Origin of the sequence: Rhizobium sp. NZLR1 (assembly GCF_017357385.1) — a bacterium.
Lineage (GTDB): Bacteria > Pseudomonadota > Alphaproteobacteria > Rhizobiales > Rhizobiaceae > Rhizobium.
In genome coordinates this window covers 1246832-1302269 of the sequence record NZ_CP071632.1, presented here as the reverse complement: position 1 = coordinate 1302269, position 55438 = coordinate 1246832, and the positions used below count along the sequence as shown (strand labels likewise).

The following is a 55438-nucleotide window of genomic DNA, read 5'->3' as shown; positions in this document are numbered from 1 at the left end:
AATCAAGGCGCGGAAATCCTCCCACAGCGGATCGCTCATCACGTCATCGACGATCACGGCTTGGCCGCGCCAGGCGGCGGTGCCGCAGGAGCCGACCTTAGGACCGATCGTGACACCATCGATGAGCCGGCTGTAGCCGCCGGGCAGGTTGGGCGCCGCGCCGTGGTAAAGCCTGGTGCCCTCGCTGTCGAGCAGCAGCACCGAGCCATCGATATCCGTCAGTTGCTCCTCGATCATCAGGACCAGCGCCTCGAGGATCATCGGCAACGGCTCGTTGCGGGCGATCATTTCGAGCAGTTTCGCCTGGCCGCGATGGAGATCCTCCTGAAGCTTGCGTTCGGTGATATCACGGGAGACGCCGATCAGGCCGACGATCTCGCCGCGGTCGTTGCGCAGCGGTATCTTCGAGGTCAGCCGGCATATCGGCCTTTTGCCGCCGGGCAGGACGTAGCTTTCCTCCATGTCGATAGAGGCTTGTCCCGTCGCCATGATCTGCTGCTCGATATCGAAATGGCGGCGAGCCGTCTCGAAATCGAACAGGTCGAAATCACGCTTGCCGGTGAGCAGATCAGCGCTCTCGAGGCCGAGGCTGCTGGCGGTGACGGCATTGGCGAAGACGAAGCGGCCGTCACGATCCTTGACGTAGAGGAAATCCGGAAGTTCGTGGACGATTGCCTTGAGGCGCAGGTTCTCGATGCCTTCGGAGAGGTGATGGGCAGTCGAGGCCATCATCGCCTCCGTCGCGGCGACGACGCGCCGCGTTTCGGCCGACAGGGCATCGGTCGATTCCCATCGTCTGGCACTCGGTTCGTGCATGCCGCCATTCTCCCCGGTGGGCCGAAGGCCCACACCCCGCATCGTCACCCGAAAAATTCCCTTCAAAGTAGTCCCCATTCCCTTCGGCTTGCTTAAATGAAAGGGTGAACAAGACGACAAAATCCGCGGTGATATCCTGCCGTTGCCGATCGCCATAACCGCAAATCCGGCCGCCTGCCCCAGAAAGAGACAGGCCCCCTGGCATGTTTCCTGCTATGGACATGCCAATGAATGAACACGCCATGATCAGGGAGCCCGGGATGCCTTCACGCCGCGACATGCTGCTCCTTCTCGCCGCCTCGGCGATTGCGGGCGGGGCATCGCGTGCGCTGGCCTCGCCGCGGACGGCGGCCGCCGAGCCCAATTTGCGCGGGACGATCGACGCAGCGGAATATCGCGCCATTCCCGAAAGCGGCGACCGCAAAAACCGCAACCTTGAGCAGATGATCAAACAGGCGGCGCGCGAAAACGTGCCGGTCTTCCTGCCGCCCGGCACCTACCGGATCTCCAATCTGACCCTGCCCGACAATACACGCATATCGGGCGTGCCCGGCGCCTCGCGGATCGTCTACACCGGCGAAGGCCAGCTGTTTTCGGCCGAGAACGTGCGCCGCATCGAGCTTTCCAATCTCGTCATCGACGGCGGCAATCGCTCGCTCGCCGACCACGCCGGCGGTCTGCTGCAATTTACCGGCGTCGACGAACTGCTGATCGACAATTGCGAGATCGGCGGCAGCCGCAAACACGGGCTGCAGTTGGAGCGCTGCGGCGGGCGGATCGAGCGCAGCCGTATTTCCGGTGCCGGGCAATCCGGGCTTTATGCGGTCGATTCCGCCAATCTTTCGGTCACCGGCAACACGATCTCCGATTGCGGCAATGGCGGCATCCTGGTGCATCGCTGGAAGAAGGCGGAGGACGGCACAGTCGTTTCCGGCAACCGCATCTCCAACATCCGCGCCAATGACGGCGGCACCGGCGAAAACGGCAACGGCATCAATATCTTCCGTGCCGACGGGGTGATGGTGGTGAACAACCATATCTCCGACTGCGCCTTCACGGCGATCCGCGCAAATTCGGCATCGGACATCCAGATCAGCAGCAACCAGTGCCGGCGATCCGGCGAGACGGCGATCTATGTGGAATTCGCCTTCGAGGGCGCCGTCGTTTCCGCCAACATGATCGACGGAGCAGCGAACGGCATCTCGATCGCCAATTTCGACGAGGGCGGCAGGCTGGCGAGCGTGACCGGCAATGTCGTGCGCAACTTGACGCTGAAAGGGCCCTACCAGCACGAGGTCGGTTTCGGCATCGGCATCGCGGCGGAGGCCGATACGCTGATCTCAGGCAATGTGATCGAAGGCGCGCCGCGCTGGGGAATGCAGATCGGCTGGGGTCCCTATCTGCGCAACGTCGTCGTCAGCGGCAATGTGGTGCGCAAGGCGCCTGTGGGATGCGCCGTCTCGGTCGCCGATGGCGCCGGCACCGCCGTCATCACCGACAACATCTTCCAGGAAACCACAGAAGGCGCGGTTTTAGGCTTCCAGTGGGAGAAGAAAGTGTCGGCCGAGATGGCCGGCGGCGGCTCGCCTTATGCGCAGCTCACCGTCGAGCGCAACCGCGTTTCGTGACTTCGTTTTCGCGAGTGCCTGGAACTCCGCCATCAAAAGCTTTCATCATCCCATCAGCGGCAGGGACTTTTCCGGGGCCGATCGCGCAACTACGGTCTCTCGGAAACATTGAGGGGATACGGTCATGCTGACAATCTACGGAGTTTATCGATCGCGCGCCTCGCGCGTCTACTGGATGGCGGAGGAGCTTGGGCTGGAGTTCCGGTCGGTGCCGGTGCTGCAAGCCAGGCGGCTCGCAGACCCGCTGGCATCAGAGGCGCCCCTCAACACGCACTCCCCGGATTTTAGTGCGGTCAACCCGATGTCACAGATCCCCAGCATCAGGGATGGCGAGTTCGTCATGCACGAGTCGCTGGCGATCAATCTCTACCTCGCCCGTAAACATGGCGGTCCGCTTTCCGGGAAAACCGTCGAAGAAGACGGTTTGTTGACGATGTGGTCGATCTGGGCCGCCTCGCAGGTCGAGCCGGAGACGGTAAAGATCGTTCTGACCTATGATAACGGCCTGGAAAACAGCGATGAGGGCAAGCAGGTGATCGCCGCCGCCTGCCGCGCGCTGCGCCGGCCGCTTGCGGCTCTCGAAAACCACCTTGCCGGCAGGGAATGGATCGTCGGCGACCGCTTCACTGTTGCCGATCTCAATATCGCCGAGGTGCTGCGCTACGCCCAGAGCGAGGAGGCCGTTTTCAACGCACATCCCAATATCAAGGCGTGGATCGAGCGCTGCCAGTCTCGCCAGGCCTATAAGGCGATGCAGGCGGGCCGCAGCCTGGAGCCGGCCGAGGCCTGAGTTACCGGAACAGCGCCTGCGTGCCGGTCATTTCCTCGCGGATCCAGGCTTTGAAATCCCTGACCTTCTTCGGCTCGCGCGTGCCTTCGGCAGTGACGAAGTAATGGCCGAAGCCGGTTCGGGCGCGAATGCCGAAGGGGGCAGCGAGCCGGCCTTCGGCGAGCGCAAAGGCGCCCAGGGTCTGCCAGGCAAGCATGACGCCCTGCCCGGCGATCGCCGCATCGAGGCAGAGCGAGGCATCGTTGAAGACGTGGCGGGTCGCGGGTGTCGCGCCTGACAGCCCCGCCTCGCGCATCCAGACCTCCCAGGTGAACATGGCGCGGCCGTCGACGACGGCAGGCAGCGCCAGGATATCGGCTGGCTCTTGCAATCTCGCCGCCATCTCAGGCGAACAGACCGGAAAGATCTCCTGCTCCAGCAGCAGTTCGGCCTTCACATCAGGCCAATTGCCGGTGCCGACGCGGATGCCGATATCGACATCGCAAAGCGCCGGGTTGACGAGATTGGTCGTTGCATCCAGCCGCAGCTTGATATCGGGATGACGCTCGGCGAAGCGATCGAGCCTGTAGACGAGCCAGCGGGCGGCGAAAACCGGCGCCACCGAGATGGTCAGGATCGTATCGTCCTTGCGGCTTGCGATCGACACCGCCGCCGAAAGACGGGCAAAACCCTCGTTGAGCGCGAGCAGCACGGGCCGGCCGGCTGCGGTGGCGATCATTCCCCTGGCGGTGCGCTCGAAGATCACCTGACCGAGCTGGGCTTCGGCCTTGATTACTTGCTGGCTGACGGCGCCGACCGAGACGCCGAGCTCGTCGGCGGCCGCCTGCAGCGAGCCCAGACGACCGACGACTTCGAGCGCCCTGAGGCCGTTGATATGGACCGTGTTGAGGTTCTTCATGCAGTTTTTCTATAGCAGCGTCGCATTAATCTCAATTGAAAATCCGCTTAGGAGAGCCGACATTACAGCCTGCGACCATCATCCCGCACCGCCGGAGAAAGCGAGGCATGCCATGTCGTTGCTGAAGTTTTTCTTGAAGCCCGCCCTTGCCATGGGCGGTGCAGACACTACGCTAGTCTGGAAGGACGATCCGCTTCGGCATCCCGAGGTCGAGCGCATGTCGATGCGCGAAATTGCCGATCTTCCGCTCGGAGCAGAGACCGGGTTTTCCGCCGAGGCCAAACCGCCGCTGGCGAAATGCGCGTGACGGTGCGCGCCGCTTAGGCGATCGATGCCTGCCAGCAAATCACCTGACCGTCTTCCGGATCGATGCGTTCGCCGGTGCGGATAAATCCGTTGCGTTCAAGGGCACGCTGCGAGGCGATGTTTTCCACGCCCGTATCGGCCGAAACGAGCCTAACGCGCGGGTCTTTCCGCGCCCATTCGAGCAATTCTCCGATAGCGCGCGTGACGTATCCACGCCGCTCGCGACCCGGAACAATCCCATAGCCTATGTGGAGTTCGCCGTTCTCAGGCGCACGGATGATGGAGCACAGTCCGACGATCTCGCCATCCTCGACAATCATCCAGGCGGAGGGGGTAAATTCGGCGCCGATCTCCGCGGCGATCCTCGCCAGCATCTCCAGAACATCCGGAGGGGCGATCGCGCTATCGGGAACAAGGCGCGTATCTGCGGGCGCGGCGCCGTTCAGCAACGCGTCGAAATCATAAGCAGTCAATTCGATGATCATATTCTTCTCGACATTGGACATGCGCCAGCTTTGGCGCGTCAAGGCCGAGCAGCAAGACTAGCCCTCGATTGAATTCGAGCCGCGTCTCGTCCTTCCGCCTCGGCCAGTGCGTTCTGAATATTTTGCGACGGCAAACAAAGGCGTTCTCCTATTGGGGCCTGATACCGGAATGAGCGAATGCGGATTGATACTGAAGCTCGCCGGCCTCTTTGTCCAGGCTTCGCAGGGGACCAATCAATTTCGTGATGTCATCCAGACGCCCTCCATCGTCACCCCATCACTTCCGCCTGAGATGCAGATCATCACCGACAGGCTGCCGTCGCCTCCTATGTCTTCCGTCGTGGGCGCAAGAGGCGAAACCCGGCGCTCGACACTCTGGTCAGACAGATCGAGAGCGAAATCAGCCGTTACGGAGGACTGGCCCTGGCAAGCTGAAGGGGCTATTTCGACAGAGCGGGCAGCCTTTCCACCGTAGAAAAACCTTACTTGGGAGCTGCATTCGGGCGACGCCACGCCAACCCGGCGTCGCGAAGCCCTATCTGTTTCAGCAAAGAGATTTTCAGTGCCAGCAATTCGAAAAATCCTGTTCGGACTCCTAGCAATTTTAACGGTCGTCATTGTCGTCAGCGCCGGCTGGCTCTGGCAGGTCGCGGGTGTTTATGGTTTCAACACCGTCCTGCGGCGCGGTGGAACCTATTGGGTCAAAGTCAAACCGGACGACGAGCGCCTTTCCGCCTCCATGCGGTTGGCGTTGAGCCCGGTAATCCCGGCCGTTTTGCCCGGGCCGCTGGTCTGGCAAGAGCCGGAGACGGGCTTCGAAGTGGCGGAGCTGCCGGTTCTTGCCGATGGCCGCGAGGTCGACCGGATCTTTCTCAGCAGAATTGACCCGGCCCGCTTTCGATTCGTCACCCGTAATGCGGCTGCGGGCGATACCGGCATCGACGAATGGGAAAAGGCTTTGCCCAACGCAGTGCTCATCGTCAACGGCAGCTATTATGACATGCATGGCAGGCCCGACACGCCGTTCATCAGCGAGGGTATTGCGATGGGGCCCCAGCAATATGACGCGAAGGCCGGCGCCTTCATTGCCGGCAAAGACGCTGCCGATATCCGCGATCTGACCCATCAAGATTGGCGGGTCGCCTTTGCCGGCGCGTCGAACGCCATGGTTTCCTATCCGCTCCTGATCGGCGACGACGGGCAGACTCATGTGAATGTGAAAAGCCGCTGGCTCGCCAACCGAACCTTCGTCGCCAGGGACGATTTGGGGCGTATCGTCATCGGCACGACAAAGGACGCGTTCTTTTCCCTCGACCGGCTGGCAGAGTTTCTGAAGACCTCGCCGCTCAATCTCAAGGTGGCCCTCAATCTCGACGGCGGTCCTCTCGCCTGCCGAAGTGTCCGGCTGAATGACTATCGGCAAAAATTCTACGCTAGATGGGAAGCTCAGGTGGACGACGACAGCGTAAACCTGCTCAGCTGGCCGATTTCCGAGGCCAATTGGGCCATGCCGATGGTACTGACGGTCGAGCGGAAGTAGGTCGGCATCTGATCGAGCGCGGCGACAATCCAAGCGACCTGAACGTCTTCTCATCGCCCCGTGGAAACTGGTAAGCCATGATGCGCGGCCTCTTCACCAACAAGACGGTCCGCAATCTCGTTACGGCCGGCATCCAGCCCGGCTCCACGGTCCATGTCCCGTCTGGCGGGGCCTTACGAGGGATCTGGCGATAGTCTCAAGGCTTGCCGCGCTGAATTGATCTGGCCCCGGCGAGGATTATCGCGAGCATCGGTGTCGGAATCGTGTTTCGCCAGCCGTCTTTCAAGCCATTGTAACACGCCTTACATCGGCATCGATCTAAGGATAAAATTATAGGGAGGAAGCGATGACAATTACTATTACCGCCTTTGAACGCTCGCCCGATCGCGGCCGGGGTCTGGCGCGTGACATGCGCGTTCGCTGGGCGCTCGAGGAAGCGGGCGAGCCTTACGAGGTTCGTCTCGTTTCGTTCAAGACGATGAAGGAGCCCGCGCATTTGGCGCTTCATCCTTTCGGGCAGATTCCGACCTATGAAGAAGGCGATCTCACTCTGTTCGAGTCCGGCGCGATCGTGTTCCATATCGCCGAGCGCCATGCGGAACTGCTGCCGGCGGATACGAATGCCCGGGCACGCGCTGTCACGTGGATGTTTGCCGCGCTCAACACAGTAGAGCCACCGATCTTCGAGCGCAGCCTCGCCACAATCCTCGAGCGCGACGAACCCTGGTACGAGCAGCGCCTGCGTGCTCTCGAAGACAGCATCTGCAAACGGCTGGGGAGCCTTTCCGCTCGCCTTGGCGATGCCGACTGGCTCGATGGCGCATTCAGCGCCGGCGACTTGCTGATGGTGACGGTGCTGCTCAGGGCGCAAGCATCGGGTCTATTGGAGGAATATCCAAACCTTGCCGCCTATGTCGCCCGCGGCGAAGCCCGGCCGGCCTATCAGCGTGCTTTCGCGGCCCAGCTGGCGGTGTTCACCGCTGCATCGGCCGGCTGACAAAGGTTCCGCTTTCTGTCCGAAGCGGGCGTGGTTTCAGGTTTCGGATCAATGAGGGGAAGGTGAGACAATGGCCGGCGACGTCGATGCAATTTTTGAGCGCCTCAAGCAGCTGGCTGCGGAAGCAGGCTTGCTCGATGTCGAGGAAAGCACCTCCTATGGCAACCCGGCGCTGAAGGTCGCCGGAAGGGGCTTCGTCGCGGTGAAGGACGCCGAGACGATCGTGATCTCGATAGGTCTGGACGACAAGGATCATCTGCTCGAAATGGCGCCCGACATCTATTTCCAGACCGCGCATTATATCGGCTGGCCCCATCTGCCGGTGCGCGCCGCCGTGATCGGCGACGAGGAATTACGGTTGCGGCTCATCGGTGCCTGGCTGTTCCGGGCGCCGAGGAAACTTGCTGCCCGTTCCGGATATCAGCCTCGATCGTAGGCCAGCGCCCGCTGGACGGCCGGGCGCTGCAGCATGCGGGCGTGATGGTCGCTGACCTTTGCGAAGCGGTCGGGGTCGACGCCGTCGGCGGGCAGCCAGCCTGTCATCACGAAGAGATAGGGATCGGCGAGCGAATAGGCCTCGCCCATCGCCCAGGGGCCTTTGAACATCGTCTCTTCGATCAGGGTGAAACAATCCGCCATATTCTCAGGCACTTTCGCCTTCATCGCCTCGATCGCCGCCTGATCGTCGGCCCAGCGAGAGCCGCGCGGGCGATGGGCATGGTTCACATGCACCGTCGAACAGAGATAGCTGCTGAAGGCCTGCAGCCTTGCCAATTCGAAGGCATCGCCGAGCGGCGCCAGTTTGGCGTCCGGCGCGCTTTCAGCGATAAAACTGAGGATTGCCGGGGTTTCCGTGAGCACGCCGCGCTCGGTGACAAGGGCGGGCACACGGCCCTTCGGGTTGATCTGCAGATAGTCCGGCGAGCGCTGCTCGCCATTGGCGAAGCTGAGCTTTCTTGTTTCGAAGGCGAGGCCTGATTCTTCCAGGGCAATAAGGCTTGCGAGCGCGCAGGTTCCTGCCGCGTAGTACAATGTCAGCATGGTGATCCACTCCCTTTCGGCACGTGATATAGCGCAGGGATGGGTGCGCCGGAACTAGGGAAATGGCGTTTTGCCTCTGCGTCGGCGCGGGCGAGGAGCAATGATCGGCATGCCGTGCCGTCTCCCTCAACCGCCCCGAAGGGTCGGTCGAGGGAGTGAGCAAAGCCGCAAATGCGCTGAGCTTAAGCGAAGAGCAACGCTGAGGCGCCGCGCAAGTCTTCAGCCGCAGCCCGGCACGTCTTCCAGCCGATGCCAGACCGGGATGCCGCGCTCCCTGCAGATGCGCACGTCGTTATCCGCCCCCTTGGAATCGCCCGGCAGGCGCAGCACGCCTTCGCAGAGCTGCAGCAGCCGGCCGGCGACTGGGTGGAAAATCTCCTCGTAAAGCGCGTCCCCGACCGACTTGCCGCCGGCGGCGTGCCAGATCGGCAGGGCCAACCATTCGCCGATCATCGGCACGTGGCCGGCGACAAACAGTGCGTGCGAGGGTTGCTCCAGCCGCTTCAAGTTGGCGGCCATTTTATCCGGGTCGTCGCCGGTTCCGGACCGATACGGGCCGGCAATCAAAATCAACATCATCCACTCCATCGCTCCGCTTATGCGTGAGCACTCCCGGCTTCATGCACGGGATTTCGTGAAAATGCATGATATTTCTTGAATGTCGAGTCTGTTCGTGCAATATCGGGCTAATATGTTTAATTTCGTGCAGAGACCCTATGCTGACGTCACAACGCAAAACCCTCATCCTCGACATATTGCGCCGTGATGGCCAGGTGATCGCCAAGCGCGTCGCCGAGGATTTTTCCCTTTCGGAAGACACGATCCGCCGCGATCTCCGGGAAATGGCGGCGGAGGGGCTGTTGAAACGGGTGCATGGCGGCGCGATGCCGCTTTCGCCCGACCTGCCGGATTTCACCGCGCGGGCCAGCGTCTCGTCAGAGATCAAGGCACGGCTCGGAGCTGCTGCGGCGGCGATGGTCAGGCCGGGACAGATGATCTTCCTCGACGGCGGCACGACGACGGCTGAGATCGCCCGGCACTTGCCGCGCGACATGCCGCTGACGGTTGCGACCCACAGCCCGACGATCGCCGCCGAACTCGAGTACCACCCGACCGCCGAGGTGATCCTGACCGGCGGCCGGCTCTACAAACATTCGATGGTGGCAACGGGCGCGGCAGCGGCAGCGGCGATCTCGCAGTTGCGCCCCGACCTGTTCTTCCTCGGCGTCACTGCCGCGCATCCGGTGCATGGGCTTTCCACCGGCGATTTCGAGGAGGCGGCAATCAAGCGGCATATCGCCGGCTGCGCGGCCGAAACGCATGTGCTGCTGACGGAGGAGAAATTCGATCTCGTCTCGCCCTGCCCTGTGCTTGGAATTTCCGAGGTGGCGGGATTGATCGTGCCGGCGGAGATGACGGCCGAGCGGCTGAAGCCCTATCGCGACCTCAACGGCGCGATCGCCGCAGCGTGATGGCGCGGCGGGCCGGCGGCGCGGCAGCATGCAGCAAGAGGCTTGCGGCAAGAGCCGCGACGAAGGCCGCCAGCACGGCATAAGCGGGCGCCATGCTGCCGGTTCCAAGAGTGAGCGCTGTCTGCAGATGTGGCTGCACCAGCGCGATGGCGACGGAAAGTGCCGGCATGTCGAGCAGGGTTCCGGCGGCTCGCGACAGTTCCGACATGAACGCTACCCCAGCAAGCGCGCCGTAGACGGCCGTCAGGCCGAGTGTGAAGCGCAACGGCACCGAGGCTGCGAGCGGCATGTCGCCATCCTCGAGGGTAAGCATGAGATAGGCGACGAAAGCGGCCAGAAACAGGAAGGCGACAGGCAGCGCCGCCACCGTGGCAGGTCGCGTCAGAGCCGTTGCGTCCGCTGCCAGGAAGAGGAGGACCGGCGTGGATGCGACGAACCAGACCGCGACGATCGGCCCCCAGAACCAGATGAGCGAGAGATAGTGAAGCCGGAGCAGCGTCGCCATGAAGAGCACGCCGATCGCGGTCCAGATGCAGGCGGGTTTGAGCACGCTCGATATTGTCAGGATGGCCGGTTCGCAGGCGCCGGCCATATTCCCACAGCCGGACAATTGCATAACGAGCCAGGTGATATAGTCGCGGCTTAGCGCGGTGAACATGAAGATGCCGATACCCATCAGCATCCACCAGAGATAGCGGCCTGCAAACATGCCCTGCCCTCATGGCTTGGACTGTGCTCACGTCGCCCCGAAGGGGTGAATCCGCGATCGTAGGACGCACCCTCTTTATATTAGGTAATTCTTATTTTTCTAATAACTTATACATGCGCCTCGCACTCATCCGGCCAAGGCGGAAGTGACCCTGACATCGCCGACATGAATGCCGTTCCAATTGCGCATCGACGTTGCGGCATGGGCCATCAGGGCGGCATGCACCTTCTCTTCGGCCTCGAAGAAGCGGGCGAGTGTCGCCGCCACCATGGCTTCGGCTGCGCGGGTGGTACCATCCTCGCATTTCAGCGCAATGGCGATGCCCTTTTCCGGGATGGCGGCGCAGAAAACGCCCTCGGCGCCGGTTTTGACGAAGATGCGACCGGGGGCGATCTGCATCAACGTGGTGCAGGCGCGGCCGGAGCCCGCGACATAGAAGGGCTCGGCCATGCAGGCCTCGACCAGGCGGCGAGATGCCTTGGCGCGTAAGGGCTCCAGACCGACGCCGGTCGCCATTTTGGCAAAGCCGTGGGCTAGGCTCCTGAGCGGCACGGCATAGGTCGGGATCGAGCAGCCGTCGGTGCCGCAGCTCTCGGCGCCAAGCACGGCGCCGCTCAGGCTTTCCATCGCCGCGCGGATCTCGACTTGCAGCGGATGCTGGTAGCCGACATAGCCTCTCGGATCGACGTCCTGGTGGCAGCAGGCGCAGATGAAGCCGGCATGTTTTCCCGAGCAATTGTTGTGCAGCGCGGTCGGCGCATCGAGCGTGCGGGCCTGATGGATGAGGGTTTTCTGGTGGAACGACCAATGGGCGCCGCATTCCAGCACGTCGGCATTTCGGCCGGCGCGCGACAGCATCGACGCGGCAAGCGCTACATGCTCGTCCTCGCCATTGTGCGAAGCGCAGGCCAGCGCCAATTCCTTGTCACCGAAACCGTAAGCATCGGCTGCTCCGCTTTCGACCAGCGGCAGCGCCTGCATCGCCTTGCAGGCCGAACGCGGGAAGACGGCGGCGTCGATATCGCCCAGCGAGAAGACAAGCTTGCCGTCGCCATCGACGACAGCCACCGCGCCGCGATGGCGACTTTCGACGAGCAGGCCGCGGGTGACTTCGACGGTGACGGGATTGTTCATGAGTTCTCATTCGGGTTCTGGCGGGATGCGGCAGGCATAACGCGTCAGGGCGCGAAAGCCAACGGGGTTGACGTTTTGTCCCGGTGCAGCGACGGCCCCTACGCGGCTACCCGCTCCGCGGACGGTGAGTTTGACGGAAACGCGCAGCCAATCTTCGTCCATCGGACAGCCATCACATCATCCAAACGATCATCACAAGAATTGACCGAAGCGATCGAAAACTATCGTTTCTCCGATGTGTCCGTTCCAGCTAAAGGTGGTGCATCAGGAACCGCCTCCATGTCATCCACCTTTTCCTTGATCCTGCGCGATAAGCGGATCCGCATTCCGGCCGTGACGCTCGTCGCGCTCGCCTTCACCTATGCTTCGACCGCGCCCTATCAGTCGATCATCGGGATCAACGAACTGGGCTTGAGCAACGGCACCTATTCGGCGCTGATCTTCTTCTCGGCGATCGTCAACGTCACCACAAGCCTGGCGCTCGGCATCTGGTCTGACAGGCTGAAAGAGCGGCGGCCACTGGTGCTGGGGCTTTCCGTCGCCGGCATGCTCGGCTTCGGGTCGATCGCGATCTTTCACAGCCCTGCCGTCTTCATCGTCTCGACGCTGTTGCTGGTGCCGATGAGCAATTCCACCTATTCGCTGCTGTTTGCCAGCCTGCGCGCCAGAACCAACCAGATGGATCGCGGCCAGGCGGCCGGCATCACCGCAACGGTGCGGGCGCTGTTTTCCGGCTCGTGGGCGCTGGCGCCGGGGATGATCGGCCTTTATCTTGTCAATTCGCCGTCGATGACGCCGGCCTACGGGATCGCCGCCTTCGCAAGCCTTACCTGTTTCTGCCTGTATTTCTTCTTCGCGCCCGGAAACGGCACGGCCGGTCCCGCCCCCGATCAGCCGGGGTTCCTGGCATCGCTGAAGCGGATCTTCATGCCCTCGGTGCTTTCACGCGTCATCGTCATGGCGCTGCTCTTCGGGCTGCAGCGGTTAAACAGCATGCTCCTGCCGCTGATCATCACCCATGCGGCAGATGGAAGCGTGGTCGATGTCGGCTTCGTCGCCGGGCTGACGGCCTTTCTCGAAATGCCGTTCATGATGATGTGGGGCATGGCGCAGCGGCGGTTCCGCACCGTGCATGTGCTCGCCTTCGGCGCGCTGATCTACTGCGCCTATCTGCTGCTGCTCGGATTTGCCTCGGCACCCTGGCACATCTACGCGCTGCTCCTCCTCAACGCCTGCGGGGCGGCGGCAATCCTCAGCGTGCCGATCACCTATTTGCAGGACCTGATCGCAGACCGGCCAGGGCTCGGCACCTCGCTGATCTCGCTCAACACCTTCATCGGCACCGGCATTGCCGCCGGGCTCTTCGCCTTCGGCACTGCGATCACCGATTATTCCGGCACCGCCTTCGTCGGCGCTGCCGCCGGTCTCGCGTCGATCGGGGTCTTGCTCTATCTCGAAAGCGCCGGGCGCCAGGCGCGGCAGCCGGCCTGACGACCGGTTGCGAGCGGCATCTCCAATGTCCTTCAATTCAGTTCGACTATTGCTTGACGCCGTGAAAAGTAACAAACACTTCTTTGTCAAATCGCTCGAATTGGTTCTTCAACAATCCGTATCTTTCAGCCAATGTTGTGAACATTTCTTTGCCCGAGCGCTTAATCGCTATATGCATTCTGCAGCTTGCAAAAGCATCAATCACTCTCTTATCGTCGAGAACGATTGGCTCCGCGACCGTTGGCGCGTGATACTCAACTTCGATATAAAGTTTTCCCCCTCGCTTCAGAACGCGTTGCATTTCCGAGGCAACCCGTTCGAAATCATCCACGTGATCGAGTGCGTTGACTGAAATTGCTACATCAAAATATTCATCAGGATATGGAAGACGTTCACCGCCGGTTGAAATGAATTTCGCGTCATATGCAAACAGCGGCCAACCTGCTTCCAAATACATGTTGACGAGTGGATCGATACAATGACGCTCGCAGTTCTCGAATTGCAGCAATGGCGCGAGAGGGCCGCTTCCAATTTCCAGTACTCGCTTGCCAACAAATTCATCTTTCGCAAGGCGCAATTCTTCGTGGTAGCTTGGCCGTACGGAATGCATCGTCATTACGGCATTCACTTCCCAGAGATCGGAATTTTTTAACTTTTGTTGCTCGTTTGGTGGCTTAATACCCCACCAGTCTACAGAGCTGTCGCGAAACCATTGAGACAAGCGAAGCAACTCGTCTTTCCAGTGCGCGATCTCAGCTTGGTGTTTTCTCTTCACGCGGTAAGATGGGCTGACCTTGCGCAAAAAGCGGTCGGCATGAAGCTTGACATCTACCATTTTCTATCTCCCCAAAGAGGCACTATAAAAAGTGTTTCTGGAATAACCAGCCCCACGAAAGCGGTAACCAACACTGGCGAAGGGCTGTGACGAGGGGTTAAGAGCATCCACGGATGGCTTAGATAAAATGGTTCCTGCGCCAGGCGCGGCAGCCCGCTTGAAGCGTGAGTTGCTTGCGTGTGCTCCGCCTCAACGCGGCGTGATGCGATAGGCGCAGCGGCGGGCGCCGAGCAGGATGTGTTCGCTGCGCTCGACGTCGGCGCCGAGGGCGGCGCGGAAGGTTTCGAGTTCCGAGCGGCAGAAGCCGGCGCAGGCGGTGGCCGCCGCGCAGATCGGGCAGTGGTTTTCGACCAGCATGAACGAGCCGTCCGCCTCGCCCCAACTGTCGGCCATATAGCCCTCGCGGGTGCGGATAGCGGCCAGGCCTGCGATACGCGCGGCAAGGTCGCCGACACTTTCCAGTTCCTGCCGATAGCGCTGCAACGTCTCCGCCTCGCGGGCGGAGATGACGGTGTCGAGGGCTGCGGGGCCAAGCTGTTCGACCAGCGTGCCGAGCAGGCCGGCGGCCAATTCGGCATGGCCGTCGGGGAATTGGCGGTTGCCGCTGGCGGTGAGATGCCAGAGCTGACGCGGCCGACCCCGGCCCGTGGCGCCGACGGTGACCGGCTCCACCAGCCCCTGCTCCGCCAGCTTGGCGAGCTGCTGGCGGGCAGCCTCGCCTGAAATGCCGAGCGCATCGCCGATCGCGGCGCCAAGCTGCGGGCCTTCGGTCTTTATCAGGATCAGGATCCGGTTGGCGGGGGACTGGCGCATATTTTTCCAAGTGACATCTTGTTTTAATCCGAGCGGCATGTAATTTTCCAATTTATAACTTGGAATATAATCCTTCGCCAGCAAAATCTCGGGATCATCCCATGTCCGATATCGACCAGACTGCAGCCGTCCCCAATGCCAGCTCCCTCCTCCGCCTCTTCCTGCCCGAGCACCTGCCGGCAACATTGATGCTTGCCGGCGGCGTGACGCTTTATGCGGTGGAGAGTTACATCATGGCGACCATCGCACCTTCGATCGTGCGCGATATCGGCGGGCTCGCGCTGTTTTCCTGGGTGACCAGCCTGTTCGTCGCCGCAGCCGTGCTCGGCTCGATCTTCGTCGCCATGCGGCCGCGGGGAACCGGGCTTCGCACCATCTATGTGATCGCGGCGCTGGTCTTCGGCGTCGGCAGCCTGATTGCCGCCGCCGCACCGTCGATGCCGGTGGTGTTGCTCGGACGCGCGGTGCAGGGTCTCGGCACCGGGGCGCTGGCAGCGCTTGGCTATGCCTTCATCCGATTCGTCTATCCCGAGCCGCTATGGACGAAGGCGTCGACGCTTTATGCGGCGATCTGGGGTGTGGCGACCGTCATCGGACCGACGCTCGGCGGCTTCTTCGCCGCCGGCAGCAGCTGGCGCTATGCCTTCATCGTGCTGGTGCCGCTCGGCCTAGTGATGGCGGTGCTGGCGCCGCGGCTGTTGCCCGAGGTCGAAGACGACCGTGAGCAGGCCAAGACGCCGGTTGCCCAGATCGGGCTGCTGCTTGGCGCCGTGCTGATGGTCAGCACCGCCGGAACGATCGAAACGACGGCTGCGAAAATCGCTTTGATCGCGGCCTCGATCGCCGCGGTCGCCGGCATGCTTTTCATCGAGGGGAGAAGCCCGAACCGGCTGCTGCCCTCCGGCGCCGTCAGCCTTTCCAGGCCGATTGCACGCGTTTACCTGACAATGCTCGCCATGACGGTCGTGCTCGTCAGCGACGTCTTCATTCCCTATTTCCTCCAGGTCCTGCACGGGGTGACGCCGCTTGTCTCGGGTTATCTCGTCGCCCTCGTCGCCCTCGGCTGGACGTTTGCGGCCTTCCTCAGCGGCTCGCTGACCGGCCGGCAGGCGTATTTGGCCATCGTTGCCGGTGCGCTTATCGAGGCGGCGGCGACCATTTCGCTGGCGGTCTTTCTCGCGCGTAACAATCCGCAAGCCCATATGCTCTTCATCGTACCGGCGGCGGCGGCCATGTTCATGATGGGCTTCGGCGTCGGGCTCGGCTGGGCGCATCTCGTCGCCATGGTCCTGGCGCTTGTCGCCGACAACGAGCAGGACAAGGCGTCCTCGGCGATCCCGACGATGAGTTCGCTCGGCGGCGCTTTCGGCGCCGCCTTCGCCGGCGTCATCGCCAATGGCGCCGGGCTGGTTGATCCTGGTGGCATATCAGGGGCGCTGTCGGCGGCGCACTGGCTCTACCTGCTGATGGCGCTGCCCGGCATCGTCGCGATTGCGGCGGCGCTGACATTGATGCACGTCGCCCGCAACGCGGATAAAACGCTCAGCCGAGGCGAAGCATGATCTTGCCGACGTGGCTGCCCTCTTCCATCAGCCGGTGGGCTTCGACGACCTCTTCAAAGGCAAAGACCTTGTGGATGACGGGGGCGACGGTGCCGGCTTCCAAAAGCGGCCAGACCTCGGAGAGCAGGTCGTCGCGGATGGCACGTTTTTCTTCCGCGGTGCGCGGGCGCATGGTGGAGCCGGTGACCGTCAGCCGCTTGACCATGATCGGCTGGAGATTGACCTTTTCGGCAACGGCGCCGCCGAGGAAGGCGATGATCGACAGGCAGCCGTCTTTTCCAAGCGATGCGAGATTGCGCTCGAAATAGGAGGCGCCAATCATGTCAAGGATGATGTCGACGCCGTGGCCGGTCTCGGCCTTGATCACCTCGGCGAAATCCTCGCGTCTGTAGTTGATCGCCCGTTTGGCGCCGAGCTTTTCGCAGGCATCGCATTTCTCACCTGAACCGGCCGTGGCATAGACCTCGGCGCCGAAGGCACGGGCGAGCTGGATCGCCGTCGTGCCGATGCCGCTGGAACCGCCATGGATCAACACGGTCTCGCCTTCCGTCAGCCCGGCCATCTGGAAAAGATTGGCCCAAACGGTGAAGAAGGTTTCGGGAAGGGCGGCAGCCTTGACCGCATCATAACCCTTGGGAAAGGGCAGGATCTGGCCGGCCGGCAGCAGGCAATATTCGGCATAGGCGCCGCCATTGGCGAGACCGCAGACCTTGTCACCGACGCGATAGCCGCTGACGCCTGCGCCAATCGCGACGATTTCGCCAGAAAGCTCCAGGCCGAGGATCGGGCTCGCACCCCTGGGCGCGGGATAGCTGCCCTGGCGCTGGGCGACATCGGGGCGGTTGACGCCGATCGCCTCGGCGCGGACGAGAACCTCGCCCTCACCCGGCACCGGCAACGGGCGCTTGCCAATCGTCATCACCTCCGGTCCGCCGAAGGACGGCAGATCGACGAAACGCATTTCCTGAGGCAGTGACATAGCGCGACCCTCCCTGAAGCATTTTTCAGGCATTCCGGACGCAAAACCGCTGCACACTTTTGCTTGAAATGCTCTGCGCCAAGGAAATAAGTCAGCCCTGCAGGCTTGGGAAGGCCGGAAATGGCAAGGGCGTCAATTCGCCTCGCCCGCTGCATAAGCTCTGCAGCGTCCTTGCGCGTCTAAATAGACGCACGGCGCTGGAGGAGATGGAAGATGAGACCTTCCTCGCTCTCTTTGGCGGCCGATTTGATGACGGCGATCTCGGCGCTGACGCGGTTGATATCGTCGATGACGAGGCCTTCCGGCAGTTCGATGACGCCGATCGAGCAGCGCATCAGCGGAAACAAGGCTTCGGCGCCGGCGCGGTCGTGACCGAGGATGCGGCCGGCGGCGCGGTGCTCGTCGGAATAAAGGTCAAGCACATCGTCGTGGAAATCGCTGATCAGCCGGTCGAGGATTTCCGTCAGCTCCTCCTTGGTCCAGCCAACGACGCCGATGAAGAAATCGTCGCCGCCGACGTGGCCGAGGAAATGGCGCTCGGCGAAAAAATAGCGGCGCATCAGCGCGGCAAACAACGAGATCGCGTGATCGCCGAGATGGAAGCCGTAGGCATCGTTGAAAGGTTTGAAATTGTCGAAATCGCAGTAGCAGAAGTGGCGGACCTCATCGCCGTCTCGGCCGGACTGGCGCATGAAATCGCGGATGGCACGATTGCCCGGCAGGCCGGTCAGCGGGTTCTGGTCCTGGGCGGTCTTCAGCTGTTTCTCGTTGATGACCTTGATCAGCGAGGCGGCGGAGACGACGCCGGCATAGCGCATGTTATCGGTCAGGATCAGGCAGTTGCTGCCTTCCATATTGGCGAAGATCGCCATCAGCTGCTCGGCGTCGCTGTCGAGGCCGACGATCGGCGCCATTTCGACGAAATGCGAGATGCTGCGCTCGTACATCTTGTTCTTCAGGAGATCGCGGCCGAAGGGCTGGTAGATATATTCCTTGAGGTGTTGCTCGTGGATGATGCCGCGCGGCTCGTTATTGGCGTTGAGCACGGGAAAGAAGGCCTGGCGCGGGTTGCGGCGGAAGAGTTCGAAGACGCTGTCGATGCTGTCGTTCTCGTAAACCGTCGGCAAGAGTTCGATCTGCTTGCGGATGAGGATTTCGTCGAGCGACTGGCTGTTACGTTTGCTTTTTCCGAGTTCCTGCAGATGTGGGAAAGAGGGCGCCAGCTCGGATATGTGCGTCGTCGGACGGGAGATGAACCAGCCCTGGACGAGGTCGACGCCATATTCGCGGCAAGTGATGAATTCGGCCTCGGTCTCGATGCCTTCGGCGATGACGCGGGTGCCGAGCACGTGGGCGATGTTGACGATGCTCTTCAGCAGGTGGCGCTTGCGGGGGCTGCGATCGATCTCGGCGACGAAATGGCGGTCGATCTTCAGGTAATCGACGGAATGATCGCAAAGCAGCTTCATCTCGCCGTGACCGACGCCGAAATCGTCGATCGCCAGCTTGAAACCGGCCTTGCGAAGCTTCGACACCAGGGCGGAAAATTCCGGCACGCTGGTGTTGTCGAAGCGTTCGGAGAACTCGAAGCAGATGGAGGATGGCGGAACATTCGCCTTTCGCAGGTGCTGTAGCAGGCTCTCGACCAGGCGTTCGCCATCAGGGATCAGCCGGACATCGAGATTGAGAAACAGCGTCGAGGTGGAAAAATTCGACAGCGTCGCGAATTTGGCGAGCGCGCGGCTGGCGAGCATCTGCTCCAGCTGCAGCAGTTGGCCTGCCTGATGAGCCTCATCGAGAATGTCGACCGGCGTGTCGTAGCCGATGCGCTCCTGGCCGCGCATAAGGGATTCATAGCCGAACACCGTGCCGGTGCCGGCCTCGACGATCGGCTGAAAAGCGTTCTCGACCACGAGCTTGGCAAACGTGACGATCTGGTCGCTAGCATAGCGGCGCAGGACGCCGGGCTCGACGTTGGCAGCCAGGGAAGTCCCGCTCTTCATTTGGCTGATCTCCACTGTGACTTGTTCTTCTTGGTCAGGAAGATGCCCCGGAAGGATCAATGAACCCTTTCGCCAATATGAAAGTTTGGTGAAAGACGCAGGACGCGGCCACGCGTTCCGCGTTTACTTTGAATTCAAAAATACAATCAGGCGCTTAGTCAGGCGGAGCGGCGGCGCTCGGCCTCGTGATCGGCGAACATATCGGCGACACATCTGCCGCCGGATGGAGCGCCCTCGTCGTCGAGAACATTGTCGCGGAATTCGTTGACCTTGCGGGCGGTATCCCAGAGGCGGAGCGCCTCGCGGACGACCTCGCTGCTCGAGGCATAGCCGCCATTGTCGACGGCGGCGCGGATGCCCGCTGCCTGTTGCGGAGAGATGGAAACGGTGACCATCGGCATGAACTTCCTCCCTTTTTTATTCAGGCAGAACCCTGCCTTTGGGGGACGCATGACCATTTGCGGCGATCGCACACAGGGCCACCCGCTTTTGGCGAGCGGTCCATACCCCTTAAGTCTAATCCCCTGTCATGCCCTTGTCAAAATAGGCGTATCAAAAAGGCTTCAACTACGGATGCCGAGGCCGAAGGCGATCATCGTCGAGCCCTGGATGATGAGATCGGCGGCCAGGAACAGGCCGAGGATCCAGAGGCTGTTCACCGGCCAGCCCAGGGCGATGACAAAGCCGGCCAGCGCCGTTATGACGCCGCTTGCAACGATCCAGCGCCAGCCCTTCAGCGGTCGCATCCGCATTCCAACCCAGAGACGGAAGATGCCGGCCACCAGCAGGGCAATGGACAGAAACAGGGTCAAGGCCGCCGAGGTAAAGATAGGATTGATGAAGGCGCAGATGCCGGCAAGCACATAAAGGACGCCGCTTAGGGCCCAGAAGAGCACTTGATCCCAACGGCGCAACTGAAAAGCGTGGACGAGGTAGATGACGCCGCCTGCCAGCATCAGCATGCCGACATAAAAGACCGAGGCGACGGTCGCCATCAACAGGTTGCTGAGAGCGATGAGGCCGCAGATAAGAAGCAGTACGCCGAGGCCGAGAAACCATGCCCATTTCGAGCGCAGCGAGGATGCGGGCATTTCGTTGAAGACGCTGGTCATAGCACACCTCCTGATCAACTCCTAATATGTTGCCCCAGTTCTTCCCTAAAAGATGTGCGCGAAATCAATTCAGCAAATATTTTTGTTGATTGATCAGTCAATCAAAAATATCCTTACCGACAATAGGGGAGTTGGCGGTTGCCTAAAGTTGGAATGGAACCGGTGCGCCGGAAGGCGCTTGTCGATGCGGCGTTGCGGGTGATCGGCGATCACGGCTCGCTTGCCGTCACCATGTCCGACATCGCCCGCCAGGCCGGCGTCTCCCCTGCCCTGGCGCATCATTATTTCGGCAGCAAGGAACAATTGCTGATCGAGACGATCCGCTCGCTTCTCAGACAATTGCGCAGCGATACGGTGTCGGCGCTCCGTGCAGCCCGGACGCCGCGCGCCAGGCTTTCGGCGGTCATCCGGGTCAGCTTCCACGCCGACCAGTTTGCGCCGGACACGATCGCCGCCTGGCTTGCCTTTTACGCCGAGGCGCAGCGCTCCGAGGAGACGCGGCGTTTCCTGGTGATCTATGCCCGACGGCTGCGCTCCAACCTGCTCGTCGATCTCAAGGCGCTGCTGCCCGCCGACGCCGCAGAACGCATCGCCGAGGGCGCTGCGGCGATGATCGACGGGCTCTATATCAGGCAAAGTCTGAAATCGGCGCCGATCGGCATCGAAGCCTCGATCGCGCTGACCGAGGATTATCTGAATGCGCTTCTGGCCGTCGTTTCCCCTTCTCCCCAGCGGGGAGAAGATGTCCGAGGGACAGATGAGGGGGTGAGCGACGCAGGAGCGAACGGCCGAAAGGCCGAGACTGCCGCCCCCTCATCCGGCCCTGCGGGCCACCTTCTCCCCCAGGGGAGAAGGAAAAGCCACATCGCACCACCCAAGGACAAATGACATGAAAGCCCAGCCGAAAGCCTCGCACTTCATCGACGGCGAATATGTCGAGGATACCGACGGCACCGTCATCGAGAGCCTCTATCCGGCCACCGGCGAGGTGATCGCCCGGCTGCACGCGGCAACGCCTGCGATCGTCGAGAAGGCGATTGCGGCCGCCAAGCGCGCCCAGCCGGAATGGGCGGCGATGAGCCCGATGGCGCGCGGGCGCATCCTCAAACGGGCGGCCGACATCATGCGCGAGAGAAACCGGGCGCTGTCCGAACTCGAAACGCTCGATACCGGCAAGCCCATCCAGGAGACGATCGTCGCCGACCCGACCTCAGGCGCCGATGCCTTCGAATTCTTCGGCGGCGTTGCGCCGGCCGGCCTCAACGGTTCGCATATCCCGCTCGGCCAGGATTTTGCCTATACCAAGCGCGTGGCGCTCGGCGTATGCGTCGGCATCGGCGCCTGGAACTATCCGCAGCAGATCGCCTGCTGGAAAGCGGCGCCGGCGCTGATCTGCGGCAATGCCATGGTGTTCAAACCCTCGGAAAACACCCCGCTCGGCGCCCTGAAGATCGCCGAAATCCTGCATGAGGCGGGGCTGCCGAAGGGGCTCTTCAACGTCATCCAGGGCGACCGCGACACCGGGCCGCTGCTCGTCAACCACCCCGATGTCGCGAAGGTGTCGCTGACCGGCTCGGTGCCGACCGGGCGCCGGGTGGCGGCGGCGGCGGCCGGCAATCTCAAGCACGTGACGATGGAGCTCGGCGGCAAGTCGCCGCTGATCGTTTTCAACGACGCCGATCTCGATTCGGCGGTGGGCGGGGCGATGCTCGGCAATTTTTATTCCACCGGCCAGGTCTGCTCGAACGGCACCCGCGTCTTCGTGCAGAAGGCGATCAAGGCCGAATTCCTGAAGCGGCTGAAGGCGCGCACCGAGGCAATGCTGATCGGCGATCCGATGGACGAGGCGACGCAGGTCGGGCCGATGGTCTCCTGGGCGCAACGTGAGAAGGTGATTTCCTACATCGAGAAGGGCAAGGCCGAGGGTGCGAGCCTGATTGCCGGCGGCGGCATTCCGAACAACGTCTCCGGCGAAGGCTATTACGTGCAGCCGACGGTGTTTGCCGATGTCACCGACGAGATGAGCATTGCCCGCGAGGAGATCTTCGGGCCCGTCATGTCGGTGCTCGATTTCGACGACGAGGACGAGGTGATCGCACGCGCCAATGCCAGCGAATTCGGGCTCTCCGGCGGCGTCTTCACTGCCGACCTCACCCGCGCCCATCGCGTCGTCGACCGGCTCGAGGCGGGCACGCTCTGGATCAACACCTACAATCTCTGCCCGGTGGAAATCCCCTTCGGCGGCTCGAAACAATCCGGCTTCGGCCGGGAGAATTCGCTGGCCGCGCTGGAGCATTATTCCGAGCTGAAGACGGTTTATGTCGGCATGGGGCCGGTGGCGGCGCCTTATTGATCGCAGCGCAGGCAGCCCCCTCATCCGCCCGCCGGGCACCTTCTCCCCAAGGGTAGAAGGGGGAACCGAGAGGCCGCGGCACGTCTCTTCTCCCCTTTGGGGAGAAGGTGGCGGCAGCCGGATGAGGGGGCGACGCGCCGCGACGGCTGAAGCAAAACGCGAGAGAAAAAACCATGCAAGCAGATTTCGTCATCATCGGCTCCGGCTCCGCCGGCTCGGCGCTCGCCTATCGCCTCTCCGACGACGGCAAGAATAGCGTCCTCGTCATTGAGGCCGGTGGCAGCGATTTCGGGCCGTTCATCCAGATGCCGGCAGCGCTTGCCTGGCCGATGAGCATGAAGCGCTACAATTGGGGCTATCTTTCCGAACCGGAGCCCAATCTCAACAACCGGCGCATCACCGCGCCGCGCGGCAAGGTGATCGGCGGCTCCTCCTCGATCAACGGCATGGTCTATGTGCGCGGCCATGCTGAGGATTTCAACCGCTGGGAGGAACTCGGCGCCGGCGGTTGGGCCTATGCCGATGTTCTCCCCTATTTCAAGCGGATGGAGCATTCGCATGGCGGCGAGGAAGGCTGGCGCGGCAGCGACGGGCCGCTGCACGTTCAGCGCGGCGGCTTCACCAATCCGCTGTTCCACGCCTTCATCGAGTCCGGCAAACAGGCGGGCTTCGAGACGACGGAGGATTATAACGGCAGCAAGCAGGAAGGCTTCGGATTGATGGAGCAGACCATCTTTTCCGGCCGCCGATGGTCAGCCGCCAACGCTTATCTGAAACCGGCGCTGAAGCGGAAAAATGTCGGGATCATCTACGGCCTGGCGCGCCGGATCGTCATCGAGGACGGCCGGGCGACCGGCGTCGAGATCGAGCGCAACGGCAAAATAGAGGTCGTCAAGGCAAGCCGCGAGGTGATCGTCTCGGCCTCTTCGTTCAATTCGCCGAAGCTGCTAATGCTGTCGGGCATCGGTCCGGGCGGCCATCTCCAAGAAATGGGCATCGAGGTGAAGGCCGACCGGCCGGGCGTCGGCGCCAACCTGCAGGACCATATGGAATTCTACTTCCAGCAGGTGAGCACCAAGCCGGTGTCGCTCTATTCCTGGCTGCCCTGGTTCTGGCAAGGCGTGGCCGGCGCGCAATGGCTGCTTTCCAAGGGCGGGCTCGGCGCCTCGAACCAGTTCGAAGCCTGTGCCTTCCTGCGCTCCGCGCCCGGGCTGAAGCAACCCGACATCCAGTACCATTTCCTGCCGGTGGCGATCAGCTATGACGGCAAGGCGGCGGCCAAAAGCCACGGCTTCCAGGTGCATGTCGGCTACAATCTGTCGAAATCGCGCGGCAGCGTGACGCTGCGCTCCGCCGATCCCAAGGCCGACCCGGTGCTGCGCTTCAACTATATGAGCCATGCCGAGGACTGGGAGAAATTCCGCCACTGCGTGCGCCTCACCCGCGAGCTCTTCGGGCAGAGCGCCTTCGCGAACTATCGAGGACCGGAAATCCAGCCGGGCGAAAATGTACGAAGCGACGAAGAGATCGACGCCTTCCTGCGCGAACATCTGGAAAGCGCCTATCACCCCTGCGGCACCTGCAAGATGGGCGCCAAGGACGATCCGATGGCAGTGGTCGATCCGCAGACCCGGGTGATCGGCGTCGAGGCCTTGCGCGTCGCCGACAGCTCGATCTTCCCGCACGTCACCTACGGCAACCTTAACGGACCGTCGATCATGACTGGCGAAAAGGCCGCCGACCATATCCTCGGCAAACAGCCGCTGGCGCGCTCGAACCAGGAACCGTGGGTCAATCCAAGGGCGGCGGTGAGCGATCGGTGATGGTTGGAGAGAGCTATCGTTGCCTGTCGGCGAAGTTCGTCGGCGGCGAATTTCGAAGAAAGAGATGGTTCTTTCCCTGCAAACCGGTTTAGGAAGAGGCTCTGTTCAACATCCGCTCCGGCATGCCCGTGTTGTATCGCAAGTCCAGACTTCTTCGTCGATCCCGTGTTCTATGGGGTTCCCTCGCGCTCTGGCGCCCGCGGCTGATCTTCTGGTTCGGCGCCTTTGCGATCGGCGTCATCAGCGTCGGCTTTGCCAGGCTGGCGGATCTCGCCCAGCGCGCTTTTGCCGGCGTGACCACCTCCGGCGAATGGAGCTTTTTGCTGCCGCTCGTCATTACGCCGCTCGGCTTCATGCTGTCGGCCACTCTTGCCGCAACGTTTTTCCCGAATGCGCAGGGCAGCGGCATTCCGCAGGCGATTGCCGCCCGGCACCTGCGCGATCCGGAAGACCGCACCCGCCTGCTGTCGCTGCGGCTGGTCTTCGGCAAGATCGTGCTGACGGTGCTCGGGCTGCTCAGCGGCGCATCGATCGGCCGCGAAGGGCCGACCGTGCAGGTCGGCGCATCGATCATGCTGGCGGTTGCCCGCTTCGGCGGCATGGCGCAGGCCCGCGGACTGATCCTTGCCGGTTCGGCGGCCGGCATCGCCGCCGCCTTCAACACGCCGCTCGCCGGCATCGTCTTTGCGATCGAAGAGATGAGCCGGACCTATGAATCGCGCGCCAACGGCCTGGTTCTGACCGCCGTCATCCTGTCCGGCCTTGCCGCCCTCGGGCTTGCCGGCAGCTACAATTATTTCGGCTCTACCGCGGTGGCGCCGGCATCGCTGCGCGACTGGGAACTGGTGTTCGTCTGCGGCATCGGCGGCGGCGCGCTCGGTGCGGCCTTCAGCGGGCTTGCGCTCCATATCGGCCAGCATGTCCGCCGCTTCACGCATTCGCAGCCGCTGCGGCGGATGGTCATGCTGGCAACGGCCTGCGGCCTCGCCGTCGCCGTCATCGGTATCCTGTCTGATGGTACGACCTTCGGAACCGGCTACGACCAGGCGAAGGGCGCGGTCGAAGGCAATCCCCTGCCCCTGCTGTTCTTCCTCGAAAAGCTTGCTGCCGGCTTCCTGTCGATGATTTCGGGAATTCCGGGCGGCATCTTCGCGCCCTCACTCGCCATCGGCGCCGGTTTCGGCAGCACGGTCGGCCAGTTGATGGGCAGCGGCATCGCGCTTGCGGCGATCCTCGGCATGGCCGGATATTTCTCCGGCGTGGTGCAGGCGCCGATGACGGCCTTCGTCATCATTCTGGAAATGACTGGCGATCACCAGGCCGTCATCCCGATCATGGCGGTATCGATGATCGGCTACGTCACCTCGCGCCTGTTGTCGCGAGAGCCGCTCTATCACGGCCTGTCGCGCGTCTTCATTGCCGCAGCGATCAGGGCCCGGCGCGCCAGGGAACTGGCGGAAAGCTGAGATCGGTCCACGAGAGGCGTGACTTCGACCCACGGCATCCGCGATGGTCGCAACACCCTGCCGTTGTGAATGACGCGCAACAGCACTGGGCAAACCGGCCGATCGTCGCTCAGGCGAGCAGCCGGGTGACTTCGGCGGTGCGGGCCGGCTGGGCGGCATCGGCGATGGTCGTCGAAAACAGCACCTTGCGGGTGGCGTCAGCCACCTTGGCGAAGACGTGGCGGATCTGGCAGTTCTGCTCGCCGTCGCAATCGTCGCACTTTCGATAGGCGGTGATCGACAGGCACGGAAGCGGCGCGAGCGGGCCGTCGACGATGCGCAGGATCTCGCCGAAGGTGATGGTGTGGGCGGGTTTCAAGAGGAGATAACCGCCCTGCTTGCCGCGGCGGCTGACGACGATGCCGTGATGTTTCAGGTCGAGCAGGATCTGTTCGAGAAACTTTTTCGGGATCTTCTGCTGCGCGGCGATATCGGAAATCATCACCGGTTCGTCAGCATCGGCATCCGCCAGAACCGTCAGCGCCCGCAGCGCATATTTCGCCTTTTGCGTAATCATCTCAGACCATCGACACACACAGGCGGCACGAATCTTCGCACCACTACGGAAGTACTTTCGCCTCTATGGCATAGCCAGCATGAACGGAATTTGAACGCACCGGAGAAAGCCTTGAGGATCAAGCGTTTTCGGCCTTGTTTTCACCCTCGGCCGAGCCGGCGCAATTTACGCCTAAACCGCGTCTTCCGCATCTTTTTCGGCATCACTTCAGATTTCGGATTGACAGGCCGCGTGTAAGTCTACAAATCTTATAGACATTCAGGCTGCCAACGCGGATTTCGTCCGCGGGCGGCTGCTTTTCTGCATCGCGGCAGCTTCGGAGAGATATTTGCTCCTCCGGCCGCAGCTTTCGAAATCCCTTTTTCTGTCCGACCCAAGCCTGAGCTGCGATACTCCCGTCAACAAAGGACAGGATTCCCATGACTGTTAACAATACGATTGCGGAAGAAGGGCCGATTGCTAGAGCCGAGGCGCTGAACGACGCACTGGCGGGTCTTGACCTCGCTGGACGTCTGTCGCTGGTCTCCGGCCTTGGCGGCCGCGTGGTGTTCACCACCTCGCTCGGCATCGAGGACCAGGTGATCGCCGCCGAGATCGGCACGCACCGCCTGCCGATCGATGTTGCGACGCTGCAGACCGGCCGGCTGTTTGCCGAGACGCTGTCGCTGATCGAAGAGACGGAAAGCCAGTACGACATTCAGATCCGCCGCTTCGAGCCTGAACAGGCCGACATCGACGCCTATGCGGCGCAATACGGCCTCAACGGTTTCTACGAGAGTGTCGAAGCCCGGCATGCCTGCTGTGGCATGCGCAAGCTGAAGCCGCTGGCGCGTGCGCTGGAAGGCGCTGCGATCTGGATCACCGGCCTGCGCCGTGGCCAATCGGCCAATCGCGCCGAAACGCCGTTTGCCGAATACGACGCCGAACGCCACCTCTTGAAAGTCAATCCGCTCGCCGATTGGGACCTGGAGGCAATCAAGGCCTTCGTGGCCGACAACGGCGTGCCGGTCAATCCGCTGCATCAGCGTGGCTATCCCTCGATCGGCTGCGAGCCCTGCACGCGGGCAATCAAGCCCGGCGAGCCGGAACGCGCCGGCCGCTGGTGGTGGGAGCAGGACGAGACGCGCGAATGCGGCCTGCATGTCGCCGAAGAGGCCGCGGTGATCGCCGCACAATAATCAAATTCACGGCTTACCGAACCCGGGCGCGGCCACCGCCGCAGCCTTGGGAAAGCCAGCATCAGGAACTGCTTTGCGGCAAACCGCAAAGGATCGACAGTCTGGAGTAAAACATGCCCGATAGCCGTCCGGATACGGAACTCAGCAATCCCCAGAGCGCCAAGGCGCCACTCGACCCGCATCTCAAGGCGCTGGAAAACGAATCCATCCACATCTTCCGCGAGGTCGCCGCCGAATTCGAGCGTCCGGTCATGCTCTATTCGATCGGCAAGGATTCCTCGGTGCTGCTGCACTTGGCGCGCAAGGCCTTCTATCCCGGCCGCGTGCCCTTCCCGCTGTTGCATGTGAACACCGGCTGGAAATTCCGGGAGATGATCGCCTTCCGCGACGCGACCGCCAAGAAGTACGAACTCGATCTGATCGAACACATCAATCCGCGCGGCGCGGCCGAAAACATCACGCCGTTTACCCACGGTTCGGCGGCCTTCACCGACATCATGAAGACCGAAGGCCTGCGCCAGGCGCTCGATGCCGGCCAGTTCGATGCCGCTTTCGGCGGCGCGCGGCGCGACGAGGAAGCCAGCCGCGCCAAGGAGCGGATCTATTCCTTCCGCACCCCGGACCATCGCTGGGATCCGCGCAACCAGCGGCCGGAACTGTGGAACGTCTATAACGGCATGATCCGCAAGGGCGAGAGCGTGCGCGCCTTCCCGCTGTCGAACTGGACGGAGGTCGACATCTGGCGCTACATCCAGGCCGAAGACATTCCGCTGGTGCCGCTCTATTACGCCAAGAAGCGGCCGTTCGTGGAGCGCGACGGCATGATGATCCTGGCCGAGGATCCGCGCCTGGAATTGCTGCCCGGCGAAGTCCGCCAGGAAGGCATGATCCGCTTCCGCACCCTCGGCGACTTCCCGCTGACCGGCGCCATCCGCTCACAGGCGACCACCCTCGAAGAGGTGATTGCCGAACTCGAAATCGCAACGGTGTCCGAACGCCAGGGCCGCGCCATCGACCGCGACCAGTCCGGCTCCATGGAAAAGAAGAAGCGTGAAGGATATTTCTGAGATGACCGCAGCCCAAACCGCCGTCTCGGCCGCCACCGTCGTCAGCCTGCCCGCCGCCGAGCCGCAGAAGGCCCAGCGCGACACGCGCCCGTTGCGCCTGATTACCTGCGGTAGCGTCGATGACGGCAAATCGACCTTGATCGGCCGCCTGCTCTGGGACACCAAGGCGGTCAAGGAAGACCAGGCCGCCACGCTGCAGCGCGATTCCACCGGCAAGCAGAACGATCTCGGCCTGCCCGACTTCGCGCTGCTGCTCGACGGCCTGCAGGCCGAGCGCGAACAGGGCATCACCATCGATGTCGCCTATCGCTATTTCTCGACCGACAAGCGCTCCTTCATCGTCGCCGACACGCCCGGCCACGAGCAATATACCCGTAACATGGCGACCGGCGCCTCGACGGCCGACCTCGCCATCTTGCTGGTCGATGCCCGTTTCGGCATTCTCGAGCAGACCCGCCGTCATGCGACGATCGCCTCGCTGCTCGGGATCAAGCAGTTCGTGCTTGCCGTCAACAAGATCGACCTGACGGGCTACGACCGCGCCGGCTTCGACAAGATCACCCATGAATTCCGGGAATTTGCCCTGTCGCTCGGCGTCAAGCAGATCACCGCCATTCCGATGTCGGCGCTGAAGGGCGAAAACGTCGTCTATTCCGCCCAGGCCGCCATGCCGTGGTACAGCGGCCCGACGCTGGTGGAGACGCTGGAGCTTGCGACCGTACGCTCGTCGCAGACGGTCGGCTTCCGGCTCTCGGTGCAGCGCGTGTCGCGCCCGGGCGAAAGCTTCCGCGGCTATCAGGGCACGGTTGCCGGCGGCTCGGTCAAGCCAGGCGACAGCGTCATGATCCTGCCGTCGGGCATGGTCGCCAATGTCTCGAAGATCGTCACCTTCGATCTCGTTCGCAACGCTGCCGTTGCCGGCGACGCGATCACGCTGGTGCTCGACCGCCAGGTCGATGTGGCGCGCGGCGACATGATCGTCTCGATCGACGCCCAGCCGCAGGTCGGCCTTGCCTTCGACGCGCAGATCGTCGCGCTGCAGCCTGAGGGCATCGAGCCCGGAAAACGCTACTGGCTGAAGAGCGGTTCGCGCCGCCAGCGCGTTCAGGTGCAGCCGCTCAGTCAACTCGAGCTGAAGACCGGCACCTGGACTGCCGCCCAGCGGCTCTACATGAACGCCATCGGCAAAGTCCGGCTTGTCTTCGAGGAAGCGGCGATCTTCGACCCCTATGAGCAGAACCGGCTGTCCGGCTCCTTCATCCTGATCGACCCGGAGACCAACAATACGGTTGCCGGCGGCATGGTGACGGGCAAGCGTACCGAACTCGGCGGACTGCACAATGGCGAAGGCCGCGTCATCCTCTCGCTTCCGGCCGATCTTGCCGAACAGATCATGGCCAGCGAACTCTTCGCCAGCCGCAGCCACGAGGCCGAAGTGCGGCGCATGACGGCCGCCGAAGCGGCCGACCTCTGGTCGAGCGCTGCAAGTGATATTTGATAAGAGATAAGGGGCCAGCAACACTGGCCTCTTATGCGAGGCCGAATCCGGTGACTGCGGCCGGCGGATTCCTGCCGAACGGCGATGGCGCAAATTGCAGTAATGAAATCGATCAGGTCCTGGGACGTTGCGACAAGCTCTCCACCTGGGCTTTCGGCCGATTGGGGCTATCTGAAATGGTCCTGGGAGGAAGGAGAAACCCCGTTACTTCTCTCGAAGCCCAGCTCTGATCCCCTCGCCAAGTCTTGACCTCCTGGCTGGCTGAGAGCGGCTTCAACGTGGCGGTTGCCCTCTCGATGTCTGGTGCATAGTTGCCGTCATTGTCATCGCAGCAGTCCGTTGGGGCCTTTTGCGGTGGAACAGTCCGCATCCCCGGCTATATAGGTCATTGTGCGTTGGCTTTTTAGCGGTAATCGATGCCCAATTCTCCCGAATCCTCAGGTGAAAGCGTTAGCAGCTCGAGCTCGGGTCGCGATCAGACCCCAGATTCGGCAGCGCAAGCGGCCGCCTTGGATTCGCCGGGAACCACCCAAGGCGAAGACCCGCAGCCGCCCCACGGATCCTTCGACCAAACCAGACGGGCCGTCAGGACTCTATTACGTGCGATACGTCAAGATTTGCAGGCAAGTTCTGCCGTGGCAAAGATCAAGACGGCCGCATTTTCTTGGAGGACGAAGCCAAGGAGGTCGGCGCCGCTTGGAATCCCGCCAGCTCAGCACAACTGGATGGCGACTGCTTTGGTCAAAGCCGGGCGCGGTATTCGCGATCGGCGTTCAAAGCGTGAAAGCCGTTGGAGCGCATCGCTCATTACGGGCTGGTGGAAATTCGCTCTCGGGTCCTTCCTTGTTGTCTGTCTCCTCGTCGGAAGCATTCTGGTGTGGGCACTGAAAGACGTGCCCTGGAGCGAAATCCGGGATGGAACGTTAAAGCCGGTCGTGGTGCTGGAAACCGCCGACGGCGCGCCGCTGGTAAGACAGGGACCTTATCAAGGGCCATATGCTCGATATGACCAGTTTCCACCCCATCTGATCGATGCCGTCCTTTCGATTGAGGATCGCCGGTTCATGGGTCATTTCGGCATCGATCCCAGGGGCATCGCGAGGGCGCTTTTGCGGAACTTGGAGGCCGGCTCGGTGGTGGAGGGTGGCAGCACTATCACCCAGCAACTGATCAAGCTGCAATACCTCGACAGCGACCGAACAATAAAACGAAAGATTCAGGAGGTCGTGATCGCATTCTGGCTGGAGTGGAAGCTCGGCAAGGCGGAAATCCTGACGCGCTATCTGAATAGCGTCTATCTTGGCGCGGGGGCTACCGGCATGCCTGCCGCCGCGCGCATCTATTTCAACAAGGATGTCGGCGCCCTCAACCTGCCTGAGTCGGCGATGCTGGCGGGATTGCTGCGGGCGCCGAGCCAATGGAATCCCATCGACAATTTCGAAGGCGCCCGGCAGCGCACCATGGTCGTCCTCGATGCGATGGCGGCCAATGGCAAGATCACCGCGCCGCAGACGGCGGAAGCCAAGACGAGCTTTGCCAGCCTGCACCCAACGACACCAACGCCGCGTTCCGGAAGCTGGTTTGCCGACTGGATTTCGCCGCAAGCGAGCGAAATCGCCGGCTCCTCGCCGGGTTCGACTACGGTGCGCACCACGCTGGTGCCGACATTGCAGCAGATCGCCGAAAGGGTCGTGAAAAGAGCCCTGGACAGTGAAGGAAAGACGGTCGCAGCATCGCAGGCGGCGTTGGTTGCGATGACGCCCGACGGCGCGGTCGTTGCGATGGTTGGCGGGCGCGACTACAAGGCGAGCCAGTTCAACCGCGCCGTCACCGCGATGCGCCAGCCGGGTTCCACCTTCAAGCTGTTCGTCTATTACGCAGCATTGAAGGCTGGGCTCACTCTGTCCGACCAGGTTCTGGACGCGCCAATAGACATTGACGGCTGGTCGCCAGAAAATTCCGGTGGCAACTATCGCGGTTGGGTAACGCTTGCCGAGGCGTTCGCGCGATCGCTCAATGCCGCGTCAGTGACGCTTGCGCAAGAGGTGGGTCTAGACAATGTGATCGCAGCCGCGCGCGAACTCGGCATCGATGCGCCACTGGCCAACACGCCGTCATTGGCGCTTGGCACATCCGAAGTAAATCTGCTTAACCTCACCAGCGCCTATGCGTCCGTCAAATTCGGCAGGGCCCCTGTCAAACCCTGGGGCATCATCGACTTTCAAGCGGCAGGGCAGCCCAAGACGTTTCGCGTTGGCTCACAATCAAAGCCGAATGTCGATCTTTCGCCCTACCAGTCCGATCTCCTCGGCCTTCTGCAGTTGGTGGTCGAGCGCGGTACTGGACGCGGAGCAGATCCCGGCACGTTTGCCGCCGGTAAGACCGGCACGAGCCAGAACAATCGTGATGCCTGGTTCGTCGGCTTTACGGAAGCCCTCGTCGTCGGTGTCTGGGTTGGAAATGACGATGACGCGCCGATGAAGGGGGTGACCGGCGGCGCCCTGCCAGCGCATATTTGGCGGGACTTCATGCGCGAGGCGACGACCGAACCGACGTTGGACGGAGTGCGATCGACAGAAGCAGCCGTCGAGGGCCAAGGCGCGCCGCAGTCCTGTAACATCACCGCCTGCTCGCGCAGCTACCGCTCCTTTCGACCGTCCGATTGTACCTATCAGCCATATTCCGGCGGCCGAAGGCTTTGCGAAAAGTGATGTGGATGGCAGAGATCGAGCCGCCCGTCCTTCCCTGACTGCCGGTGTTTCCGATCCGTGATGCGCTACCGACTGGTATCGGCGCCCGGCCGGGCGCCACTTATCCATAAAACGGCATTATCTTATGCTTTTCAGCAATCTACAGCGATAGAGCCTGTTTCGATAGGGTAGCCACAGTCGAGGTGGCTATCGGCACGGACCGACTGCGCTGCCTTGTAAAGACGCCTGCCACTCTGGTCGGCGGCAAATGACAGGGAAAGGATGAAGCTATGTCTACAGACAACAAGCTATTGATCGCGGTTACCGGTGCAACGAGCAAACAGGGGCGCAGCGTCGTTGCAACGCTTCTTGAGAGCCAGCGCTTCCGCGTCCGTGCCTTCACTCGGAAAAAGGATTCGCCCGAAGCTCTACGTCTTGAGAAGCTCGGCGCTGAAATCGCCACCGTGCCTCTCGAACTCGGCCGCCAGAATGAGTTCGTTGCTGCGTTCAAGGGCGCGGATGGCGCCTTTCTGATGACGCCGCCGATCGCCCCGCCGGAGACAAGCGAGGCTCCGCTCGGCCGGCAGCTGGCGGATGCGGCCGTCGAGGCCGGCGTCGGGCACATTGTGTTCAGCACGCTCGAGAATGTCGACAAGATCACCGGTGGGACGAAATATGCGCCGCATTTTACCGATAAAGCGCGCGTTGCAGATTACATTCGCGGCCTGCCGATCTCTCATTCCTTCATTATGCTGGCATTCTTCTATACGAATCTAAGTGAATATTATGCGCCGCGCATGGAAGGCGACACCCTGCTCTTGCCGATCTATCTGCCGGAAGATTTCGCAGCACCTTTTGTCGATCCGCTGACGGCGACCGGGCCTGTTGTCCTCGAGATCTTCTCGAACCCCGAGCGCTACAACGGCAAAACGCTGCCGATCGTCGGCGATATCATTTCTCCACGGGAGATGGTCGAAACCTTTCAACGCGTGACCGGCCTCAAGGCCGAGTATCGAAATGCGTTCACCAGGGACGGCCTGCTCGCCTATTTTCCGGAGTTTGCCGCCAACAAACTTCTCGTTCGAGAGATTCTCGGGATGGTCGAATATGCTGTCGAGTATGGCTATTTCGGCAAGGAGCACGATCTCGAATGGAGCCGTCGCCTGAATCCCGGAACGCTCGGCTGGGAGCAGTTTCTGCGGACGTCGGGGTGGCGCGGCGACAAGCGCTCTTTCGGAGGTTGAAGCGTCTCGCAAAGGTGCGGCAGCGGTTTTGCGAGAACGGGATGCCTGAAAACAAGAGGCTTACGATGGCCGGATTCCCGGCAGCTTAGCGACCTCGGCGGCCAGAAAGTCGACGAGGAGTCGAACGCGGGCAATGTCTGCACGCTCCGGAACTATCAGCAAGCTTACAGGAACCGGCGAAGGCCGATAGTCGCCAAGCACGACCTCTAGCCGGCCGTCTTCCAGAAGATCGTGAACCAGCCAGAGATGTGTGGGACCAATGCCGCGGCCGGCGGCAAGGGCTTCGCGCGCCGCAAGCCCGTGATCGACGCGCAAACGGCCGCTGACCGGGACCATCAGGCTGGCGCCATCGGGAGAGGAAAGAAGGAGCTGATTGCTGCCTGCCACGTTGGACATCACAACGGTTTCGTGGCGCGACAGATCGGCCGGGCGCTGCGGCCGTCCGCGGACAGAAAAATAAGCCGGAGCGCCGACCAGCAGCCGCTGGCTCTCTCCGAGCGCATGAAGCTTCATCGAGCTGTCGGCGAGAGGTCCAAGACGGAGCGCCACGTCGACGCCTTCGCGAACCAGGTCGATACGCTCGTCCGTCAGGTTGAGGTCGACGCGGATATCCGGGTGCCTGTCCTGAAAGTCAAAGATCATTCGCGTGACATGCATTACGCCAAGTGCTGCGGTACAGGAAAGGCGAACTGCGCCAGCAGGGGCTTGACGGGCATCTCTGGCTTCTTCAGCAGCCTGTTCGACCAGGCGCAATATCTGAAGGCAGTTGGTATAGTAGCGACTACCTTCTTCCGTAAGGGTGACGCGACGCGTGGTTCGGCTGAGAAGAGGCACACCGACAGCCTCCTCAAGTTCATTGAGGTGCCGCGTCACGGTGGATTGGCCGACGCCCAGTTCCTTTGCGACCATCGACAGGTTGCTGCGCTCGGCGACGCGAATAAAGGTGCGCATTCTGTCAAAAGACAGTCCCGCCTTATCCATTTTTCAGCACAGTGATTGTCATTTCACCATATTACGGAATAATCTTGGCTATGCCCAGTCCAAGCTTCCGCAAGGCTAGGCTCCACGTCTATTGTCGGTGTGTCTGACCAGATTACCGCGTGGAACCCCGCGGAATAATGGTAAAGCCCAAGTCAGCCTTGTCTTCATCAGCTGGCTCGCCGCGGACGGCGCGCAGCAGCATGTCGGCGACGCGGTAGCCGATATCGTAGCGCGGTATGTGCACCGTCGTCAGCGACGGCTCGGTGAAGGCCGAAAATTCCAGATCGTTGAAGCCGCAGATGCCGACATCCTCCGGCACGCGGATGCCGCGCACGGCGCATTCGATGAGAACGCCAAGCGCCAGTTCGTCGCTCTGGGCAAAGACCGCATCGATATCCGGCACGCGCTGCAACAGGCTGGAAAACAGCTGCCTGCCGAGGCCGGTGCGACTTGGCGCATCGCCGCCGATAATGAGATCGGGGTCGAAACGCCCGGCTTCCCGCATCGCAGCCTCATAGCCTTCGATGCGGCGGCGCGAGCGGACATCCGCGCCGCGGCCCATGAAAGCGATCCTGTTATAGCCCTTCGACAGCAGGAAACGGGTGGGTTCGGCGCCGGCCGCATAGTGATCGAGGCCGACGACCAGGGTTTGCGGCTCCTGGCTGAGATCGGCGATATGGGCGATGGGACAGGCAGCACGCTCGATCAGCGGCAGAAGATCACGATAGGATTCGGCGCCGGCGATGATGACGCCGGCCGGCTTCTGCGTCAGGAAAGATTTCAGCAGGCCGGCCTCCCCCTCGCCATGGTTCAGCGTATTGGAATATTGCACGGTGAACTCGGTGCCGCGGAAGCGATCCTCCATACCGGTCATCAGGCCGGTGAAGCCGTATTGATGCAAGGCGGGCGTGATGACGCCGACGCTGCCGTTGTGGCGGCCGGCCAGCGCCCGGGCGGCAAGATTGGGGATATAACCCATCTCGTCGACCGTGCGCAGGATCACCTCGCGCAGATCCTCCGAGACGATCTCAGGATTACGAAGCGCGCGCGAGATGGTGATCGGGCTGACGCCCACCTTCTTCGCCACATCGCTCAACGTCACATGCGCGCCGCGCTTGCCGTTGCGCCCCCGCTCCACTGCCTTGCCCATCGCCCCTCATATGCTGCCGCGAAACCCGCCGATTCGCAGTCTATACTTTCTGCAGAAGAAATAATTTAGAGTCTACTAACATTTTATATTCGCAACAAGTTTCGGGCAGACAATTTCCAGAAACAGCAGCATGATCATCTGTCGGCAAAATTACGGGCGCATGCGGCGATCGGATCAACGGATTCGGGAATAAGTCCATTTATTTTCGAATGAAAATCGCTGGGGAGAACGCGCTGCGAAGCCAAACCTCGGCCGGAAGACCCAGCGTGTGGCACCCGGTTCAAAAACCGTCGGCACAAAGATTAAATTCCAGTAATGTCTTACAAATCGGCAATATAAACATGATCAATATTTAATTTGTAAATCCGCCGGCCGCGATCATATGAATCCCGAGCGCGAATTCTTCGATTGTCCCGGTCGCCACCCCAACGACTGCGCTGCGATCGGAGGCATTGGCGCCAAACGCCATCCGACGCCAGGTCCCAAGACGTGGAACCACGACGCCATCCAAAGCCAACACTCTCGCAAGGGACCATCACCATGTCACACATCTTAAGCAAACACCGCGCTGCAGCGCTGGTCGGGGCGGCCATCATCGCCGGCGCGGCCTGTCTGCCCTTCACCATCAACGGCTCGAACGCCATTGCCGCGCCAGCCGATAGCGGCGGCGTCTTGGCCGCGAGCGGCTCCTTCGCGTCCATCGTCGATGCCGACAAACCTGCCGTCGTCACCATCACCACGACAATGAAGGCGACCGACGTCAGCGCCGACCAACAGGACTCGCCGATGGACGAGCAGTTCCGCCAGTTCTTCGAGGATCAAGGCATCCCGCTGCCGCACCAGGCACCGAAAAACCGGCCTTCCCAGCAGGCGATGGCGCTCGGCTCCGGCTTCATCATCAGCCCGGACGGCGTGATCGTCACCAACAACCATGTCATCGACAATGCCATCGACATCAAGGTGACGCTGGACGACGGCACGGAACTGCCGGCCAAGCTGATCGGCACCGACCCGAAATCCGATGTCGCCGTCTTGAAGATCGAGGCGCCCAGGCCCCTGCAGACGATTGCCTGGGGCGATTCCGACCAGTTGAAGCTCGGCGACCAGATCCTGGCGATCGGCAACCCCTTCGGCATCGGCACGACGGTGACGGCAGGCATCGTCTCGGCGCGCGGCCGCGACCTGCACAGCGGGCCCTATGACGATTTCATCCAGATCGATGCGCCGATCAACCATGGCAATTCCGGCGGACCGCTCGTCGACCGCAGCGGCAATGTCGTCGGCATCAACACTGCGATCTATTCGCCGAACGGCGGCAGCGTCGGCGTCGGCTTCGCCATCCCCTCGGATGAAGCCAAGGCGATCGTCGCCAAGCTGCAGAAAAACGGCTCGATCGATCACGGCTATCTCGGCGTGCAGATCCAGCCGGTGACGAAAGACGTCGCCGATGCCGTCGGCCTCGACAAGACAGGCGGGGCGCTGGTTGCCGCCGTTACCGCCGATACGCCGGCGGCGCAGGCCGGCGTTAAGCCGGGCGATATCGTCACCTCGGTCGGCGGCGAGACCGTCAAGACGCCGAAGGATCTGTCGCGGCTGGTGGCCGACCTTTCGCCGGGCGCCAAAAAATCCCTTGGCATCTGGCGCGACGGCAAGACGATCGATCTCAACGTCACTGTCGGCGGCAATGAGGACGGCCAGAAGCAGGCTGCGGCCGAAAGCTCGGACAACAAGGGCGAGAGCAGCGGCCAGCCGAGCCTCGGGATCGGACTTGCCGACCTGACAGTCGACATGCGCCAGCAGCTCAACCTGCCGCGCGCCGTCAGCGGCGCGGTGGTCGCCAGCGTCGATCCCGACAAGTCGGCCGCTGCCGCCGGCATCCAGTCGGGCGATGTCATCGTCTCGGTCAACGATAAGCTGGTTCACAACAGCCGCGACGTCAAGGCCGCGATTGCCGACGCCGGCAAGGCCGGCCGCAAATCGGTGCTGCTGCTCGTCGAACGCGACGGTATCAAGACTTTTGTCGCCGTGCCATTTGCCGCGGTCTGAAGGCCGCGTCTGGTAGCAAGACCTTCGTCGCCGTGCCGTTCAGCGCGGCCTGAGGGCTCAAGTTGAAGGTTGAAAGGAGAAGCCCGTGAGAGCGGGCTTTCGACCGACCGGCGTGGTGGCGTTCGAACCGTGTTCGGCTTGGTCGGCGAAGACATGGATGCGTACCTGCAGAATGCGGTCGCTCTCGCCCTACGTCTGCTCAGGGAGATTTCCGCTTCGCCCTCTTTGTCTGACTGCCGTGGTTGCCTCTTTGACGGTTTGCCTCCTGCTGATTTATCGCATCGGATTGGCTGCGTTGGGCGGCCTCCAATTGCTGCCTCGTCGGGAGATCATGCTCGTAGGTGGGCGCGCTGAATGCCGTGGCGTTGTCGAACGGACCTTTGTGTGTCCGCGCCACACCATAGGCTTGGTTAGCACCCCTATCGATCCCGTGCTCGGCCGACGGTGAGCGGGCGTGACGAGCCTGTGTGATCAGATCGTCGGCAGTCGGGCTTGACGTTGCGCTCTTCTGCGCCGAAGCGATGATCGCGCGTTTCCCGGCGTCGTCCTTTTGATCGGCGCGGTTCCGGGACATGTTTTCATCCTTTTTCGTCGTGTCACATCAGATCGCGATGCATGCCGTTCAGACGCGTGTAGCCGTTCAGGAAAAACGACACGCCTAACTACGAACATGAATCAGGTTCGATGCGGCGATTTAGAAGCGATAATTCTGCCCTGTCGCGTTCGGCGGCCTTCACCGATCATCGTTCGGGCAGCCTGGTTTTTGGAAAGCGATAACCGACCGGCCGTCGCGATGCGTTGGCACGCCGGGGCGCCGTATACCGGCCAATCCGATAGGCCTTCTCCGGAGCGCCGCCGTCATCCTGCCATCTTGCAAAAGACGCGTCTTCGATCGCCTGAGGACGCGGGTTCGAACTCAACTGGGTTGCAAGATACATTCTCAAAGCCGATCTCAGCGCGGCCTCATCGACGATGCCTATTTGGAAACAATGAATGAGGAAACTCGTCGCGCTGATCTCGCTGATATCGATCGCGTAAGTTTCGCCGCCACGGAAACCGGCCTTTCGAAGAATGCGCTCCAGCATTCTCAAATTGGTGACATCGAAAAACGGATCAGATGGGGAAGACATTGTGTCCTCCTTCATTGGGGCTAGGGTTCACGTGCGCGCCCCAAGCGACGGTGCCCTTATCGTGCCCGCCGATCGCTCAGCTTGCGCTCTTTGCCACCTGGCCGCAACCTCATTCGCCGGCAGCCATTGATAATGCCGTCGCAAAACCCATTTTAGAGGGGGGAGGATACGCATCATGCAGTTCAACGGTGAAGCGACCCTCACAAGGCCGTCGGCATTGGCGGTTTCCGAAAGGCGAGCGCTTTTAGATCACCTCAGTGAGGCGATCGGTCGCCTGGCTTACGGGCTGGCGGCTGATGGATTGCTCGACCTTGTGCCGTCTCTGCTTGAGATAAACAGCGTTCTCCGCGACATGACGGATGAAATTTCCCGTGCGGACCCTGTTTATTCCGACGAGGTCATCGCGAACACGGTACGCTTGATCAAGACGTCCGAGGCCTTGCTTGAGAACAGGGTCATCGTGCAGACCATCCATTAAGATCGGTCGGCCATTGAGATCGGTCGGCGTCGGACATGCCGACAGGCTTTGGCATCAAGCTCCTCGTTCTCTACGTGCATCCAGTTCATCGCCGGCTCCGAGTCAACGGCCCGCGCCCACCTCCAAGGATCGACCGCCATGGCACTTATCTTTCCAAATAGAAGCCGGAGCTTCGACGAAGTGCGAAAAGGCGTGCGTTTCACCGGCTATGACGGCATGTTCGAGGTCCGGTTTCTGGTCGAAGAAGGCGCACTCGGCAGTACTATCACGCAGAGTTCGTCCGAGGCCGCATACCTTAATGCCTTCGATGCCGCCCGTTCTTCCATTCAGGAGGCCGCATCGAGAGCCTATCAGCATCGACGCGGAAACAACTTCACGCTCAAGGCCGAAGATTTTCGCTAGAGTATTTCCGTTTTTCTCAGGAATCACGGAAATGCGGGGGAGCTAAGAATATGGTTTCGACACGATACCGGCCGAAAGACCTCAAGCTTGCACGTTGTCATATCGTGAAGGCCGCGCGCCGCATTGCCCATCAGGAAATGGTGATCGGGAGACTACTGGTCAAAGGCAGCCCCTCGGGATTAGCCTACGAGCTGTTGGGCAGGCTCTACGACGATCAGCGGCAAAAACTCGATCGCCTGAAACTGATCGAAGCGATGGTTGAGGTAAAAGCACAATCCTCTATGGGCGCGCCCCGTCCTCGCGGCGCGCTCGCGCCGCGCTTGGCGATTGTGCGCAGCGGCGTGATCTCTCTGCCTGACCGGGAATCGGCCACGCCTTGTCGCGCAGACGTTTGGCACCCATATTTGGTGTAGTGGCAGTTTGTGAACGAGCACTGCTTCAGTGGTCGTTAGAGTTCCCCGGCCCCAAAGGAGGGCATCATGTCAGCCACGGTAAACATCCATTCGTGGAAAAGCCTGGTCCAGCATGTCGGCAAGTTCCGCTATATCGACTTTCTGGTGAAATTGACGCCGGCGATCAGCGTGGCTTTTATCGTCTATGTCGTCTTCAAGGATGTGTTCTGGTAGGCGCTGGAACACCGTGGACCACGGCCAAGACGCGCCTCGCTGTGCTTGTCAAACGAGGGTCTGTAACGCTGACGACGGAACTGGACAACGCAAATGCAATTGCGAGAAATGGGTGAACAAGATTGCCTCGCCTTTCTGGCAAGCCACACCCGTGGGCACCTGGCATGTCTGGGCGACAAATATCCCTATATCGTTCCCATTCATTATGCGTATGAAAAGGACCGGCTTTTTATATTTTCCATGCCGGGCCTGAAGGTTGATCTATTGCGGGCCAATTCACCCGCCTGTGTTCAGGTTGAAGAATTCAGCGAAAACCGAACGTGGAAGAGCGTGCTTGTTCAGGGTACCTCTGATGAGCTGACCGATACGCCGGCCCGGCATGACGAGCGCATCCACGCCTGGTCCCTTCTGCAAAAGCAACCGTTTTGGTGGGAACCCGGATCGCTTGCCTTAAACTCGGAAAGCGAAGACCGTCCTGCTCCCTCCATATTCTTCGGCATTTCGATTGATATGGTATCTGGGAGGCAAGTGGTTTAAGGTGCGGCCTTCAGACCTGCCGTGCCCCCTCGATTCGCAGGGCGGCGTTGCTGCACCATATATGGAACTCCAGACAGACACGGCTAAGCGCTGTCCGATACCAGCCTTCCCATAGGGGCGCGGATTGCTTGATGCTTTTTACCAACGCGGTTGCTGAGCCAGCATCGCGTTTAATGGCACGCGACCACCGATAGGGAAAACCATGAACCAGGCACCCGAGAACGAAACTCTTTTCAACATCACCGGACACTTCGTACAGGAACTGAAGGCCGTTCTTCAAAGCGAGAGCATCGTCGAAGGCTCCGACTACGAAAACAGCGCCTTCGACGAAAAACGACGGGCGGAAGGGCTTCACCTGCTGCGCTTCCACAAGACCGGCACCGCAGCTCAGGCAACCCAGATCTGGGAAAAACATACGACAGCCCGGTCTCATCGATAATCCGGAACGAAGCCCATCCGGCTGACGTTGACGTGATGCCGGCTCTCAAATCCTGATGAGACGATGCAGCTGGCGCGTCCTGACGTGACGCGCCACTCGGCTCTACATTTCCATGAAAGGAAAAATCATGACCAATGACAAAACGAAAAACGCGGCCGCGACCGACGGACCCTACGACGTCATCTACTTCGCGAAGAAACACCGTATTTCCAACGAGGATGCCAAAGACATCATCGAAAAATACGGCGCCAATCGCAAAGAGGCTGATAAGGCCGGCCGCCGCATCAGCGCCTGAAGCAGGATAGGACTTGCCGGCGTGGAACTCTAACAGCTCCCCGCATCTGCTTGCGAGGCCACGATGCAACATCAGCGGACGAATTAACCCTACTGGCTTACCTTAATATCAGCATACGCTTGAATACGTCAGGCCCTGTGCCATCGTATCCTCAGGGTAACGTTTCTTATTCCTGAAGCAGTTCGCCGGAACCGTGGCCTGCCTCTTAGCGAAGAGGCAGCTTCCACGCATAGGGGCCGGGCAACATCAAATGGAGGGTATGCAATGAATAACGTCTTAGAATTTCGTGCAAAATCCCCGCATGTCGAAAGTCTGTCCGACTGCCGGGAGGCGCTTGAATCGGCGGTGATGAAAATCGTCAGTGACGCGGTCTGCAAGGGATATCAGCCGGCAGAAGCCGCCATGGTGGTCGCCGATATCGCCGACGACTACATCCTCATGCTGTCGCGCCAGCTGCAGCATTGATCCGCTTGCAAGGCTCGCGCCTTGTCTGCACGAGCGGTTGACGGGCCGAGATCGTTGCCGTTCATCGCCAGGAAGCAGAGCGCTTCCGCCATATAAGATGGGTGAGTGGACCGCGCAGCGACTGCAGGGGTAGCAGTTGGTACAGGAGACGAGACCTGCTACGCGGTCCGTCGGCCACAACGCCAGTCTTTGTCGGAAGTTCCGCAGGGAACGGCACCGCAAATAGGCCCGCGTGCGGGAACATCCGCTGGAGGAACAAGTCACAATTGTTCCCGTCATGTTCCAATCGTTAGACTTGTATGCTTCGACCCCGGGGAAGACAGAGAACTTTCATCACAAGCCAGCAAAAACCCCGCCTGAGCGGGGTTTTGAGCGAGTCGGAGTGGGTCGGCAGCGTTATCGGCGACCTGGGAAGCCCGCTAGCGGGATTTTTCTCCCTCGCCTCTGGGGCTCGTTGCTCCGTTCTCTCACTCTTTGAATCATCGTCGTAATGCGGCGTGAAAGGGTGACAGGTCGTTGAAGCGTCGCTAGCGCCACCGCGGCTGCCGCGGCGGAGCGTTGGCCTGAATCTCGTGCAGCGGCGCGCGGGATCCGAGAAGCTTCTTCAGCTTCTTCTCCTCCGCCGGACCGATACCGAACTTGCGGCAATGCTCGGCGACATCATGCTCCCGCGGACCGGGAATGCGAACTTGGCGATGGTTCATGCTCTTCATGACTATTTCCTCCTGAGAGGAAAACCACCACGGAACAGATTTGTTCGTTAGCAAAGTCTAAAATTTGTTTTACTTGCTCCGTTGTCGGCAACAAAATGGCAGCAGCACGGAATACGTGAGCAATTGCTCAACTGATCTTCAACCAATGCCTTAACGCTGCCACCGCGCCGTCGCTGGCATAGGCAATCATCCCCCGATCGTCAGCCCGGCAAAGGCGATCAGCCCCGATATCCCGTACCCGATCGATTTCATCCGTTTCCATTCTTCCAGCGCCGGCGCCACCGCCTCCTGGTTCTTCTCGACGGTCCCCTTGAGGATCTTGATCTCCTCGCGGATCTGCGCGTCGACACCGCCGCTGATCGCCACCCTTGTATCGAGATTTGCGATCTGCCTTGCCTGTTCGTCGAGGCGGGTGTGGATCACGGCGCGGCTATCGTGGGCATTGGCCTTTTCATCGCTGACCTCATTGCGCAGAAGTGCGACGTTTTCCTCGATGCCGGTCAGCCTTCCCTCGACGCGCCCGAGAGCGCGGAGAATATCGTCATTGGAGGTCATCTCTGTAGCCGCTCGCTATGCCTTAGGGATAAAATTTCAGCTTTTCGGATTGGGGAATGCTGCCGGAGATACGGTCGATCACGGCGCCATAGGGATGAACGCCATCCGGCGTGACGCTCGGGCGGACAATGGAGCCGACCGGCAGCACCGTGGCGCGCGGGATCGAGATCGTGATCGTGTTGCCGGAGATGCTGCCGATCGAGGTCGTCGACAGGCGGGCAATGCCATCCGGTCCGGCATAGGTGTTGATCTCTTGTTCCGGCCCGAAAATGCTTGCATCCGCAACCTCGATCGTCGTGTAGTTCGCGACACCGTCCGTTCCCGCCTGCACCGTCACCGTGGTGCTCGGCAGCTCCAGCATACCAGGCCAGACGCCATCCCGGACGCCGGAAACCCACGCCGCATAGGTGTCGATCGCATCGTCGCAGCAGCCGCTCGTCTTGGCGAGAATGTCGTTGCGAAGGCGCCATTTGCCGGAGGCATCCGTGCCGTCCGCCGGCCAGCTGTTGTTGGCCGAGACGTTTTGATACTCCGCTCTCGCATAGAGGTCGTTGGCGCTGATCGAGCCCGTTGCCGGCGACGTCGCCGATCCGGCGAAATTAAAGGTGAAGGTGGTCGGCCCGGTGACCGTGATCACCACATTGCCGTTGTACTCCGTCTGCGCAGCGCCGGAGATCGAAACCGTCTGGCCGGTCGCCAGGCCACTGATGCCGGATGCGATCGTTGCGGTTACGACTGTGCCGACCGACGTCAAGGTCACCGTACGGGTGGAAACGGTGCGGCCGAGCGGCGGGAAGGCGACGATCCTGACGCCGGGATAGCGCGCCCGAAGCCTTGTGATCAGGCTTCTGTAGTTGGTGGTGAAGAAGACGGCGTAGGTGGCGGCCGTGTCGTTCTGGCCCATCTGGTTGGCGATGACGGTGAACGGCTTCTTGCCGCTGTTGAAGGTGGCGATCTCATCGAGAATGGCCCAGCGCCGGGTCGCGATCGCCGCACCGCTGCCGGTTAGCTCACGCACGGAGCCGGATCCCGGCATGCCGACCATCAGAAAGGGAATGCGGCCGATGCCGCCGTCCTGGTCGAGCCAGCGGCGAAACCAGCCGAGATTGCCGCGCGCGTCGGCAGCCGCGGAAAACTGCTGGCGCGCCTCACCCAGGCTGTCGACGATAGCAAGCGCGACCGGCCTTCCGTCCCAATCGCCCTTGGCGACCATGAAGTCGGGGCCGTAATATTGCGGCTGCGTCTGCGTGGCGTAATTGGTATCGAGTGCCGCCGTGCTGTCGGCAAGCGGGGTGTCCTTGAAGGCCAAGAGGGTGGCGAGATCGCCGGCGCCCCAGACGCGCTCGCCGCGATGCTTCTGGATGCGGTAGACGGGCCAGATCTTGTCGCCGACGCCGGTATGATAGAACAGCCAGATTTCGATTTCGCTTTCCGGGTCGACATCGGGAATGGTCAGCTCATCGGTCCAGGCGCCGTTCGTCTGATCGGCAACCGTCAGCGTGTTCAGACCGGCGAAGGTGCATTGGTAAAAGACACCGGCGACCCGGATGAACATCGCATCGGCGACCACAGAATTGCCTGGCGTGCCGATCGTGCCGGTGACGACCGTCTCCTGCGGCGCGTTGCCGCCTTCCGTCGAGGCGAAGCCGGACAAGTGGAAGCGGAAGGTTCTGGTCTTATATTGCGGCGTGTTGACGACGATCTTGCTGCACAGGTAATTCGTGCCGGATGCGGCGGTGACGATCGTGCCCGACGGCATGCGATTGCGGGTTGCGAAGAACATGTAGCGATCGGGGTCTGCGCTGCCCCCGCCCCCGCCACTCAGCATCGGATTAACAAGGGCAAGCGAAATGGCATTCATCATCGGCGTGTTCCAAATCTGCTGGTGAGGTCGTCATAGAAGCGAGTGGTGCGGCCCTGGCGGGCATTGGCGCGGTCGAGCGCCTGGCGCTCGCGGGCGAGGATGGCGATGACCGGCTCGCCTTCCACAACAGGCGCATGCGCCTCCTGTCTGCGGAGATCATCGGGCAAGGGCGGCAGCGCGATGCCGGCCGCCGCCTGCCCCTTGATCACCGCCACCTTGTTCAGCCGCACCGTGGCGGAGCAGCCACTGACGATCAACAGCAGTGACAGCGCAAGCGCGGTTCTTTTCCGAAAGCTGAAGCTCATAGGATTGGATCTCGATTTCGAGTGTGTCTCTGGCCGCCTGCTCTGACGCTTCGGCGGCTGCCAGGCGCTTGCGGTGCTCTTCGGTGGCCTCGGCAGCGGCGTCACGCTGCCGCTCCATCTCGGCGGCTCTCGCATCGGCTGCCCCCTTTTCGGCCAGCATGATATAGCCGGCCCGCGCCTGCCTTGCCGCCGAGGGATAGCCGATCGAAACGGCATAGAGGTGATAGAGCATCAGGCCGGCGGCGATGCCGGCGCCCATCTTGAGCGTGTCGAGCAGGGAGAACATCAGATGCCCTCCAGGCAGAATTGGCGTTCCTTCTGCCGGCGCCGCGTCAGGCCGGGAAAGGTGATGCCGGAGGCGCGGTTCCACTTCAAAAGCGCCTCGCAGCCCTCGGCCGCCCTGCCCTGGTTGATCAGCTTGACCGCGCTCGAGCCGCAAGCCGCCTTGACGCCGACATTATAGGCAAACGAGGTCAGCGCCACGAAACGGGCATCCGGCAGCGGCACGCGCACGCAGCTTTCGACGCCGCGCGCATAGGTCTTGAGCTCCAGCGCCAAGAGCGCCTTGCATTGCTCCACCGTCTTGTGATCGCCAGGCTTCACGCCATTGGTGCTGCCATAGCAGATCGTCCACGGCTGTCCCTGTGTGGCCGGATCGGGATAGGCATTCTGGCGCAATCCCTCGAACGAGCCGACAAGCGCCACAGCCATGGCCGCGGCGGCACTACCCTTCTGCAGGCGGTTTGCCATTCAATTCTCCTGAGATTTTCTGCTGGACGAAGATGCGGGCAACGATCGCCGCCACGGCGAAAAGCCCCGTTGCCGCCGACATGGCGAGCTGGATGTAGAGGTTGCGCGAGAGCAGCGTTGTGGTGACGCCGCCGATGGTTGCCGAGGTCGAGAGAACAATGTCGAAAGACAGGTCTGCGTCCTTGCGCAGGGCATAGGCAAAGTAGGTCGCGTTCGCTGCAATGGCGCCCGCGTCAAGGCCGCCAGCACCGGTGCCGGCCGCAAATGTTCCCGTCACTCGCTTCGTCAATGACGTTGCGCTGGAAACGAAGCTCGATCCCGTCCTGGCAGATCCTGCAGCAAAATCGATATGCGTATTCGGGCTGCCGACGTTGTTGGAAAGGGTGAGCCCGACAATGAAATCGCCGACCGCCGAACTGTCGGCTTTACTCTGGATCCTGGCGAAGAGCTTGTTGGTGAAGAAAGCGGCCCCGGAACAAATGATTTCGACGCTGTAACCGTCCTTGAGGATAAGCTTGGCCGCGCCGTCGATCGTCTCCGAACCGTTCGGATCGATCGTCACATCCCCGCCATCGGCCATGACGCAATAGTGCCAGTTTGCGCCGAGCGTTGCCGCTGCGGTCAGGGTGAGCGTGGCTGCCGCGGTAAAGCGATGGACGGCGTTGTCGTCGGATGCGAGCGCGGTGTAATCGCCTGACTTCACCGCATAGACCAGATCCTGATCGAACGCGACCTCAACGCCGTTCTGGGCAAAACCGAGCAGGCCACCGCCTTTCAGATAGAGGCCGGTCTGCGGGGTCGAGGCGAAGCCGACGCCCGGTGCGGAGAGGGTTCCGCCTGCGGCTTTGAGGGGTGCGATCATCGGCGCCGAACCGTCGCGCGGCAGCGAATTGGTGATTTCGTTGCCGAGGTCGGTGGTCAGCGCGTTCCACGGCGCCGGGTCGATGACCTGGCCAACGGAGGGTGTCGTGCCGGCGGGTTTGGAATAGACGCCGGTTGATGGGTTTCTGGGCATTCATCATCTCCAAAGAAAAAGGCCCCGCGGATGCGAGGCCATATGATGGGTTAGCAATGGCGGGTGCACGCGCCCCCGGATTTTGCGGGTCGATCAACCCAGCGACCGACAGCCTCGATCTGCCGTCTCAAGATCGCGGATTAACTCAGCGGTCTCCGCGAAGACGGGCACCTGAGTTCGCCCGTGGCAGTCGCGACGGCGCCCGTGGACTGCTGCCTTTGGTTCAGGGCCAATTGAGCCAGCCACGGCTTTGGTGATGCCATAAGCCTCAAAGCGCCCGCAGCGTTACATTTACCAGTTCAGCCAGATAATTTTTCAAGCCACTAGGCTCGATGAAGCGGTAATAGAGGTATCCAGATGCGACGGAAGCATCGTTCCATGATCTTTGCGTGGCTGTAATTTCCAGTTCCGCTTGTGGGCCGCTCAAATCAATATCTTTTGCGCTGGCCCAAGAATTGCAGAAAAAAGCGATTCGAGCGGGAAGATTGGAGTGGACGGGCCTAACGCCCGGCTTTGTATCAACGCCAAAAAACAAGATGTGGGCGGGCGTAAATGCCATCCTGGTTTGTCCGCCCCAAAGAATGCGGAATTTAGAGGTATAGTCAGCGAACCCATACTCCGAAACCTCGCCAGACAGCGGAAGCTTGTCGACTATCCAGTAAACCGAATAGGCAGACCACTCAGGATGATCAGCGAGATATTGAGAGACAGCCAGATCCTTCGCTGCCCGTGCTTGCCATGCCGCGTAACTCTCCCACCACCGGCCGATGAAGACGGTGAGAAGTGATACAAACACCACGATTGCAACCCTATGGCTTTGAAGGTTGGTCGATCTGAATTTGATAACTCGCCATATCCCGATACCCACCACGCTTATCGGCAGCGGCATAAGCATCGCGTTTCTCATCAACACGCCGGGTGCGGGGCTCTTGCCAACAAGTATATAAGGGACCGTCCCACACAGCAGTAAAAATATCCCAAAGCCGATAATTTTGAAACCGTCGCTAGAGCGTTCATTTAGCTGAGCGTTTCGAGCATCTCCCCTGTTCGCGAACACAAAGCACGCGACAAAAAGGATCGAACAGACCGCAGCTCCCAAGTAGAGATAAACATTCCAATCATAAACGCTCCTTGCCAAAGGAAAGATCGTGCCATTAAATATAAATCGATAGGAATTCTCCGCAATGCTTTCAACATTTAGGGTAAAGCCATTGTAGTTATCGTATAATCCGTACCTAGGGTAGAAAATTGCCTTACAAACCCAGTACACGAAGGGCAGAATGGTGAAATCCGCTCGTGCAAGGCAGAATGATGAAAATGTCGAGACCAATTCCCGCGCATTGCGAACTCGGCGCCCTGTCCTTCTCAGCCACACCGCATAAACGAGGACGAAACCAGCCGCATAGAGCACCAGCAAGGAATTCAGCGTGAATGCAATGAAGTAAATGCAAATTGCCAGTCCGCGGAGGAGATAGTGGCTCCTTCCGCGCATCCATTCGATTGACAGGAATAAATATGTAGCCAATAGAAAAATGGCATAGGCATTAAAGTATATCGAATATGTAAAAATAACCGTGATCGTGGGGAGCGGCAACAAGTGCGTGAATATTGCGAGCACCAAAGACTCGCGCTCCGAAAAATATCCAGACTTTGAAGCTAGGAGGTAGGAGAAGATCGCAATGAAGTAGACCCCAATTATGACAAAGGATTTTAAAAGCAAAACGTTCCCAACGAAGGCCATCGGCCAAACATAGTACGTAAATACCGGCACCCCTGCTGAAGAAAACATGTCCGCGATGGCGATCCAATCATTGTAGATCAATGTTGGAAATAAACCGGCATCCTCAGCAAATATTCCTTCATTGAAGAAGGCCATCCAGTGGGTCAAGAGAACAGCAATCGTCAGTAAAAGCAAACTATTCAGTTTCGGCCTGGCTTGAAGCTGATCACTCATTCTCATTTCCCGCGCTCTAGAAATTTCCGGATATCGAGCCTTTGCGGAGCGCCGTTCTAAATCAACCGCGGTCGTAAGCAAGCGCTAAATCACGCTGATTCCAGGCTGCGTGCGACTAGGAAATAGAAGACTTGTGGGTACCATAAATTGAGGTGGCGCCGCGACGAAACTATTGGTAGCGGGCCGCCCGTTAGTGCTGTATGCGGTCGACTTCACCCTCGACTTCCACTTGCGATCGATTCAAACGCAGGCCTTTTATGCTCAAACGTCCCGTCAAAAACGCTCTACCCAGTTCGGCTGTTGAAGCCGCAAGTCACTGGCGGATGCGTGAGAGGTTGTATAACTCATGGAGCAAAGCTGCGGCGGCGGCTCCTGCATATCAACGCCTGCAGATGCTTATAGCCTCGGCAATAAGCATTTTCCTCCTGATATTCTTGCTAAAGGCGGTGGATTGGGAGGAAGCCATCCGGATTTTTCGTAGCGGAATATCCGTCACATCGCTCCTTTGGTTTATGCTTGTTACCTTTGGTATCGCGGTAGGTTATGCGGTGCGGTGGCGCCTGTTGTTGGATGGCAAGATCGGTTACGGAACGTCCCTCATGGCCTCCCTACTCGGCTTGGGCGCCAACATGTTCCTTCCTGCGAGAGGTGGAGACCTCTTGCGTGTACATTACAGCCGAGTTGTCGCGACCGTCCCCTACGCAGACGCTCTTGGTAGGCTTCTGGTCGAAAAGATGGTTGACTTGGTGACGATCATTTCCGTCGGCATATTTTCTTTGGTTTTACTGAGCCATACATTGAATTCCGAGTACCGAAATGCTCTGTTGGTCATCATGGTTGGTGCAATAGTTGGGATATTTCTATCGGCAGTTCTGGTAAGGAATTTCGGCAATCGGCTTGTCCCGATATTGCGGCCCGTCTTCGGTCTCCTGCGACTGCAAGATTTCTTTGACCGTCACGTTATTCATTTTATCGGAAATTCCGCACGAAGCTTATCTCTGTCCGTGACCATCGTTCCGGCCTTTCTGACGCTGGTTTTGTGGCTTTCGGCATACGCCCTTGCGTATATCTTCGTCGCCCGGTTTGTCGGCGTCGAGCTGAGTTATCAAGAATCGTTATTCGTGTTGTTTGCCGGGGGATTGGGTCTGATGATCCCAGCTGCACCATCCGGAGTCGGCACCTTCCATGCATCCGTCGTTTCGGCATTCGTATTGCTAGGGCGTTCACCCTCAGAGGGGTTACTCCTGGCGACGGCCGTTCATTTTCTCTTTTTTGTGGTGTACGTCGTGCCTGCAGCCCTCATCCTGGGACATTGGCGCTTGAACCGCTTGGCGCCGAGGTAACTTATGCGGGACTATTTCTATTCTCAATTGAGAAAGTACATTGGCCTCTTTGTCTTGGGCCAGAATTCCGTGGTCGAGATCGATCCGACGACGCCTCTGCTGATTGGTAAATTTCCTCAGGGCAAGATAACGTTTCGCTCGATAACGCAACCGACTGAACCTGTGAAAGAGTTTGACGAGCACAAGGTCGTCAAGATCGAAGAAGTCGCTGACACCAAACCTGATTATCTGGTCATCAGCGGCCTCATCCATTACGAACGAGACATACAGAGCATGTTCGCTCAGGCACGTGCATTGTGTTCACCTGAGACACGCCTTGTTCTTACCTATTACAGCAGCATGTGGCGGCCGCTTGCAACTCTCGCATCTAAGCTCGGCCTGCGCCGGCGGGTTCCTGAATCGAATTGGCTTGCCCATGAAGACGTCGAGAATCTTCTGACGCTCGAAGACTTCGAATTAATACGACTGGACCAGAAGATTCTAATCCCGGTTTACATCCCACTTATCAGTGGCTTTGTTAACCGTTGCCTTGCTCCTCTTCCGCTTTTTCGAACTCTCTGCCTTCTCAACATCGCGATTGCGAGGCCGGTCGGCGATGCCGCATCGAAAACCGAGCCGTCGGTGTCAATTGTAGTTCCAGCGAGAAACGAGGCAGGAAATATCGAGGATATTGTCAAACGGTTGCCGGTTATGGGGCCGGATGATGAACTCATTTTTGTCGAAGGCAATTCAACCGACGCAACGTGGAAGGCGATCCAAGAAGCGCAACAGCGCTATGGCGGCGAACGCACCATCCTGATTGCCCAACAGGATGGTAAGGGTAAAGGCGACGCCGTCAGGAAGGGTTTTTCGCTGGCCACAAAGGAAGTCTTGATGATTCTTGACGCGGACATGACGGTCCCGCCCGAGGATTTGCCGAAATTCTACAACGCCATCAAGGATGGGAAAGGCGAGTTCATCAACGGAACTCGCTTGGTCTATCCCATGGAAAAGGAGGCGATGCGTTTCTTCAATCTCCTGGGCAACAAGTTTTTCGCATTGGCTTTCTCCTTCGTTCTTGGCCAGAGATACAAAGACACCCTATGCGGAACCAAGGTGATCAGCCGCTCCAATTATCTCAAACTTCAGGCAAACAGATCCTACTTCGGTGATTTCGATCCCTTTGGTGATTTCGACCTGATCTTCGGCGCCGCGCGGATGGGCCTTAAGATCGTCGAGGTTCCGATCGGTTATCGAGAAAGACTCTACGGTGAAACGAACATCTCGCGTTGGCGCCATGGTTCCATTCTGTTGGCTATGCTGGCTTTTGCGGCAAGACGAATAAAGTTTCTCTGACGATGGAAATCGAAAGCACTCTCTATGACGCCGATCTTGCTCAAACGCTGGCAAATCGCGAGCGGCTAAGCGCAAATCCCAACCTGATGCATTGGTATGGCGAGCTCTACCAGGAGATGTTTCGACAGGAACCGGATATTGCCACGAATACCGTTCTGGAAATCGGAAGCGGAACGTCGCCTCTCAAGCGCTTCCTACCGAATGTCATCACCTCCGATGTGCTGAAGTTAGACTATTTGGACTTTGTCTTCGATTGCCACGAGATCGCTGGGTTGCCTGACATCGCGGACCATAGCGTCGATGTGATTACGATGACCAATGTTCTGCATCACCTGAAGGATCCCCTTGCGTTCCTTCGCGGGGCGACACGCAAGCTCACAAAGGGCGGCAGGGTGTATGCGACGGAACCTTATTTGTCTTGGCTATCCTACCCGATGTATAAACTTCTCCATCATGAGCCGGTGGATTTCAGTATCCGCCGCCCGGTTCTGGATACCGTTCAGGGTCCTCTTTCGACCTCAAATCAGGCTATGCCACATATGATCTTCTTTCAGCGGCCGGACTGGCTCGCTGAGCTTGCAGATTGCTATAGCCTTGAGAAGACAAGGATCAGCTATTTCACCTCCCTCTCCTATATGGTGACAGGCGGGATATCGAAGAAGTTTCCTGTGCCTGGCTGGGCTTATAAGCCTTACTTCAAGCTCGACAGAGCAATAGGCGTCGCGCTGCCCAAGGTGTTCGCCTCATTCTTCACGGTCCGCCTCACGTCAAAAGAAGAGGTGTAGGGATGGTTTTGCTACGTCTCGCCGATTGGCTCTATCGGCATTGTTATGCCCTGTATTATCCTCTCTATTCCGTATGGAAGGCAGTTTCGGAACGACGTGAGCGCGCTTTGATGCGTGAGCTCATTTCGCCGGGCATGATCGTCGCAGATATCGGTGCAAATATCGGAATATATACCCGCATGTTCTCCGCGCTGACGGGAACGACCGGCCATGTCCATGCCTTCGAGCCGGCGCCGGCGAACTTCGAAAAGCTTGAAGCAACGGTAACCGGCTTGTCGAATGTATCCCTGCAACACGCCGCGGTAGGAGCGGCCAGCGGCACCACAAGGCTGTATGTTTCGGCCGAGCTGAATGTCGATCACCGAACATTTGATAGTGGCGATGGGCGAGTGAGCATCGACGTCCCATTGGTGAAGCTGGATGATTACTTTTCGCCAGGGCAGCGGGTCGATTTTATCAAAATCGATGTTCAGGGATATGAGTTGAGCGTTCTACAGGGTGCCGAGCGGGTCCTGCGGGAGAATCGCGACATTCGGGTATTCATGGAGTTCTGGCCTTATGGTTTGTCGAAAGCGTCCGTGAACCCGGCCGAACTCACCAAATTCCTACAGATGCTGAATTTCGAGTTCCACAACATAGCGGATCCACCTGGCACTGCTTTCAATTACGAGAGCCTTGATCCAAAAAACGCGGGCCAATATTGCAATCTGGTCGTTGCAAGAAGAGCGCCCGCCAATCACAAAACCACTTAGAGGCGGCCTGAGGACAATGTTATCCACCAGCAACAAAATCCTGATCGCTCGCTCTCTATCCAAAGCTGTCTTGTTGGTCCGGGGTTGCGTTGGCTTACCCGCAACCGTCATAACGAAGCGCCGCGGAATAAATTGGTCGCTGGACCTTAGAGACGGCGTTGATTTCGCGATCTACCTATTGGGCGGGTTCGAGGTCAGAACGCTCGATAGGTATAGAGAGCTGATAGGGGACGGAGACATAGTCCTCGACATCGGCGCCAATGTGGGTTCTCATACGTTGCCCCTGGCGCAATTGGTGGGCGGAGCCGGCAGGGTGATCTCCTTCGAGCCGACGGCTCATGCATTCGCGAAACAGAAGGCCAATATTTCGCTCAACCCGACGCTCGCCCAGCGAATCGACGCTTACCAGATGATGCTTATGGCAAGTGCATCCGAAGCGATGCCCGAAGCGGTCTATTCAAGCTGGCCGCTCGAAGTTGCTGAAGATTTGCATAGCGAACACCACGGTCGACTCATGTCGACACAGGGCGCGCGGCTCGGCACGCTGGACGAAACATTGCGGGATCTTGGGGTCGGCAAGGTCGATTTCATAAAACTTGACGTGGACGGAAACGAGCTTGCGGTTCTACTTGGGGCGACGGTGACTCTCAAAAAGTTCCAGCCGCGTATAATGCTTGAATTGGCCCCCTATGTTTACGCTGAGAATCCCGGAGACTTCGACAGATTGTTGGAGCTTCTCTGGCAGGGCGGCTACGAGATTGATGAAATGGCATCTGGCAGGAAGCTGCCTGAAGACGCCGACAAAGTACGGGCGATGATACCGGAAGGTGGCGGTATGAATGTGCTGGTTAGGAGCAAGAGCTCAAAGGAAGGTAGATAACTTTCTTCGAGGGTTATCGGATGGATAGGATTGGTCACTGCATGGATGCGCAGTTCAATGAATGCATGAAGGTAGCGAGAAGGCTTGTCGACCAGAGCTTCCTTGAATCGTTGAAACAGCCTCAACCGCGCGCAATTATCGTGGCGACGACG

General features: G+C 60.3%; 56 protein-coding genes and 4 pseudogenes (2 of these 60 cut by a window edge). 34 read left to right on the top strand and 26 right to left on the bottom strand.

Annotation, left to right across the window (positions count from 1 at the left end; all coding sequences use genetic code 11):
• Window positions 1-816: the beginning of an EAL domain-containing protein gene (locus tag J3O30_RS06535; protein WP_207583431.1), read on the bottom strand. Its footprint begins 1482 nt before the window's first position; 816 of the gene's 2298 nt are visible here — the first part of the coding sequence; it begins with the start codon at window positions 814-816; its stop codon lies off the left edge, out of view.
• 260 nt (window positions 817-1076) lie between these two features.
• Here J3O30_RS06535 and J3O30_RS06530 point away from each other — a divergent pair, with 260 nt between their 5' ends.
• Together J3O30_RS06530 and J3O30_RS06525 are read left to right on the top strand one after the other, a co-directional pair.
• Window positions 1077-2444 (top strand): TIGR03808 family TAT-translocated repetitive protein, encoded by a 1368-nt coding sequence (locus J3O30_RS06530; RefSeq protein ID WP_207583430.1) that lies wholly within the window; start codon window positions 1077-1079, stop codon window positions 2442-2444.
• A gap of 124 nt (window positions 2445-2568) precedes the next feature.
• The gene (locus J3O30_RS06525; protein WP_207583429.1) at window positions 2569-3234 is read left to right on the top strand and encodes a glutathione S-transferase family protein; all 666 of its coding nucleotides are present in this window, start codon (window positions 2569-2571) and stop codon (window positions 3232-3234) included.
• A 1-nt stretch (window position 3235) separates the two neighbouring features.
• Here the strand turns inward: J3O30_RS06525 and J3O30_RS06520 are convergent, their stop codons facing one another.
• Window positions 3236-4132, bottom strand: a complete 897-nt coding sequence (locus tag J3O30_RS06520) for a LysR substrate-binding domain-containing protein (RefSeq protein WP_207583428.1) — start codon at window positions 4130-4132, stop codon at window positions 3236-3238.
• Between the two features lie 112 nt (window positions 4133-4244).
• Between J3O30_RS06520 and J3O30_RS06515 the strand changes: the two genes are divergently transcribed.
• Window positions 4245-4439 carry a hypothetical protein gene (locus J3O30_RS06515; RefSeq protein ID WP_207583427.1) on the top strand — a complete coding sequence of 65 codons (195 nt, stop codon included), beginning with the start codon at window positions 4245-4247 and terminating at the stop codon, window positions 4437-4439.
• A gap of 13 nt (window positions 4440-4452) precedes the next feature.
• Here J3O30_RS06515 and J3O30_RS06510 read toward each other — a convergent pair whose 3' ends face one another.
• Window positions 4453-4944, bottom strand: a complete 492-nt coding sequence (locus tag J3O30_RS06510; protein ID WP_207583426.1) for a GNAT family protein — start codon at window positions 4942-4944, stop codon at window positions 4453-4455.
• 259 nt (window positions 4945-5203) lie between these two features.
• On the opposite strand from J3O30_RS06510, the pseudogene J3O30_RS33115 reads away from it, so the two are divergent.
• The 4 genes and pseudogenes from J3O30_RS33115 to J3O30_RS06495 form a co-directional block, all read left to right on the top strand.
• Window positions 5204-5358 (top strand): annotated as a pseudogene (locus J3O30_RS33115) (LysR family transcriptional regulator); the annotation flags it as partial.
• 127 nt (window positions 5359-5485) lie between these two features.
• Window positions 5486-6463: a phosphodiester glycosidase family protein gene (locus J3O30_RS06505; RefSeq protein WP_207583425.1), complete on the top strand. Its 978-nt coding sequence runs from the start codon at window positions 5486-5488 to the stop codon at window positions 6461-6463.
• Window positions 6464-6809: 346 nt separating this feature from the next.
• On the top strand, window positions 6810-7460 hold the full coding sequence (locus tag J3O30_RS06500) for a glutathione S-transferase family protein (protein ID WP_207583424.1): 651 nt from the start codon (window positions 6810-6812) through the stop codon (window positions 7458-7460).
• Window positions 7461-7530: 70 nt separating this feature from the next.
• Window positions 7531-7896, top strand: a complete 366-nt coding sequence (locus tag J3O30_RS06495) for a hypothetical protein (RefSeq protein ID WP_207583423.1) — start codon at window positions 7531-7533, stop codon at window positions 7894-7896.
• On the opposite strand, the gene J3O30_RS06490 is transcribed toward J3O30_RS06495, so the two are convergent.
• On the bottom strand, window positions 7881-8501 hold the full coding sequence (locus J3O30_RS06490) for a glutathione S-transferase N-terminal domain-containing protein (RefSeq protein ID WP_207583422.1): 621 nt from the start codon (window positions 8499-8501) through the stop codon (window positions 7881-7883). The genes J3O30_RS06495 and J3O30_RS06490 overlap by 16 nt on opposite strands.
• 219 nt (window positions 8502-8720) lie before the next feature.
• A complete protein-coding gene (locus tag J3O30_RS06485) occupies window positions 8721-9077 on the bottom strand; it encodes a DUF4406 domain-containing protein (protein ID WP_207583421.1) in 357 nt (118 codons plus the stop codon).
• 140 nt (window positions 9078-9217) lie between these two features.
• Here J3O30_RS06485 and J3O30_RS06480 point away from each other — a divergent pair, with 140 nt between their 5' ends.
• A complete protein-coding gene (locus J3O30_RS06480) occupies window positions 9218-9973 on the top strand; it encodes a DeoR/GlpR family DNA-binding transcription regulator (protein WP_207583420.1) in 756 nt (251 codons plus the stop codon).
• Here the strand turns inward: J3O30_RS06480 and J3O30_RS06475 are convergent.
• Both J3O30_RS06475 and J3O30_RS06470 read right to left on the bottom strand, forming a co-directional pair.
• Entirely contained in the window at window positions 9948-10682 is a 735-nt protein-coding gene (locus tag J3O30_RS06475; protein WP_207583419.1) for a hypothetical protein, read from the bottom strand. The two genes, J3O30_RS06480 and J3O30_RS06475, sit on opposite strands and share 26 nt — an antisense overlap.
• Before the next feature lie 126 nt (window positions 10683-10808).
• Window positions 10809-11816 (bottom strand): asparaginase, encoded by a 1008-nt coding sequence (locus J3O30_RS06470; RefSeq protein ID WP_207583418.1) that lies wholly within the window; start codon window positions 11814-11816, stop codon window positions 10809-10811.
• 279 nt (window positions 11817-12095) lie between these two features.
• On the opposite strand from J3O30_RS06470, the gene J3O30_RS06465 reads away from it, so the two are divergent.
• Complete coding sequence (locus J3O30_RS06465; protein WP_207583417.1) at window positions 12096-13307, top strand: MFS transporter; 1212 nt, start codon at window positions 12096-12098, stop codon at window positions 13305-13307.
• Window positions 13308-13353: 46 nt separating this feature from the next.
• Here J3O30_RS06465 and J3O30_RS06460 read toward each other — a convergent pair whose 3' ends face one another.
• Together J3O30_RS06460 and J3O30_RS06455 are read right to left on the bottom strand one after the other, a co-directional pair.
• A complete protein-coding gene (locus J3O30_RS06460; RefSeq protein ID WP_207583416.1) occupies window positions 13354-14142 on the bottom strand; it encodes a class I SAM-dependent methyltransferase in 789 nt (262 codons plus the stop codon).
• Between the two features lie 189 nt (window positions 14143-14331).
• Window positions 14332-14955, bottom strand: coding sequence for a metalloregulator ArsR/SmtB family transcription factor (locus tag J3O30_RS06455; RefSeq protein WP_207583415.1), 624 nt, complete (start codon window positions 14953-14955; stop codon window positions 14332-14334).
• Window positions 14956-15056: 101 nt separating this feature from the next.
• On the opposite strand from J3O30_RS06455, the gene J3O30_RS06450 reads away from it, so the two are divergent.
• The gene (locus tag J3O30_RS06450; RefSeq protein WP_207583414.1) at window positions 15057-16517 is read left to right on the top strand and encodes an MFS transporter; all 1461 of its coding nucleotides are present in this window, start codon (window positions 15057-15059) and stop codon (window positions 16515-16517) included.
• On the opposite strand, the gene J3O30_RS06445 is transcribed toward J3O30_RS06450, so the two are convergent.
• From J3O30_RS06445 to J3O30_RS06430, 4 genes are all read right to left on the bottom strand, one after another.
• Complete coding sequence (locus J3O30_RS06445) at window positions 16498-17496, bottom strand: NAD(P)H-quinone oxidoreductase (protein WP_207583413.1); 999 nt, start codon at window positions 17494-17496, stop codon at window positions 16498-16500. The genes J3O30_RS06450 and J3O30_RS06445 overlap by 20 nt on opposite strands.
• A gap of 179 nt (window positions 17497-17675) precedes the next feature.
• Window positions 17676-19499 carry an EAL domain-containing protein gene (locus tag J3O30_RS06440; protein ID WP_207583412.1) on the bottom strand — a complete coding sequence of 608 codons (1824 nt, stop codon included), beginning with the start codon at window positions 19497-19499 and terminating at the stop codon, window positions 17676-17678.
• Window positions 19500-19657: 158 nt separating this feature from the next.
• Window positions 19658-19900 carry a type II toxin-antitoxin system ParD family antitoxin gene (locus tag J3O30_RS06435; RefSeq protein WP_207583411.1) on the bottom strand — a complete coding sequence of 81 codons (243 nt, stop codon included), beginning with the start codon at window positions 19898-19900 and terminating at the stop codon, window positions 19658-19660.
• Window positions 19901-20062: 162 nt separating this feature from the next.
• Window positions 20063-20611, bottom strand: a complete 549-nt coding sequence (locus tag J3O30_RS06430; RefSeq protein ID WP_207583410.1) for an HdeD family acid-resistance protein — start codon at window positions 20609-20611, stop codon at window positions 20063-20065.
• Between the two features lie 138 nt (window positions 20612-20749).
• Between J3O30_RS06430 and betI the strand changes: the two are divergent.
• The 4 genes and pseudogenes from betI to J3O30_RS06410 all read left to right on the top strand — a co-directional run.
• Window positions 20750-21340: pseudogene (betI, locus tag J3O30_RS06425) on the top strand (transcriptional regulator BetI); the annotation flags it as partial.
• A gap of 160 nt (window positions 21341-21500) precedes the next feature.
• Window positions 21501-22964, top strand: coding sequence for a betaine-aldehyde dehydrogenase (betB, locus tag J3O30_RS06420; protein ID WP_207583408.1), 1464 nt, complete (start codon window positions 21501-21503; stop codon window positions 22962-22964).
• A 173-nt stretch (window positions 22965-23137) separates the two neighbouring features.
• Window positions 23138-24787, top strand: coding sequence for a choline dehydrogenase (betA, locus tag J3O30_RS06415; RefSeq protein WP_207583407.1), 1650 nt, complete (start codon window positions 23138-23140; stop codon window positions 24785-24787).
• A gap of 122 nt (window positions 24788-24909) precedes the next feature.
• Entirely contained in the window at window positions 24910-26253 is a 1344-nt protein-coding gene (locus J3O30_RS06410; protein ID WP_207583406.1) for a chloride channel protein, read from the top strand.
• 109 nt (window positions 26254-26362) lie between these two features.
• Here the strand turns inward: J3O30_RS06410 and J3O30_RS06405 are convergent, their stop codons facing one another.
• Window positions 26363-26809 (bottom strand): Rrf2 family transcriptional regulator, encoded by a 447-nt coding sequence (locus J3O30_RS06405; RefSeq protein ID WP_007626992.1) that lies wholly within the window; start codon window positions 26807-26809, stop codon window positions 26363-26365.
• Window positions 26810-27228: 419 nt separating this feature from the next.
• Between J3O30_RS06405 and J3O30_RS06400 the strand changes: the two genes are divergently transcribed.
• The 5 genes from J3O30_RS06400 to J3O30_RS06380 all read left to right on the top strand — a co-directional run bounded on the left by J3O30_RS06400 (window position 27229) and on the right by J3O30_RS06380 (window position 34486).
• On the top strand, window positions 27229-27987 hold the full coding sequence (locus J3O30_RS06400) for a phosphoadenylyl-sulfate reductase (RefSeq protein ID WP_207583405.1): 759 nt from the start codon (window positions 27229-27231) through the stop codon (window positions 27985-27987).
• A gap of 113 nt (window positions 27988-28100) precedes the next feature.
• The gene (gene cysD, locus J3O30_RS06395; RefSeq protein ID WP_207583404.1) at window positions 28101-29054 is read left to right on the top strand and encodes a sulfate adenylyltransferase subunit CysD; all 954 of its coding nucleotides are present in this window, start codon (window positions 28101-28103) and stop codon (window positions 29052-29054) included.
• A 1-nt stretch (window position 29055) separates the two neighbouring features.
• Window positions 29056-30552 (top strand): sulfate adenylyltransferase subunit CysN, encoded by a 1497-nt coding sequence (cysN, locus tag J3O30_RS06390; RefSeq protein WP_207583403.1) that lies wholly within the window; start codon window positions 29056-29058, stop codon window positions 30550-30552.
• 416 nt (window positions 30553-30968) lie between these two features.
• A complete protein-coding gene (locus J3O30_RS06385; RefSeq protein WP_207583402.1) occupies window positions 30969-33263 on the top strand; it encodes a PBP1A family penicillin-binding protein in 2295 nt (764 codons plus the stop codon).
• A 269-nt stretch (window positions 33264-33532) separates the two neighbouring features.
• Window positions 33533-34486, top strand: coding sequence for an NmrA/HSCARG family protein (locus tag J3O30_RS06380; protein WP_207583401.1), 954 nt, complete (start codon window positions 33533-33535; stop codon window positions 34484-34486).
• Between the two features lie 60 nt (window positions 34487-34546).
• Here the strand turns inward: J3O30_RS06380 and J3O30_RS06375 are convergent, their stop codons facing one another.
• Entirely contained in the window at window positions 34547-35467 is a 921-nt protein-coding gene (locus J3O30_RS06375) for a LysR family transcriptional regulator (protein ID WP_207583400.1), read from the bottom strand.
• A gap of 112 nt (window positions 35468-35579) precedes the next feature.
• On the bottom strand, window positions 35580-36617 hold the full coding sequence (locus tag J3O30_RS06370; RefSeq protein WP_207583399.1) for a LacI family DNA-binding transcriptional regulator: 1038 nt from the start codon (window positions 36615-36617) through the stop codon (window positions 35580-35582).
• A gap of 540 nt (window positions 36618-37157) precedes the next feature.
• Between J3O30_RS06370 and J3O30_RS06365 the strand changes: the two genes are divergently transcribed.
• On the top strand, window positions 37158-38663 hold the full coding sequence (locus tag J3O30_RS06365) for a DegQ family serine endoprotease (protein ID WP_207583398.1): 1506 nt from the start codon (window positions 37158-37160) through the stop codon (window positions 38661-38663).
• A gap of 199 nt (window positions 38664-38862) precedes the next feature.
• Here J3O30_RS06365 and J3O30_RS06360 read toward each other — a convergent pair whose 3' ends face one another.
• Window positions 38863-39237, bottom strand: a complete 375-nt coding sequence (locus tag J3O30_RS06360) for a hypothetical protein (protein ID WP_207583397.1) — start codon at window positions 39235-39237, stop codon at window positions 38863-38865.
• A gap of 166 nt (window positions 39238-39403) precedes the next feature.
• Window positions 39404-39793, bottom strand: a complete 390-nt coding sequence (locus tag J3O30_RS06355; protein ID WP_207583396.1) for a hypothetical protein — start codon at window positions 39791-39793, stop codon at window positions 39404-39406.
• A 175-nt stretch (window positions 39794-39968) separates the two neighbouring features.
• On the opposite strand from J3O30_RS06355, the gene J3O30_RS06350 reads away from it, so the two are divergent.
• The 8 genes from J3O30_RS06350 to J3O30_RS06315 all read left to right on the top strand — a co-directional run bounded on the left by J3O30_RS06350 (window position 39969) and on the right by J3O30_RS06315 (window position 43035).
• Complete coding sequence (locus J3O30_RS06350) at window positions 39969-40271, top strand: hypothetical protein (RefSeq protein ID WP_207583395.1); 303 nt, start codon at window positions 39969-39971, stop codon at window positions 40269-40271.
• Window positions 40272-40409: 138 nt separating this feature from the next.
• Entirely contained in the window at window positions 40410-40673 is a 264-nt protein-coding gene (locus tag J3O30_RS06345; protein WP_164010733.1) for a DUF1488 domain-containing protein, read from the top strand.
• Between the two features lie 50 nt (window positions 40674-40723).
• Entirely contained in the window at window positions 40724-41086 is a 363-nt protein-coding gene (locus tag J3O30_RS06340) for a hypothetical protein (RefSeq protein ID WP_207583394.1), read from the top strand.
• 66 nt (window positions 41087-41152) lie between these two features.
• Window positions 41153-41299 carry a hypothetical protein gene (locus tag J3O30_RS06335; protein ID WP_207583393.1) on the top strand — a complete coding sequence of 49 codons (147 nt, stop codon included), beginning with the start codon at window positions 41153-41155 and terminating at the stop codon, window positions 41297-41299.
• A 93-nt stretch (window positions 41300-41392) separates the two neighbouring features.
• A complete protein-coding gene (locus J3O30_RS06330; protein ID WP_207583392.1) occupies window positions 41393-41836 on the top strand; it encodes a pyridoxamine 5'-phosphate oxidase family protein in 444 nt (147 codons plus the stop codon).
• A gap of 202 nt (window positions 41837-42038) precedes the next feature.
• Window positions 42039-42275, top strand: a complete 237-nt coding sequence (locus tag J3O30_RS06325) for a hypothetical protein (protein ID WP_207583391.1) — start codon at window positions 42039-42041, stop codon at window positions 42273-42275.
• Between the two features lie 127 nt (window positions 42276-42402).
• A complete protein-coding gene (locus tag J3O30_RS06320) occupies window positions 42403-42570 on the top strand; it encodes a hypothetical protein (RefSeq protein ID WP_003587904.1) in 168 nt (55 codons plus the stop codon).
• Window positions 42571-42834: 264 nt separating this feature from the next.
• Entirely contained in the window at window positions 42835-43035 is a 201-nt protein-coding gene (locus J3O30_RS06315; RefSeq protein ID WP_207583390.1) for a hypothetical protein, read from the top strand.
• Between the two features lie 527 nt (window positions 43036-43562).
• Here J3O30_RS06315 and J3O30_RS06310 read toward each other — a convergent pair.
• The 8 genes and pseudogenes from J3O30_RS06310 to J3O30_RS06270 all read right to left on the bottom strand — a co-directional run bounded on the left by J3O30_RS06310 (window position 43563) and on the right by J3O30_RS06270 (window position 50191).
• Window positions 43563-43748, bottom strand: coding sequence for a hypothetical protein (locus J3O30_RS06310; RefSeq protein ID WP_207583389.1), 186 nt, complete (start codon window positions 43746-43748; stop codon window positions 43563-43565).
• 127 nt (window positions 43749-43875) lie between these two features.
• Window positions 43876-44303: pseudogene (locus tag J3O30_RS06305) on the bottom strand (DUF1515 domain-containing protein).
• A gap of 22 nt (window positions 44304-44325) precedes the next feature.
• Window positions 44326-46167, bottom strand: a complete 1842-nt coding sequence (locus tag J3O30_RS06300; protein WP_207583388.1) for a hypothetical protein — start codon at window positions 46165-46167, stop codon at window positions 44326-44328.
• The gene (locus J3O30_RS06295; RefSeq protein ID WP_207584277.1) at window positions 46164-46376 is read right to left on the bottom strand and encodes a hypothetical protein; all 213 of its coding nucleotides are present in this window, start codon (window positions 46374-46376) and stop codon (window positions 46164-46166) included. The genes J3O30_RS06300 and J3O30_RS06295 overlap by 4 nt, the downstream gene beginning before the upstream one ends.
• Window positions 46377-46398: 22 nt before the next feature.
• Window positions 46399-46758: pseudogene (locus tag J3O30_RS06290) on the bottom strand (hypothetical protein); the annotation flags it as partial.
• Window positions 46758-47222 (bottom strand): lysozyme, encoded by a 465-nt coding sequence (locus tag J3O30_RS06285; RefSeq protein WP_207583387.1) that lies wholly within the window; start codon window positions 47220-47222, stop codon window positions 46758-46760. The gene J3O30_RS06285 and the pseudogene J3O30_RS06290, both read right to left, overlap by 1 nt.
• A complete protein-coding gene (locus J3O30_RS06280) occupies window positions 47197-47394 on the bottom strand; it encodes a hypothetical protein (protein ID WP_207584276.1) in 198 nt (65 codons plus the stop codon). The genes J3O30_RS06285 and J3O30_RS06280 overlap by 26 nt, the downstream gene beginning before the upstream one ends.
• A 1111-nt stretch (window positions 47395-48505) precedes the next feature.
• Entirely contained in the window at window positions 48506-50191 is a 1686-nt protein-coding gene (locus J3O30_RS06270; RefSeq protein ID WP_207583386.1) for a hypothetical protein, read from the bottom strand.
• A gap of 257 nt (window positions 50192-50448) precedes the next feature.
• Here J3O30_RS06270 and J3O30_RS06265 point away from each other — a divergent pair, with 257 nt between their 5' ends.
• The 6 genes in view from J3O30_RS06265 to J3O30_RS06240 are tightly spaced (at most 41 nt apart) and all read left to right on the top strand, a layout consistent with a single transcriptional unit that may run on beyond the window.
• Complete coding sequence (locus tag J3O30_RS06265; RefSeq protein ID WP_246762732.1) at window positions 50449-51534, top strand: lysylphosphatidylglycerol synthase transmembrane domain-containing protein; 1086 nt, start codon at window positions 50449-50451, stop codon at window positions 51532-51534.
• A 3-nt stretch (window positions 51535-51537) separates the two neighbouring features.
• The gene (locus J3O30_RS06260) at window positions 51538-52869 is read left to right on the top strand and encodes a glycosyltransferase family 2 protein (protein WP_207583385.1); all 1332 of its coding nucleotides are present in this window, start codon (window positions 51538-51540) and stop codon (window positions 52867-52869) included.
• 2 nt (window positions 52870-52871) lie between these two features.
• The gene (locus J3O30_RS06255) at window positions 52872-53654 is read left to right on the top strand and encodes a methyltransferase domain-containing protein (RefSeq protein ID WP_207583384.1); all 783 of its coding nucleotides are present in this window, start codon (window positions 52872-52874) and stop codon (window positions 53652-53654) included.
• Between the two features lie 2 nt (window positions 53655-53656).
• Window positions 53657-54406, top strand: coding sequence for an FkbM family methyltransferase (locus tag J3O30_RS06250; protein ID WP_207583383.1), 750 nt, complete (start codon window positions 53657-53659; stop codon window positions 54404-54406).
• Between the two features lie 16 nt (window positions 54407-54422).
• The gene (locus J3O30_RS06245) at window positions 54423-55286 is read left to right on the top strand and encodes an FkbM family methyltransferase (RefSeq protein ID WP_207583382.1); all 864 of its coding nucleotides are present in this window, start codon (window positions 54423-54425) and stop codon (window positions 55284-55286) included.
• 41 nt (window positions 55287-55327) lie between these two features.
• Window positions 55328-55438, top strand: partial view of a fatty acid desaturase family protein gene (locus tag J3O30_RS06240; protein ID WP_207583381.1) — the start only. 897 nt of this gene lie beyond the right edge of the window; only the first 111 of its 1008 coding nucleotides appear in the window; the start codon lies at window positions 55328-55330; its stop codon lies beyond the right edge, outside the window.

Excerpts from the sequence above, each read along its gene's own strand:
- J3O30_RS06520 (WP_207583428.1), bottom strand. The coding sequence starts at position 4,132 with ATGAAGAACCTCAACACGGTCCATATCAACGGCCTCAGGGCGCTCGAA.
- J3O30_RS06325 (WP_207583391.1), top strand. The coding sequence starts at position 42,039 with ATGAACCAGGCACCCGAGAACGAAACTCTTTTCAACATCACCGGACAC.
- J3O30_RS06410 (WP_207583406.1), top strand. The coding sequence starts at position 24,910 with ATGCCCGTGTTGTATCGCAAGTCCAGACTTCTTCGTCGATCCCGTGTT.
- cysN (WP_207583403.1), top strand. The coding sequence starts at position 29,056 with ATGACCGCAGCCCAAACCGCCGTCTCGGCCGCCACCGTCGTCAGCCTG.
- J3O30_RS06515 (WP_207583427.1), top strand. The coding sequence starts at position 4,245 with ATGTCGTTGCTGAAGTTTTTCTTGAAGCCCGCCCTTGCCATGGGCGGT.
- J3O30_RS06490 (WP_207583422.1), bottom strand. The coding sequence starts at position 8,501 with ATGCTGACATTGTACTACGCGGCAGGAACCTGCGCGCTCGCAAGCCTT.
- J3O30_RS06360 (WP_207583397.1), bottom strand. The coding sequence starts at position 39,237 with ATGTCCCGGAACCGCGCCGATCAAAAGGACGACGCCGGGAAACGCGCG.
- J3O30_RS06365 (WP_207583398.1), top strand. The coding sequence starts at position 37,158 with ATGTCACACATCTTAAGCAAACACCGCGCTGCAGCGCTGGTCGGGGCG.
- J3O30_RS06450 (WP_207583414.1), top strand. The coding sequence starts at position 15,057 with ATGTCCGATATCGACCAGACTGCAGCCGTCCCCAATGCCAGCTCCCTC.
- J3O30_RS06370 (WP_207583399.1), bottom strand. The coding sequence starts at position 36,617 with ATGGGCAAGGCAGTGGAGCGGGGGCGCAACGGCAAGCGCGGCGCGCAT.
- J3O30_RS06265 (WP_246762732.1), top strand. The coding sequence starts at position 50,449 with ATGCTCAAACGTCCCGTCAAAAACGCTCTACCCAGTTCGGCTGTTGAA.
- J3O30_RS06385 (WP_207583402.1), top strand. The coding sequence starts at position 30,969 with ATGCCCAATTCTCCCGAATCCTCAGGTGAAAGCGTTAGCAGCTCGAGC.
- J3O30_RS06405 (WP_007626992.1), bottom strand. The coding sequence starts at position 26,809 with ATGATTACGCAAAAGGCGAAATATGCGCTGCGGGCGCTGACGGTTCTG.
- J3O30_RS06455 (WP_207583415.1), bottom strand. The coding sequence starts at position 14,955 with ATGCGCCAGTCCCCCGCCAACCGGATCCTGATCCTGATAAAGACCGAA.
- J3O30_RS06250 (WP_207583383.1), top strand. The coding sequence starts at position 53,657 with ATGGTTTTGCTACGTCTCGCCGATTGGCTCTATCGGCATTGTTATGCC.
- J3O30_RS06335 (WP_207583393.1), top strand. The coding sequence starts at position 41,153 with ATGTCAGCCACGGTAAACATCCATTCGTGGAAAAGCCTGGTCCAGCAT.
- J3O30_RS06470 (WP_207583418.1), bottom strand. The coding sequence starts at position 11,816 with ATGAACAATCCCGTCACCGTCGAAGTCACCCGCGGCCTGCTCGTCGAA.
- J3O30_RS06330 (WP_207583392.1), top strand. The coding sequence starts at position 41,393 with ATGCAATTGCGAGAAATGGGTGAACAAGATTGCCTCGCCTTTCTGGCA.
- J3O30_RS06430 (WP_207583410.1), bottom strand. The coding sequence starts at position 20,611 with ATGACCAGCGTCTTCAACGAAATGCCCGCATCCTCGCTGCGCTCGAAA.
- J3O30_RS06255 (WP_207583384.1), top strand. The coding sequence starts at position 52,872 with ATGGAAATCGAAAGCACTCTCTATGACGCCGATCTTGCTCAAACGCTG.
- J3O30_RS06340 (WP_207583394.1), top strand. The coding sequence starts at position 40,724 with ATGGTTTCGACACGATACCGGCCGAAAGACCTCAAGCTTGCACGTTGT.
- J3O30_RS06345 (WP_164010733.1), top strand. The coding sequence starts at position 40,410 with ATGGCACTTATCTTTCCAAATAGAAGCCGGAGCTTCGACGAAGTGCGA.
- J3O30_RS06315 (WP_207583390.1), top strand. The coding sequence starts at position 42,835 with ATGAATAACGTCTTAGAATTTCGTGCAAAATCCCCGCATGTCGAAAGT.
- J3O30_RS06245 (WP_207583382.1), top strand. The coding sequence starts at position 54,423 with ATGTTATCCACCAGCAACAAAATCCTGATCGCTCGCTCTCTATCCAAA.
- J3O30_RS06445 (WP_207583413.1), bottom strand. The coding sequence starts at position 17,496 with ATGTCACTGCCTCAGGAAATGCGTTTCGTCGATCTGCCGTCCTTCGGC.
- J3O30_RS06440 (WP_207583412.1), bottom strand. The coding sequence starts at position 19,499 with ATGAAGAGCGGGACTTCCCTGGCTGCCAACGTCGAGCCCGGCGTCCTG.
- J3O30_RS06350 (WP_207583395.1), top strand. The coding sequence starts at position 39,969 with ATGCAGTTCAACGGTGAAGCGACCCTCACAAGGCCGTCGGCATTGGCG.
- J3O30_RS06435 (WP_207583411.1), bottom strand. The coding sequence starts at position 19,900 with ATGCCGATGGTCACCGTTTCCATCTCTCCGCAACAGGCAGCGGGCATC.
- J3O30_RS06530 (WP_207583430.1), top strand. The coding sequence starts at position 1,077 with ATGCCTTCACGCCGCGACATGCTGCTCCTTCTCGCCGCCTCGGCGATT.
- betB (WP_207583408.1), top strand. The coding sequence starts at position 21,501 with ATGAAAGCCCAGCCGAAAGCCTCGCACTTCATCGACGGCGAATATGTC.
- cysD (WP_207583404.1), top strand. The coding sequence starts at position 28,101 with ATGCCCGATAGCCGTCCGGATACGGAACTCAGCAATCCCCAGAGCGCC.
- J3O30_RS06375 (WP_207583400.1), bottom strand. The coding sequence starts at position 35,467 with ATGGATAAGGCGGGACTGTCTTTTGACAGAATGCGCACCTTTATTCGC.
- J3O30_RS06310 (WP_207583389.1), bottom strand. The coding sequence starts at position 43,748 with ATGAAGAGCATGAACCATCGCCAAGTTCGCATTCCCGGTCCGCGGGAG.
- J3O30_RS06495 (WP_207583423.1), top strand. The coding sequence starts at position 7,531 with ATGGCCGGCGACGTCGATGCAATTTTTGAGCGCCTCAAGCAGCTGGCT.
- J3O30_RS06285 (WP_207583387.1), bottom strand. The coding sequence starts at position 47,222 with ATGGCAAACCGCCTGCAGAAGGGTAGTGCCGCCGCGGCCATGGCTGTG.
- J3O30_RS06380 (WP_207583401.1), top strand. The coding sequence starts at position 33,533 with ATGTCTACAGACAACAAGCTATTGATCGCGGTTACCGGTGCAACGAGC.
- J3O30_RS06355 (WP_207583396.1), bottom strand. The coding sequence starts at position 39,793 with ATGTCTTCCCCATCTGATCCGTTTTTCGATGTCACCAATTTGAGAATG.
- J3O30_RS06270 (WP_207583386.1), bottom strand. The coding sequence starts at position 50,191 with ATGAGTGATCAGCTTCAAGCCAGGCCGAAACTGAATAGTTTGCTTTTA.
- J3O30_RS06460 (WP_207583416.1), bottom strand. The coding sequence starts at position 14,142 with ATGGTAGATGTCAAGCTTCATGCCGACCGCTTTTTGCGCAAGGTCAGC.
- J3O30_RS06320 (WP_003587904.1), top strand. The coding sequence starts at position 42,403 with ATGACCAATGACAAAACGAAAAACGCGGCCGCGACCGACGGACCCTAC.
- J3O30_RS06525 (WP_207583429.1), top strand. The coding sequence starts at position 2,569 with ATGCTGACAATCTACGGAGTTTATCGATCGCGCGCCTCGCGCGTCTAC.
- J3O30_RS06485 (WP_207583421.1), bottom strand. The coding sequence starts at position 9,077 with ATGTTGATTTTGATTGCCGGCCCGTATCGGTCCGGAACCGGCGACGAC.
- J3O30_RS06260 (WP_207583385.1), top strand. The coding sequence starts at position 51,538 with ATGCGGGACTATTTCTATTCTCAATTGAGAAAGTACATTGGCCTCTTT.
- J3O30_RS06510 (WP_207583426.1), bottom strand. The coding sequence starts at position 4,944 with ATGTCCAATGTCGAGAAGAATATGATCATCGAATTGACTGCTTATGAT.
- J3O30_RS06480 (WP_207583420.1), top strand. The coding sequence starts at position 9,218 with ATGCTGACGTCACAACGCAAAACCCTCATCCTCGACATATTGCGCCGT.
- J3O30_RS06475 (WP_207583419.1), bottom strand. The coding sequence starts at position 10,682 with ATGTTTGCAGGCCGCTATCTCTGGTGGATGCTGATGGGTATCGGCATC.
- J3O30_RS06465 (WP_207583417.1), top strand. The coding sequence starts at position 12,096 with ATGTCATCCACCTTTTCCTTGATCCTGCGCGATAAGCGGATCCGCATT.
- J3O30_RS06500 (WP_207583424.1), top strand. The coding sequence starts at position 6,810 with ATGACAATTACTATTACCGCCTTTGAACGCTCGCCCGATCGCGGCCGG.
- J3O30_RS06300 (WP_207583388.1), bottom strand. The coding sequence starts at position 46,167 with ATGATGAATGCCATTTCGCTTGCCCTTGTTAATCCGATGCTGAGTGGC.
- J3O30_RS06400 (WP_207583405.1), top strand. The coding sequence starts at position 27,229 with ATGACTGTTAACAATACGATTGCGGAAGAAGGGCCGATTGCTAGAGCC.
- betA (WP_207583407.1), top strand. The coding sequence starts at position 23,138 with ATGCAAGCAGATTTCGTCATCATCGGCTCCGGCTCCGCCGGCTCGGCG.